General features: G+C 70.6%; 53 protein-coding genes and 1 pseudogene. 15 read left to right on the top strand and 39 right to left on the bottom strand.

All coding sequences use genetic code 11. The features are described from left to right. Positions 1 to 187 precede the first annotated feature (187 nt). Positions 188 to 352, top strand: a complete 165-nt coding sequence (locus ACGF07_RS33770) for a hypothetical protein (protein ID WP_392905163.1) — start codon at positions 188 to 190, stop codon at positions 350 to 352. A gap of 101 nt (positions 353 to 453) precedes the next feature. On the opposite strand, the gene ACGF07_RS33765 is transcribed toward ACGF07_RS33770, so the two are convergent. The 5 genes from ACGF07_RS33765 to ACGF07_RS33745 all read right to left on the bottom strand — a co-directional run bounded on the left by ACGF07_RS33765 (position 454) and on the right by ACGF07_RS33745 (position 4,566). Further along, a complete protein-coding gene (locus tag ACGF07_RS33765; RefSeq protein WP_362563880.1) occupies positions 454 to 828 on the bottom strand; it encodes a hypothetical protein in 375 nt (124 codons plus the stop codon). 53 nt (positions 829 to 881) lie between these two features. Next, complete coding sequence (locus ACGF07_RS33760; RefSeq protein WP_392905162.1) at positions 882 to 2,492, bottom strand: restriction endonuclease fold toxin-2 domain-containing protein; 1,611 nt, start codon at positions 2,490 to 2,492, stop codon at positions 882 to 884. Positions 2,493 to 2,605: 113 nt separating this feature from the next. Next, entirely contained in the window at positions 2,606 to 3,298 is a 693-nt protein-coding gene (gene lexA, locus ACGF07_RS33755) for a transcriptional repressor LexA (protein WP_392905161.1), read from the bottom strand. 126 nt (positions 3,299 to 3,424) lie between these two features. Next, positions 3,425 to 4,333, bottom strand: a complete 909-nt coding sequence (locus tag ACGF07_RS33750; protein ID WP_392905160.1) for an OB-fold nucleic acid binding domain-containing protein — start codon at positions 4,331 to 4,333, stop codon at positions 3,425 to 3,427. After that, positions 4,234 to 4,566, bottom strand: a complete 333-nt coding sequence (locus ACGF07_RS33745; protein ID WP_392905158.1) for a hypothetical protein — start codon at positions 4,564 to 4,566, stop codon at positions 4,234 to 4,236. Before ACGF07_RS33745 ends, ACGF07_RS33750 begins: the two co-directional genes overlap by 100 nt. Here ACGF07_RS33745 and ACGF07_RS33740 point away from each other — a divergent pair. Then, positions 4,507 to 5,205, top strand: coding sequence for a hypothetical protein (locus tag ACGF07_RS33740; protein ID WP_392905156.1), 699 nt, complete (start codon positions 4,507 to 4,509; stop codon positions 5,203 to 5,205). The genes ACGF07_RS33745 and ACGF07_RS33740 overlap by 60 nt on opposite strands. A 159-nt stretch (positions 5,206 to 5,364) precedes the next feature. Next, positions 5,365 to 6,444: a Ku protein gene (locus tag ACGF07_RS33735; RefSeq protein ID WP_392905154.1), complete on the top strand. Its 1,080-nt coding sequence runs from the start codon at positions 5,365 to 5,367 to the stop codon at positions 6,442 to 6,444. A 371-nt stretch (positions 6,445 to 6,815) separates the two neighbouring features. Here the strand turns inward: ACGF07_RS33735 and ACGF07_RS33730 are convergent, their stop codons facing one another. From ACGF07_RS33730 to ACGF07_RS33610, 25 genes are all read right to left on the bottom strand, one after another. Next, positions 6,816 to 6,956, bottom strand: a complete 141-nt coding sequence (locus tag ACGF07_RS33730) for a hypothetical protein (protein WP_362563752.1) — start codon at positions 6,954 to 6,956, stop codon at positions 6,816 to 6,818. 654 nt (positions 6,957 to 7,610) lie between these two features. Beyond that, on the bottom strand, positions 7,611 to 8,825 hold the full coding sequence (locus ACGF07_RS33725; protein ID WP_362563682.1) for a ParB/RepB/Spo0J family partition protein: 1,215 nt from the start codon (positions 8,823 to 8,825) through the stop codon (positions 7,611 to 7,613). Then, positions 8,822 to 10,021 (bottom strand): ParA family protein, encoded by a 1,200-nt coding sequence (locus tag ACGF07_RS33720; RefSeq protein WP_392905150.1) that lies wholly within the window; start codon positions 10,019 to 10,021, stop codon positions 8,822 to 8,824. Before ACGF07_RS33720 ends, ACGF07_RS33725 begins: the two co-directional genes overlap by 4 nt. A gap of 139 nt (positions 10,022 to 10,160) precedes the next feature. Then, complete coding sequence (locus ACGF07_RS33715; protein WP_392905147.1) at positions 10,161 to 10,319, bottom strand: hypothetical protein; 159 nt, start codon at positions 10,317 to 10,319, stop codon at positions 10,161 to 10,163. 132 nt (positions 10,320 to 10,451) lie between these two features. Beyond that, complete coding sequence (locus ACGF07_RS33710) at positions 10,452 to 11,270, bottom strand: hypothetical protein (RefSeq protein ID WP_392905144.1); 819 nt, start codon at positions 11,268 to 11,270, stop codon at positions 10,452 to 10,454. 101 nt (positions 11,271 to 11,371) lie between these two features. Then, a complete protein-coding gene (locus tag ACGF07_RS33705; protein WP_392905142.1) occupies positions 11,372 to 12,385 on the bottom strand; it encodes a hypothetical protein in 1,014 nt (337 codons plus the stop codon). Between the two features lie 28 nt (positions 12,386 to 12,413). Then, positions 12,414 to 12,668, bottom strand: coding sequence for a hypothetical protein (locus ACGF07_RS33700; protein WP_392905140.1), 255 nt, complete (start codon positions 12,666 to 12,668; stop codon positions 12,414 to 12,416). Positions 12,669 to 12,756: 88 nt separating this feature from the next. After that, positions 12,757 to 13,347, bottom strand: a complete 591-nt coding sequence (locus ACGF07_RS33695) for a hypothetical protein (protein WP_392905138.1) — start codon at positions 13,345 to 13,347, stop codon at positions 12,757 to 12,759. Positions 13,348 to 13,452: 105 nt separating this feature from the next. Beyond that, a complete protein-coding gene (locus tag ACGF07_RS33690) occupies positions 13,453 to 13,851 on the bottom strand; it encodes a hypothetical protein (RefSeq protein ID WP_392905136.1) in 399 nt (132 codons plus the stop codon). A gap of 269 nt (positions 13,852 to 14,120) precedes the next feature. Then, a complete protein-coding gene (locus ACGF07_RS33685) occupies positions 14,121 to 14,501 on the bottom strand; it encodes a hypothetical protein (RefSeq protein WP_392905133.1) in 381 nt (126 codons plus the stop codon). 173 nt (positions 14,502 to 14,674) lie between these two features. Then, a complete protein-coding gene (locus tag ACGF07_RS33680) occupies positions 14,675 to 15,178 on the bottom strand; it encodes an AAA family ATPase (RefSeq protein WP_392905131.1) in 504 nt (167 codons plus the stop codon). 128 nt (positions 15,179 to 15,306) lie between these two features. Beyond that, positions 15,307 to 15,657 (bottom strand): hypothetical protein, encoded by a 351-nt coding sequence (locus ACGF07_RS33675; protein WP_392905129.1) that lies wholly within the window; start codon positions 15,655 to 15,657, stop codon positions 15,307 to 15,309. A gap of 20 nt (positions 15,658 to 15,677) precedes the next feature. Then, on the bottom strand, positions 15,678 to 16,082 hold the full coding sequence (locus tag ACGF07_RS33670) for a hypothetical protein (RefSeq protein ID WP_392905126.1): 405 nt from the start codon (positions 16,080 to 16,082) through the stop codon (positions 15,678 to 15,680). A 129-nt stretch (positions 16,083 to 16,211) separates the two neighbouring features. Beyond that, positions 16,212 to 16,448: a hypothetical protein gene (locus ACGF07_RS33665; protein ID WP_392905123.1), complete on the bottom strand. Its 237-nt coding sequence runs from the start codon at positions 16,446 to 16,448 to the stop codon at positions 16,212 to 16,214. Positions 16,449 to 16,676: 228 nt separating this feature from the next. Then, positions 16,677 to 19,418 carry a hypothetical protein gene (locus ACGF07_RS33660; protein ID WP_392905122.1) on the bottom strand — a complete coding sequence of 914 codons (2,742 nt, stop codon included), beginning with the start codon at positions 19,416 to 19,418 and terminating at the stop codon, positions 16,677 to 16,679. A 371-nt stretch (positions 19,419 to 19,789) separates the two neighbouring features. Next, positions 19,790 to 22,099 carry a hypothetical protein gene (locus ACGF07_RS33655; protein ID WP_392905120.1) on the bottom strand — a complete coding sequence of 770 codons (2,310 nt, stop codon included), beginning with the start codon at positions 22,097 to 22,099 and terminating at the stop codon, positions 19,790 to 19,792. A gap of 123 nt (positions 22,100 to 22,222) precedes the next feature. Continuing rightward, positions 22,223 to 22,741, bottom strand: a complete 519-nt coding sequence (locus ACGF07_RS33650; protein WP_392905118.1) for a hypothetical protein — start codon at positions 22,739 to 22,741, stop codon at positions 22,223 to 22,225. 2 nt (positions 22,742 to 22,743) lie between these two features. Beyond that, positions 22,744 to 22,998, bottom strand: coding sequence for a hypothetical protein (locus ACGF07_RS33645; RefSeq protein ID WP_392905116.1), 255 nt, complete (start codon positions 22,996 to 22,998; stop codon positions 22,744 to 22,746). Beyond that, positions 22,995 to 23,540: a hypothetical protein gene (locus ACGF07_RS33640; protein WP_392905114.1), complete on the bottom strand. Its 546-nt coding sequence runs from the start codon at positions 23,538 to 23,540 to the stop codon at positions 22,995 to 22,997. The genes ACGF07_RS33645 and ACGF07_RS33640 overlap by 4 nt, the downstream gene beginning before the upstream one ends. A 33-nt stretch (positions 23,541 to 23,573) precedes the next feature. Then, positions 23,574 to 23,708: a hypothetical protein gene (locus tag ACGF07_RS33635; protein WP_392905112.1), complete on the bottom strand. Its 135-nt coding sequence runs from the start codon at positions 23,706 to 23,708 to the stop codon at positions 23,574 to 23,576. A 203-nt stretch (positions 23,709 to 23,911) separates the two neighbouring features. Next, positions 23,912 to 24,133 carry a hypothetical protein gene (locus ACGF07_RS33630; RefSeq protein WP_392905110.1) on the bottom strand — a complete coding sequence of 74 codons (222 nt, stop codon included), beginning with the start codon at positions 24,131 to 24,133 and terminating at the stop codon, positions 23,912 to 23,914. Positions 24,134 to 24,923: 790 nt separating this feature from the next. Then, positions 24,924 to 25,211, bottom strand: coding sequence for a hypothetical protein (locus ACGF07_RS33625; protein ID WP_392905107.1), 288 nt, complete (start codon positions 25,209 to 25,211; stop codon positions 24,924 to 24,926). Then, positions 25,211 to 25,345 carry a hypothetical protein gene (locus ACGF07_RS33620; protein ID WP_392905105.1) on the bottom strand — a complete coding sequence of 45 codons (135 nt, stop codon included), beginning with the start codon at positions 25,343 to 25,345 and terminating at the stop codon, positions 25,211 to 25,213. The genes ACGF07_RS33625 and ACGF07_RS33620 overlap by 1 nt, the downstream gene beginning before the upstream one ends. Further along, positions 25,342 to 25,527, bottom strand: a complete 186-nt coding sequence (locus ACGF07_RS33615; protein WP_392905103.1) for a hypothetical protein — start codon at positions 25,525 to 25,527, stop codon at positions 25,342 to 25,344. The genes ACGF07_RS33620 and ACGF07_RS33615 overlap by 4 nt, the downstream gene beginning before the upstream one ends. 2 nt (positions 25,528 to 25,529) lie before the next feature. Then, positions 25,530 to 25,838 carry a hypothetical protein gene (locus ACGF07_RS33610; RefSeq protein WP_392905101.1) on the bottom strand — a complete coding sequence of 103 codons (309 nt, stop codon included), beginning with the start codon at positions 25,836 to 25,838 and terminating at the stop codon, positions 25,530 to 25,532. A gap of 178 nt (positions 25,839 to 26,016) precedes the next feature. Here ACGF07_RS33610 and ACGF07_RS33605 point away from each other — a divergent pair. The 5 genes and pseudogenes from ACGF07_RS33605 to ACGF07_RS33585 all read left to right on the top strand — a co-directional run. Beyond that, positions 26,017 to 26,226: pseudogene (locus ACGF07_RS33605) on the top strand (GntR family transcriptional regulator); the annotation flags it as partial. Positions 26,227 to 26,235: 9 nt separating this feature from the next. Continuing rightward, positions 26,236 to 26,358, top strand: coding sequence for a hypothetical protein (locus ACGF07_RS33600; protein ID WP_392905166.1), 123 nt, complete (start codon positions 26,236 to 26,238; stop codon positions 26,356 to 26,358). A 189-nt stretch (positions 26,359 to 26,547) separates the two neighbouring features. Further along, the gene (locus ACGF07_RS33595) at positions 26,548 to 27,561 is read left to right on the top strand and encodes an AAA family ATPase (protein ID WP_392905165.1); all 1,014 of its coding nucleotides are present in this window, start codon (positions 26,548 to 26,550) and stop codon (positions 27,559 to 27,561) included. Continuing rightward, positions 27,558 to 28,760 carry an HAD-IA family hydrolase gene (locus ACGF07_RS33590; RefSeq protein ID WP_362563622.1) on the top strand — a complete coding sequence of 401 codons (1,203 nt, stop codon included), beginning with the start codon at positions 27,558 to 27,560 and terminating at the stop codon, positions 28,758 to 28,760. Before ACGF07_RS33595 ends, ACGF07_RS33590 begins: the two co-directional genes overlap by 4 nt. Then, positions 28,757 to 29,668: a DUF1932 domain-containing protein gene (locus ACGF07_RS33585; protein WP_362563625.1), complete on the top strand. Its 912-nt coding sequence runs from the start codon at positions 28,757 to 28,759 to the stop codon at positions 29,666 to 29,668. The genes ACGF07_RS33590 and ACGF07_RS33585 overlap by 4 nt, the downstream gene beginning before the upstream one ends. Before the next feature lie 398 nt (positions 29,669 to 30,066). On the opposite strand, the gene ACGF07_RS33580 is transcribed toward ACGF07_RS33585, so the two are convergent. Genes ACGF07_RS33580 through ACGF07_RS33570 form a run of 3 tightly spaced genes read right to left on the bottom strand, consistent with a single transcriptional unit; the run spans position 30,067 to position 33,493 of the window. After that, positions 30,067 to 32,022 (bottom strand): hypothetical protein, encoded by a 1,956-nt coding sequence (locus ACGF07_RS33580; RefSeq protein WP_392905098.1) that lies wholly within the window; start codon positions 32,020 to 32,022, stop codon positions 30,067 to 30,069. Next, entirely contained in the window at positions 32,019 to 32,354 is a 336-nt protein-coding gene (locus ACGF07_RS33575; RefSeq protein ID WP_362563662.1) for a helix-turn-helix transcriptional regulator, read from the bottom strand. The genes ACGF07_RS33580 and ACGF07_RS33575 overlap by 4 nt, the downstream gene beginning before the upstream one ends. Then, on the bottom strand, positions 32,351 to 33,493 hold the full coding sequence (locus ACGF07_RS33570) for a tyrosine-type recombinase/integrase (protein WP_392905096.1): 1,143 nt from the start codon (positions 33,491 to 33,493) through the stop codon (positions 32,351 to 32,353). The genes ACGF07_RS33575 and ACGF07_RS33570 overlap by 4 nt, the downstream gene beginning before the upstream one ends. A gap of 308 nt (positions 33,494 to 33,801) precedes the next feature. On the opposite strand from ACGF07_RS33570, the gene ACGF07_RS33565 reads away from it, so the two are divergent. The 3 genes from ACGF07_RS33565 to ACGF07_RS33555 all read left to right on the top strand — a co-directional run bounded on the left by ACGF07_RS33565 (position 33,802) and on the right by ACGF07_RS33555 (position 37,121). Next, the gene (locus tag ACGF07_RS33565; RefSeq protein ID WP_392905094.1) at positions 33,802 to 35,289 is read left to right on the top strand and encodes a hypothetical protein; all 1,488 of its coding nucleotides are present in this window, start codon (positions 33,802 to 33,804) and stop codon (positions 35,287 to 35,289) included. A 132-nt stretch (positions 35,290 to 35,421) separates the two neighbouring features. After that, positions 35,422 to 36,174, top strand: coding sequence for a hypothetical protein (locus ACGF07_RS33560; RefSeq protein ID WP_362563786.1), 753 nt, complete (start codon positions 35,422 to 35,424; stop codon positions 36,172 to 36,174). Positions 36,175 to 36,641: 467 nt separating this feature from the next. After that, complete coding sequence (locus ACGF07_RS33555; protein ID WP_392905091.1) at positions 36,642 to 37,121, top strand: hypothetical protein; 480 nt, start codon at positions 36,642 to 36,644, stop codon at positions 37,119 to 37,121. 426 nt (positions 37,122 to 37,547) lie between these two features. On the opposite strand, the gene ACGF07_RS33550 is transcribed toward ACGF07_RS33555, so the two are convergent. From ACGF07_RS33550 to ACGF07_RS33540, 3 genes are all read right to left on the bottom strand, one after another. Next, positions 37,548 to 37,979, bottom strand: coding sequence for a hypothetical protein (locus ACGF07_RS33550; protein WP_392905089.1), 432 nt, complete (start codon positions 37,977 to 37,979; stop codon positions 37,548 to 37,550). Positions 37,980 to 38,472: 493 nt separating this feature from the next. Then, positions 38,473 to 38,607: a hypothetical protein gene (locus ACGF07_RS33545; RefSeq protein WP_362563699.1), complete on the bottom strand. Its 135-nt coding sequence runs from the start codon at positions 38,605 to 38,607 to the stop codon at positions 38,473 to 38,475. 124 nt (positions 38,608 to 38,731) lie between these two features. Then, a complete protein-coding gene (locus ACGF07_RS33540) occupies positions 38,732 to 39,556 on the bottom strand; it encodes a helix-turn-helix domain-containing protein (RefSeq protein WP_362563696.1) in 825 nt (274 codons plus the stop codon). Between the two features lie 469 nt (positions 39,557 to 40,025). Between ACGF07_RS33540 and ACGF07_RS33535 the strand changes: the two genes are divergently transcribed. From ACGF07_RS33535 to ACGF07_RS33520, 4 genes are all read left to right on the top strand, one after another. After that, positions 40,026 to 40,217, top strand: coding sequence for a hypothetical protein (locus tag ACGF07_RS33535; RefSeq protein WP_392905086.1), 192 nt, complete (start codon positions 40,026 to 40,028; stop codon positions 40,215 to 40,217). Between the two features lies 1 nt (position 40,218). Continuing rightward, positions 40,219 to 40,545, top strand: a complete 327-nt coding sequence (locus tag ACGF07_RS33530) for a peptidoglycan-binding protein (protein ID WP_392905084.1) — start codon at positions 40,219 to 40,221, stop codon at positions 40,543 to 40,545. Between the two features lie 358 nt (positions 40,546 to 40,903). Then, on the top strand, positions 40,904 to 41,218 hold the full coding sequence (locus ACGF07_RS33525; protein ID WP_392905082.1) for a hypothetical protein: 315 nt from the start codon (positions 40,904 to 40,906) through the stop codon (positions 41,216 to 41,218). 8 nt (positions 41,219 to 41,226) lie between these two features. After that, a complete protein-coding gene (locus ACGF07_RS33520) occupies positions 41,227 to 41,547 on the top strand; it encodes a type II toxin-antitoxin system PemK/MazF family toxin (protein WP_392905079.1) in 321 nt (106 codons plus the stop codon). Between the two features lie 94 nt (positions 41,548 to 41,641). On the opposite strand, the gene ACGF07_RS33515 is transcribed toward ACGF07_RS33520, so the two are convergent. The 3 genes from ACGF07_RS33515 to ACGF07_RS33505 form a co-directional block, all read right to left on the bottom strand. After that, entirely contained in the window at positions 41,642 to 41,806 is a 165-nt protein-coding gene (locus ACGF07_RS33515; RefSeq protein WP_362563743.1) for a hypothetical protein, read from the bottom strand. Between the two features lie 429 nt (positions 41,807 to 42,235). Next, a complete protein-coding gene (locus ACGF07_RS33510; protein WP_392905077.1) occupies positions 42,236 to 43,834 on the bottom strand; it encodes an ISL3 family transposase in 1,599 nt (532 codons plus the stop codon). Positions 43,835 to 43,970: 136 nt separating this feature from the next. Beyond that, a complete protein-coding gene (locus ACGF07_RS33505) occupies positions 43,971 to 44,615 on the bottom strand; it encodes an SMI1/KNR4 family protein (protein WP_392905075.1) in 645 nt (214 codons plus the stop codon). Positions 44,616 to 44,810 lie beyond the last annotated feature (195 nt).

Below are 44,810 nucleotides of genomic sequence, written 5' to 3'. Positions count from 1 at the left end.
CCCGCGCGGAACTCCGCGTCGTACGAGCGCCTCTTCCCCGCCATGACCCTCAACTTCCCCTCTGGTCACGACTCCACGCTACGAGGGGAATGTCACCATCAGCCTCCCCCTCGGCCGGGCGCAGCGCTCCGAACTCGCCCCGCTGCTGCACCCCGCGAGCGGCGACCTGGCCGAGCTGCCCGGCACCGTGGGCGGCCTGCCCGGCAGCCCACCGGTCGCCTACCTGCCCGCGAAACCCGAGGTCGTCGTCGAGATCGAGACCGATGAACGGGCCGAGTTCTCGCGCTATCGCCACCGGCCGAAGATCAAGCGCGTACGCGGCGACCTCTCCCCCGAGCACCTGCTCAAATAGCCCAAGCCACGGCGACCCCGAAGGCTGCCCCATGCTTCTCATTGCTGAACCCAGCGGCCGCCCACCGAGCTGGATGACCGTCGGCGCAGTGCGCGCCGCGCTTACTGGAAGCGCCGCAGGAGTTGGTGGATACCCAGCGAGAGATCGGCGTACTGAACGTCGCCGCCGAAGTCGTCGCTCCACATGAGCGGCTGCTTGGGGGCGAGGTCGATCAGCAGGGTGAAGACGACGCGGAAAGGGAAGTCGATCGGGTCTTGGTCAGCGAAGGAGAAGAACTTGCGGTCGTCGAAGTAGTCGAACTCGCGGAGCTCGTCGCGGTATGGGACGGACAGCGTGTAGACGTTGAGGCGGGGGAAGGGGCCTGCGAGGCGGGCGTGGGGCCAGTGGCTGTGCAGGACGTGGTCGAGCTGTTCGGGGGTGAAGTCCCAGGAGCCGCCGTGTTCCTGGTCCGGCATGATGAGGTACTTGCCGCTCACGGGCTTCCTCTCGGGTTGCGGCAGGGTGTTCCTGCCGTCCGGCTGGTGTGCGGTTACTTCTCGACTCGGGTGCGCCCCGGTACCTTCTCGGCCGCCATGATCGCATCGAAGTACGCGGCGGCTTTATCGTCGTTGGTGATGATTTCGACGTGGTTGAGAGGCTTGTTGCGGGGGTCCTTGAAAGCCGAGGCGTACTTGGCGTTCTCCCACGTCTGATCGGCGAGGGCGTTCTCGTAGATCATGGGGAAGACGTTGTCGACGTTGTCGAGACGGAAAGGCGACTTGCAGTTGGCCTTCTGTCCGACGTACTTGCTCTCGATGGCGGCACCATCCTGGGGACGGATGCCATCAGCGTTGATGGTCGCCTCGGTGCCGGGGATCTTCGGGTTGTCGAGGGTGGTGTACATGTTGTACTCGCGGCTGCCTGCCACCTTGATCTGGTAGGCGCGGCGGGCGGCCTCATTGGGGTTAGTCGCGTTGGCGGGGTCGTTCGCCTTCGCGGAGCGCTTGGGGTCGGTGGCTGCCTCGGCATCGGCCATCCACTGCTTCACCTTCTGCTGGTCCGCCGGGGACAGGTCCTTGAAGCCGGAGTTCGGCAGGGGCGGAAGCGGCGGAAGGTGATCGGTGACGCTGTTCGGGACCGGGGGCTTGCCGGCTGCTGCCGCATCGCCCGCGCCGGCCAGCACCAGTGCGGTTCCGGCCGCTGCAGCTGTCAGGGCCGTACCCACGGGGATGAGACTAGCCTCGGCCGCTTCGACGATCGCCGCGGCCTCCGCAAGGACCGCGAGTTCGGCGCTGCCCTCGACCGCGGCGGTCATGGCGACCGCCGCCGCGCTCGCTTCTGCGGCGATGGCGGCCTCGCCGCCGGCAGCCGCCGCATCCGAGGCTCCGAGTGTGAAGACGGTCAGAACCAGTCCGGCACCCGCGACGATCCCGGCGCCGACCGCTAAGTCTTCTAGCGTGTCGCGCAGGTCCTCGATCTGCTGGGCGTAGGACTCACACGCCACACCGAGCTTGTAGGCCGCGTTCGTGATGCTGTTCAGCAGCGGTCCCGTCGTCGCGCAGCCGTCGTGGACCTTCGCCCAGTTCTGCGCGAAGGACGTGACCGCACTGGATTCGCTGGTGGCGGTGACGCGCTGGACCCGTATGTCGCCCGCGGTGCCGAGTTTGCTCGCCAGCTCCGCCAGGTGCTTCCAGTCCTTGGCCGCCTGGCGCAGTCGCGTCACATCGCCCTGGGGCCAGAACTTGGCGAGGAAGTCGTGCACGGCCCCGCTGTCCGCGTGGCCCGCCGCAGACTGGATCTTCGCCTTGACGGGCTCCTGATCGCACTGAGGGTCGGTGGCGGCAGGAAGCTTCTGCGGGGACATCATCGTGGCGGCGACGTCGCTGTCGCTCTGCAGGTAGTTGATGGCCATGGTGTAGAGACCGTTCGCAGTACCGCCGAGCTGGGCGACAACCTGCGCCATCGCGTCGGCCAGCTTCTGCGCGGCGGGATCGTACTTCGCGGCGAACTTCTTGCCGGCGTCGCCGTCCCCGGCCATCCCAGCGGCGGCGTCCAAGGAGCCAATGAGGCCCCGGTAGATCTGCGCCGCCGAAGTCTGCAGATCAGAGAAGCCAGCAGAGGCCAACAGCATGTCGGCCGGTTTGACATGAAAGCCGGTCATCAGCCACCCCCCACGCGCGTGTAAAACCCCACGGTAGCAATCGTGCTCGCACGGAATCTGCGCCCGGCGTGGAGACCGCTGTACTCCCCCCGTTGGCGTGCGCATACGCCTCGCTAGAGACTGCGTAGGACGGCGACGGCCTTGCCGAGGATGGTGGCGTTGTCGCCGTTGATCGGCTCGTAGGCCGGGTTGTGGGGCATCAGCCAGGTCTGGCCGTGCTCGCGCTTGAGGCGCTTGACGGTGGCCTCGCCGTCGATCATTGCGGCGACGATGTCTCCGTTCTCGGCGACCGGCTGGCGGCGCACGACGACGGTGTCTCCGTCGGTGATGGCCGCCTCGACCATGGAGTCGCCGCGCACCGTGAGCGCGAACAGCTCGCCGTCGCCGACCAGCTGGCGCGGCAGGGGGAAGACGTCTTCGATGGTTTGCTCGGCAAGAATCGGGCCGCCGGCGGCGATCCGGCCCACCAGGGGAACGGGGACGGCTCCGGAGGCGGTGGCGTAGGCCGGTGTGGTGGGGGCTTGGGGTTCGTCGGCGGTGACGCGGTAGGCGCGGGGGCGCTGGGGGTCCTGGTAGAGGATGCCCTTGCGGGCGAGGGTCTTGACCTGGTGGGCGACCGAGGAGGTGCTGGACAGGCCGACGGCCTGGCCGATCTCGCGCATGGACGGCGGGTAGCCCCGGCGCTGGACGGAGTCGCGGATGACCTCGATTACGTGGCGCTGGCGGTCGGTGAGAGGGCCGGCGTCGGCGGCGGCGGGGCCCTTGGGGCGGCCGACGGCGTTGCGCGGTGTGCTGGTGTCGGCCATGGTGCCCTTCCGGTGGTTCGGGTGGTCACCGTATCCCGCGCGCGGCGGGCCGGTCACCGGGGTTGTGCCGCTGACCGGGACGGATGCGGACCGGGGCGGATGCGGACCGGGGCGGTGGGTCGGAGGTCACCGGAAGTCCCTGCTGCGGGTGCCGGGGGCGAGGGTGAGCGGGGTGAGGCGGGTTGCGACGAGGTTGATCGCGCCGTCGCGGCGTTCGGCGGTGCCGTGGACGAGCAGGCCGGCGTTGCCGAGGGCGATGCGGCGCTGTCGCTCCCAGACGTGGGGCTGGCAGATGATGTTGACCAGGCCGGTCTCGTCCTCGAGGGAGATGAACAGGACGCCGCCGGCCGTGGGCGGGCGCTGGCGGTGGGTAACCAGGCCGCCGACGGCGACCATCGTCCCGGGGGTGGCACCGTGCTTGAAGTCGGCGCACGTCATGGCTCCGCAACGCACGAGGTGGGGGCGGGCGTGCTGGACGGGGTGGGTGGTGGCGGAGGCGCCGGTGGCCCACAGGTCGGCGATGGTCTCCTCGATGGCGGTCATCTCCGGCAGGCCGGCCGGTGCGGTGAGCGCGGGGGCGGTGCCGGGCAGCATGGCGTCGCTCGTGCGGGCGAGCAGCCCGGCGGACCACAGGGCCTGGCGGCGGGTCACGCCGAGGCTGGCGAACGCCCCTGCGGTGGCGAGGGCCTCGAGGACGGGTGCGGGCAGGGCGGTGCGGCGCGCGAAGTCCTCCAGGTCGCGGTAGGGCTGATGGGAGGCGATCGTCTCGGCCTGGTCGGGGCCGAGGCCGCGCACCGCGGCGAGCCCCAGTCGGATCGCCGGCCGGGCCGCCGCCTCCCCGCTGCGTCCGGGGCAGGGTTCGAGGGTGGGCTGGGGGCTGCTGTGGTTGACGTCGGCGGGCAGCACGGTGACGCCGTGGCGTTTGGCGTCGGCGATCAGGGTGAGCGGGGAGTAGAAGCCCATCGGCTGGTTGGCCAGCAGGGCGCAGGTGAACGCCTCCGGGTAGTGGTGCTTGAGCCAGGCGGACGCGTACACCAGCAGGGCAAAGCTAGCGGCGTGAGATCGGGGAAACCGTAGCTGGAGAACGCGTCGATCTTGGCGTAGACGTCCTCGGCGACCTCTGTCGGGATGCCGCGTTCGGCCATCCCGGCGAGCAGGCGCTCGCGCAGCTCGGCGACCCGCTGGTGGGAGCGCTTGGAGCCCATGGCTTGGCGGAGTTTGTCGGCTTCGGTGGGGGTGAAGCCAGCGCAGTCGATGGCCAGTTGCATCATCTGTTCCTGGAACAGCGGGTCTCCTGGCCGTACTCGCGCCGCAGAGCAGCGCTCGAGGCGCTGTTCGCCGAGCGGCAGCTGAGCGGATCGCTGGCGCTGTGCCCGTCGACAACCGATCCGGACGAGGCCCGGGAATGGCTGAACTGGACGGCCGCTGGGCTCGAGGGCCTGTGCTTCAAGCGCTTGGGCGAGCCCTACCTCCCCGGCCGCAGGGCATGGCGCAAGTACAAGGTGCGCGAAACCACCGAGGCGTTGGTCGGCGCCATCACCGGCACGGTGGCTTCGCCGACCACCCTGCTGCCGGGCCGCTACGACCAGCGCGGGCACCTGCACTACACCGGTCACACCACCGTCCTACGCCCGGGTATCGCCCGTGAGGTCGCCGGGCACCTGTCGGCGGGCCGCCGGCCGCATCCCTGGCAAGGGCGCACCTTCACCGCCGGCTGGGGAAGCCGGGAGACGCTCGAGGTCGTCCTGGTCCAGCCCGACATCGTGCTGGAGATCGCCGCCGACGTCGCCCGCGACGCGGCCGGCAGATGGCGCCACCCCGTGCGGGCGCACCGCATCCGCACCGACGTAGGCGTCGAGGACGTTCCGCTGCTCGGCGAACGGGAACAGGACGCGGGCACGCTGTAGCGCGCCAAGGCCTGGTGCTGGCTGGCGCCGCCCTCGGGTCCGGCACGGCCGCACGTCTGTCGGCCCAACACCGCGTGCGTGCCGGTGGCTGCGCCGCGAGGCTGGCCGTGATCCGCCCTTCGCGCCGGCGACGGGCACGCGCGGTGGAGGGAGTTCGTGATGGCCCGACCGATGTGGACCGGGGTGCTTACGTTTGGCCTGGTCAGCGTGCCGGTCGCCTTGTACACCGCGACCCAGTCCCATGACGTCCACTTCCACCAGCTGCAGCGCGGCACCTCCGACCGGGTCCGAAACAAGCGCGTCAACGAGCGCACCGGCCAGGAGGTCGAGTACGCGGACATCGTCAAGGGCTACGAGGTCACCGAGGGCGAGTACGTCATCGTCGAGCCGGACGAACTGGACCAGATCTCCCCCGGTCGCTCGCGCACCATCGACATCGCCGGCTTCGTCAACCTCGCCGACGTCGACCCGATCTTCTTCGACAAGACCTACTACCTCGGACCCCGCGGCAAGGAGTACCAGAAGGTCTATGCCTTGTTGGTCGAGGCCTTGGAGCACTCGGGCAAGGCCGGGCTGGCCATGTTCGCGATGCGCGGCAAGGAGTACCTGACCGCTGTCCGCTCCGAAGGCGGCATCTTGGAGCTACACACGATGCACTTCGCCGACGAGGTCCGCGACCCACGCCGCGAGGTCGGCGATCTGCCGGAGAAGGTCAAGTTGTCCGCGCAGGAGGTCAAGACCGCCGAGCAGCTCATCGGCATGCTCGCCATCGAGTGGAAGCCCGACGAGTGGCACGACACCTACGAGGAACAGGTCAAGAAGCTCGTCGAGGACAAGCTCGCCGGCCGTGAGATCGCCGTGTCCGCCGGCCCCGCCCCCGAGGCCACCAACGTCATCGACCTGATGGACGTCCTGCGCCGTAGCCTCGAAACCGCCCGCAAAGGCGAACCGCCCCAGGAGCCCGGGAAGTCACGCGCAGAGCGTCCCCAGACCTCCCGCGCCAGCCACTCGCCCAAGCCGACCGGTGGCAAGAAGAGCACCACTGTCAAGCCCCAGACGACGACGAAGACGACCAAGCGCGCGAGTGCCACCGGCAAACAGCAGTTGTCCCAGCTCACCAAGGTCGAGCTCTACAAGCGGGCCACCGACCTCGACATCCCGCACCGCTCCACCATGACCCGCGACGAACTCCAACACGCCCTCGAACACGTCGGCCGACCACGACGCAAGGCGTCCTGATGCGGCGCGACGCGAGGCCCCTGGGGGAGTGCGACCGACGGTCTGCCTGCGAGGCTGTCCCCCGGCTCCCGGGACACGGCATGGGCGGCCAGGCTGTGTACGGTCCTGACCGCCCGACAGCCTCACCATGCGGTGCCCGGACCGTGGGGGTGTCCGTGCCGGGCGACGTTGGGGCAGGTGCAGCCGCGCGCCCTGGTCGGAGCGCTCGGCCGGTGCAACGAGCAGGCAGCGGGTTGGGCGACGGGCGTCAGCACGCTGTGATGGAGCTGGCCTGAGGGACGGCATGGACGGTGGGCGCTGACGCCCGCAAGGCCGCCGAACGGATGGGCACTGTGCTGGTGCCGGCATGGTGGCCAAGGAGCCGGTCGCGTTCAGCGTCTGGCCAACCAGGCGGTGACGCCGCTGGTGCCGGCCGTGACAGCCGTGATCAGCCATACCGGGAGTCGCTGAATGGTCAAGTGAAGTCCACCGAAGCGCAGTTCGAACTGCGGCCGGTTCGGGTTCTGAGACATGCCGAGGACGGTAGCCCCCGCTCACCGAACGTGTCAGGGGCCAGAGAGGTGCAAACCCGACGGATCATCGCCTGTTTTACGACACTCGGGACAACCGCCGCTCCGATGCTCTGCTGCGCGCCACGTCAGAGCACGGGCAGGGAGATTTCCCGCCAGCGGCACTGGCCGCGCGGCGGTGCCGGATTCGCTCGACGAGGCCGTTGGAGCACCGTCGACTAGGAAGGGCATGTCGTCGGTGACGACCTCGACAACAGAACCGCCGTCCGGTAGATGGCCGCCCCGGCGCACCGGGGCAGTGGCGGGGGCTACGTCGGGCTGGTGCGCAGATCCGCATGGACGGTCTTGCCGAACGGCTCCAGTCTGGGGCGCGCTACACGGCCACGGCGAGGAGGCCATGGACGGCGAGCTCGCGGGTGCCTCACGCACTACGAACAGGCCTGACCGCGAGAAGGCTATTACTGCCCCGGACCGCAGCGACCCGGAACCCCCGAGGTGTAAACGCCGTTTACACCGGCTGTGCCTGGGGCCACTCCCCCGGCACCCCGCCCCGCCGAAGGCAGAAGCCGACCCGACTGCCGGTCCTGGCCCCCGTACAACGCAGACGGCCCGGGCACCGTGAGGGTGCCCGGGCAGCCAGGTCGACGCGCTGACCGGTCAACTGTCGGCAGCATGCTCCGGCGCGTACTCCGCGACCCGGTCCAGCACCAGGCTGGCAACAATCCGCAACTCGTCGGGCAGCAGGAACCGGCAGAGCCAGTCCGCCACGCTGTCCAGGTCACGCCAGTTCGGCGCGACCAGACCGCCCGGCGCAGACGGTGTCCGGCGCTCCTGCCGGATCAGGTCCGCCGACGGCCCCGAGGAATCCGATCCGGAGTGCTCGGACGTCTTGGGACCGGTGTCCCCCTGGTCCTGCAGCTCCAGGGAGTAAACGCCGTTTACACCAGAGGGCTGTTCGTCCTGCGAGCTTCCCCCCAGCGCCTGACCTCTAAGAGGCGTGTAAACGCCGTTTACACCGGCACCGGCAGCGGCGTTCCCGGGGGCAGGAGTCGCCGCTGCACGCGCGACCGGCTCCACCTCCGCCGGACGGTTCCCGCGCCGGACCGTCCGAGTCGCCTTCGCCCCCTGCTTCGCAGCGGCCGCCTGCTTCGCAGCCTCGGCCCGCTCGAGCTGCTCAGCGGGGGTGATCTTCCCCGACCGCGCTTCGGCACCGATCCTGCGCGCGTCCTCAATGGCCAGCTCTCCTGCTCCCGCCTGCTCCTGAAGCTCGGGGGAGAGGTGAAGCAACGCCAGACGCTGTCCCACCCAGGCGCGCGACTTGCCCAGCGCCCGCGCGACGGCAGCCTGGTTGCCCTCGTAGACCGTCTCCAGCAGCTGCTCGATCGCCTGCGCCTCCTCGAACGGCGACACATCCTCACGGTGGGCGTTGGCGACCAGAGCCGCCTCAACCATGTCCGAGGCACGTGAGACCAGGTCGTCGTTGAGGTCCACGCGCAGGGTCTTCAGCCCTGCTTGTTGCGCGGCCAGCAGACGACGGTTGCCGTCGAGAGCGACGAAGTCCGCCTCGCCGATCGCGTCCGCCTGGTCCGGGTGCGCATCGAGGAAGGCGCCCCGGCTCACCACGGTGACGGGAACGACCTGTCGGCGCGTCAGGCTCTCGGCAAGCTCGTCGATGGACTCGCTGTCGACGGTCTTCCGCGGGTTGAGCGGATTGAAGACGATCGAGGACACCGGCGCCGACGACGCACGCCGCACCCGGCCGGTGGCGTCCAGCGCCTCGCTGCGCGCCCGCACCTCGTCTCCACGCGATGTGCCCTGCGCCAGCGCCCCGAAGGACCCGCCGCCGCCCTGCAGCTTCTTGGCGATGCTCACGACAGCCTCCGTCGGATCTCACGCATGCGCTGCGCCTGGATGGATGTGGGTGCGTACATGAGGAGCGGCTGCTTGAGGTGCACGGCCTCGCGCTGTTCTTTAAGGTCGGGGACGACGGAGACGACGGGTGGTGTGCCGAGGGACTGCCAGTTGTCGAGGGAGTGGGTGGCGACGTAGCCCTTGCGCTTGTCGAACTTGTTGACGACGAGCCCGAGGCGGTCGATGTCGACCTCGTAGTCGAGGCTGACCGTGCGGATCTGACTGTCGAGCATCGCGTAGGCGTCTGCGGAGGAGTCCTCGGCCTCCACCGGGATCAGAACGCCAGAGACGCCGGCGGGCTCGTTCTTGCGGCGGTGTCCGTAGTAGAGGCCGGCGTCCATCGCCAGGCCGAGGTTCGGCGGGGCGTCGATCACGATGACGTCGAAGTGCTCCTCGAGCGGGGCGAGGGCTCGCTGCAGGCTGGTCTCGCGGGGGCCGCGGACCGATCCGAGGCGGGAGTCGAGCAGGAACGCGTCGAAGCTCGAGGGCAGCAGGCTGAGGCGGCCGTCGAAGTGGTCCCGCTCAATTTCCACGACCTGGTCGAGCAGGGAGCCGACCACGCGGTCACGGTCGACCATGTGAGTCACCAGGCTCTCCTCGCCCGGCGGGATCTGCTTGACCCCGAGCTGTGAGGTCAGGTGGCCCTGCGGGTCGTAGTCGACGAGCAGGGTGCGCAGCCCCGGCAGCGCGGGCAGCTTCGATGCGCCCGTGCTGGCGGGGAGGCCGAGCGCTATCGCCTGGCCCGTCCCGGCAGCGATGGTGGTCTTGCCGACGCCGCCCTTCTGGTTGCAGACGACGATCCGCCGGGTGTACTGGGGGATCGCCAGCTCGGAGAGGGACACGTTGTGCGAGTCGATCCACACCCGGATTGCTTGAGCGAGGCCCTGCACGAAGGAGATCCCGCGGTCGGAGCAGTCGTCCTTGAACCCGTCGTAGAGCCCAGTGGGCAGCCACGTGTTCCAGCTGTCCGCACCAGCCGTGTCGACGGTCGGGTTGCCGGTGGCGGGACGGACACGCCACTGCTCGACCGCTTGGGCGACAGCGTCCTGCATGTCGATTCCGAGCTGTGCCGCCCGGGTCTTGAGTTCCTGGCGGAGGGCCACCGGTAGCTTCGACGCCACCTTTTCCCGACCGCCTCCAGGGGTTTGAGACGTCATGGCGTCACCATAGTGGCGTCGAGGCGGTTTAGACACATCACGCGGCGCGCGCCGTCGGTTTTCTCATTCACCGTCGTGTAAACGGCGTTTACACGAGAGCTCCCGTTGTGACGCGGCGCGGCACCTCGCCATAACCGGGTTATGACTCCAACGCCCCGCAGCGGACCTCCGCCGGACGGGCGGCGAGGGTGCGGTAGGGGGTTAGGCCGGCGGTGGCGGCCGCGGCGGCGATGGCGATGTTGTCGGCGGTGTCGAGGGCGTTGCTCAGCAGTCGGGCGCGGGTCGTCTGCTCGGTCATCAGGTGCCTCCAGGGGAGCGGGCTGGTACCGGCCGGGCGGCCGCGCCGCTCACCACGGCGCCCTGCCGCCCGGGCCTGGGTGGCCGGGTGGCGGGGCGCGGTGATGGGCAGCGTCAGCGCCCGGGAGGGCGGTCAATCGAGGCCGACGCGCAGCTCGTCGGCGCGGGCCTGGGCGGCCTGCGCGGCCTGGGGGTTGAGGGCGGCGCCTCGGGCTGCGGCTTCGGTGAGGGTGCGGATGAGGCTCTGGCGGGTGGCCTGGTCCAGGGGCGGCATGGGGCGGCCGTCGCGCCTAGCGGCCCATCGGGCGGCGAGGGGTTCGAGGTCGCGCAGGTCGGCCCGGCGCTGCGCGCCGTCGTCCTGGCCGGCCGGGCCGTGGAGACCGGTGTCGCGCAGGTCCACGGTGATGGTGGCGCAGGCGGGTTCGGTCGGCAGGGGGATGTAGGCCGGCACGGCCCGGCGGGCGGCGAGGTTGCGCAGCAGGGCGGCGGCACCCGGGGCGCCGGTGGGGTTGGCGTTCCACTCCCACGCGGTGATCGTCATGCCGGGCTGGGGGAGGTGCTGGGTGATGGCGGTCAGGACGTCGAAGCGCAGCTGCGGGTCGTCGGGGGTGAGGCGTTCGATGGTGTCGACGATGTCGCCTTCCAGCTGGCCGTGGGCGGGTCCGTAGGGGCGGGTGGCGATCCGGTCGGCGGCGGCGGTGAGGACGACGGTGATCGCCGCGGGGTCGGCGGCGGGGGCGGGGGTGGAGCGGCGCAGGGTGTCGGCGCAGGTGAGGAGCTGGCGGTCGGTGGGGTGGTGGGGGTCGGCGCCGTGGTCGGCGAGGGCCTGGCGGGTGCGGTGGGTGAGGTGGTTCTGGAGGGTGGTGCTGCCGCGGGCGGCGAGGCAGGCCTCGGCGGCGATGGAGGTGTGCAGGGCGCGTTCAAGGAGTCCGGCGATGATGTGCGGGTGCATGGTCGGTGGTTCCTTTCCGGTCCGTCCGGGGTTGAGTGGGTGCCTTGGATGACGCCGCTGGCCCCCGGCGGGAACCGGGAGCCAGCGGTGGTGGGTGGCGGTCAGACCGCGGCCGGAGCCGGGGTCTGCGTTGCGCGCTTGGTGTCGCGCGCGGTGAGGTAGGAGTCGACCCAGGCCTGCGGCTGGTGGCCGAGGGTCTCGGCCTCGTCGAAGGCGAGCTCCGCGAAGTCGCCGGCCTCGAGTTCGCCGTTGATGTCGGCGAGCGCGAGTTCGGTGGTGCGCGGGTCGATCACCTGCAGGACCTGGAGCAGGCGGTGCGCCATCCAGGCGTGCGTTCCGGCACTGGCGTGGGCGGCGGTGGCGGCACGGTCCTGGCCGCCGACGACGTCGTACAGGTCCTGGGCGGAGATGAGGACCTGGCGGAGGAGGTCCTCTGTCATGGCGGGTGCCGCGTCGTTGTCGGCCGGCAGCGGCAGGTCGACGTCCGTACCGGTCGCGCCGCTGATCGAGGTGGCCCAGTCGGCGGCAAGCGCGGCCCGGCTCGGAGCCTCCTGGTAAATCGGACGGACGGGCATCTGCAGGCCGATGAAGTCGCGGCCGGCCAGGATGTACGGCGCCTCGGGCGAGGCCTGGGTGATCTGCAGGTGGCGGCCGGCCTGCGCCCAGCGGGCCAGGTACTGGGTGTCCAGCATGGAGACGTCGACCGGTTCGGCGGGGTGGTCGAGGTGCTTGGCGAGCAGGGCCCGCCACGGGGCGTGGACGCCGTCCATGGTCGGCACGGCGATCCGCCCGGCGGTGCTGGTCGCGGTCAGCAGGCCGGGTTCGACGGCCAGGTCGACGGTGTCGCGGTGGGTGGAGTGGGCCTGGGCCCAGGCGTGCAGGTAGGCGATGTGCACGGCGCCGACGGTGGTGTTCCACTCGTCCTCGCAGTCGCGCAGCCGGCGGCGGGCGACGGCGAGGGTGTGGCGGTCGGTGGCGACGGCGTGCAGGTGGGTGCCGTCGTTGGCGAAGTGGACGCCGGCCAGGATCGGCGTGCTGCCGGCCGGGTCGGCCATGTGCGGCATGACCTGGGTCAGGGCCTCGGCGAGCTGGTGGGCGGCGATGGTGGTGGCCACGGGCGTGGGTGTCCTTCCGGGTCGGGGTTCAGGTGGCGGGTTGCAGGGGGCGGCGGGCGATGACGCGCATGCCGTCGATGCGATGGGCCTGGCGGGACAGGCGCGCGGCGAGCGCGGCCAGGTGGTCGGCGTCCTCGGGCCGCACGCCGTAGATGAGGCGGGCGGCGTAGTGGCGGGCGGCGTCGGCGAGCTGGGAGGCGTCCAGGGCGTGGGCCTGGAATTCGCGGTCGATCTCCGGGTCCGGGTCGCGGGCCTGGAGTCCGTGACGGGCGGCTTCGTTCAAGGCGGGCTCCTCACGGGGCGGGTGGCGGTCGGCGGGCGGCACACGGGCCCGGGCACCGGATCGCCGGTGCCCGGGACCGCTGCCGGGCTCAGTCGAGCGCGCGCACCGGCGCCGGGAAGACCTCAGGCAGCGGAGGCAGGAACGGGCACTGGTCGGCGTGGTCGCTAACCTGCTGGCGCACCGCGTAGACGTACATGGCGCCGGCCTGGCCGAGGCCGTGGCGGCAGCCGGTGCAGTACCACCAGGCTTTGGTCTCGTCGTGGCAGTGGGTGCCGATGGGCCAGGGCTGGTCACCGATCAGCTCGACCTGGGCGCCGCCCTGGGTGAGCTGGCGCATCCAGACGTGGCCGGGGCCGCCGCCGGTCGGCGCGTCGCCGATGTGGACCTGGCCGTGGTCGAGGCGGATCCGGCCGTGGTCGGCGGCCTGCTCCAGAAGGGCCATCAGGCGGTCGTGGCTGCCGAGGACCTGGCCGCTGGGGACCAGGCGCGTGATCGCGTACAGCTCGCCGACGCTGGTACGCCGCCGGCCGCAGGCCTCCAGCTGGCCGAGCGCGGCCAGAAGGACCGTGTAGGCGTCGTCGCGGCGCAGCAAATTGTCGAAGGGGTCGGGGGTGAGGTCGGTGAGGAGCTTGGCGATGGTGTCGGCGGCGGCCAGGGCTCGGGTGTCGTTGATGTGCATGGTCGGGTCGGTGCCTTCCGAAGAAGAGGGGACAGGGGCTGGGTGCGGCGCCACCCGCGGCCCGGTGGTCGGGCGGCGGGTGGCGGAGAGGGTCTGTCGGTTCGGTCAGCTGGCGGTGCGGGGGCCGGGCGGCAGAGCGCGGGGGGTGGTGCTGATCGTGGTGGCGAGGAGCTGGACGACGTTGTCGGACAGGCCGGAGAGCGTGGCGGGGATGAGCAGGTCGCGGGCGGCGGTGCGCTCGGCGAGCTGGACGACGGAGGCCAGGACGTGGCCGGTGTCCTCGCGGCGGCCGGCGACGACGGCGTAGGTTCCGACGAGCGTGGCGGCGTCGTTGACGGCGGGTCCGCCGAGGCAGCCGAAGGGGACGGTGATGTCGATGCTGCCGGTGTCGTCGGTGAGGACGAGCTGGCGGGGCTTGTAGCCGCTCATCTCGGTGATGACGCCGTCCACGGTGACCAGGGCGAGGTCGGGAGCGGCGGTGAGGCGGGGCAGGTTGTCGGTCATATCGATCGGTCTCCTTGCTGGGCTGGGTCTGCGGGGTCGGGGTGACCGGGCAGCCGCGCCGGTCCCGGCAGTGCCGGCCGCTTGATGCGGCCGGGTCCGGAACCGGCGTCGACGGTCCGCTCACAGCGCGGGTCAGGCCGCGGCGGCGGGACGAGGCAAACGCTCGCGCCTGGACGCCGGGATCGGCCGTCGCTGGGTGCGGGCAGGGAAAGGGCCCCCTGCTCCGGGGTGAAGCAGGAGGCCCGGGTGAAGGGCGTCAGGCCGTGGCGTCAGGCCGATTCGATGACTCCGTCGGCGCGGCTGGCCTTGCCCGTCTTCCGCTTGCCCCACCAGGTCTTCGCGTCCCAGCCGGTGGCGTAGGCCAGGAGCATGTAGGACACCGACGTGCCGATGGCGAGGATCACTTGGGCCCATCCCCACGCGGTGGCGTGGAGGCCGACGCCGAAGGCGACTCCCCCGGCGATGGCGCTGACCACCGTGGTGACGAAGCAGGCGATCTGCAAGGTCTCTTCGGAGTGGTCGATGGCGGAGATGGTGCGGACGCCGTGGTGGATGGTGTAACGGAGGTGGAGGCCCAGCACGGTCAGCTGGACGGCCCACACGGCCAGGAGGATAGCGGCGACGCCGGACAGGGCGACGAAGTGGTGCATCAGGTTCCCTTCGTGAGTGGTGCGGGTGATTTCGGCAGTGGCGAGGTGCTCGGTCCCGGGAGTTGGTGACTTTCGACCGGTCCGGGTGACGGCCGGCCACAGTGCTGACCCGGTGGTGCGGGCGAGGCGGGAGGACAGCCTGGGAGGCCGGGAGGTGCAGCCGGGTCCGGTAATCAGCGGGCGTGGACCGGCTCGAGGTACGCGGGCGAGGCGCTGGTGATGCGGTCGACGAAGCGGAAACCCTCGGCGAGCAGCTGGTCGGCGGTGGGCAGGTGGCGGTGCTGTTCGGCCAGGACGTGGTCCGGCACGACGCGGGACCTTCCCGTGTTCTGACGCCTGCACTGGTCAAGCGACACGTCGAACAGGACCGCGGCGGCGGGACGCTGCCAGTAGCGAGCGCGGGCGAGCAGGTGGGCTCGCACGTGAGGGAGGAGCCCGGTCGAGTCCACGATCGCGGTGAGGCCACGGGAGAGGCGGGCGTCCAGGAGCAGGTCCTGGATCTGGGCGGCGACTGGGGTGGCGGACTGGTCGGCCTCGCTGTCGGTAGCCATGGCACGGTAGGAGTCGAGGTTGAGCCGCCAGCTGGCGGGCCAACGGCGCTGCGCGAAGGTGGACTTGCCGGCACCGCTGAGGCCGACAAGGACAACAGCGGTGCCAGGTTCGTAGGTGAGGTTCACGGGTCTCCTCGGGTCGGGCGGGGATTCGGGTGGTGGCCGGGCGGCCTGCCCCTGTCCCCGGCCCGCGCCGCCCGCCGGGCTGGGTGCCGGGCGGGCGGTGCGGGCCGGGGGCGAGGCCGGGCGGCCGGTCAGCTGGTGGGGCGCGGCATCGCACGGCAGTGCTGGGCGTGGTCCTGAGCCCAGGTACGCAGGCGGCGCGGGATGCCGAGAAGGGCAAGGTCGGCGGCTTTGCGCTGGGTGCAGGTGTCGAAGTTGTCGGTGGGTCCGTAGGGGTCGGCGCAGCCGGTGCCGGTGCAGGACGCGCGGAGGGTGATTTCGAACGTGGGGTGGCCGTCCAGGGCGTCCCAGGACCGGGTGCAGCTGCCGGTTTCGCAGCGGCCGCTGATGGTGGTGTCGGTGGTGATGTCGACGGTGGCGTGGCCGGCGGTGAGGTAGCGGGCGAGGACGTCGTCGGGCCAGGTGGTCTGGGCGGTGGTCATCGTGGTCCTTACGGGGCTGTTTAGAAGGGAGGTTCGTCGCTGTAGAAGCGGGCCGGGGTGGGGCGCCAGGGCAGGCGCCAGGACGAGAAGGCGGTCATGCAGTCGCAGTGCTCCCAGCCGTCCTCGCGGTACCAGCCGCGGTGGTCCTGGCAGTCGGTGCAGCCGGGCTTGGGGTGGTGCTCGATGAACAAGTCGTACGGGCCGGCCATGACCTCCCAGCGGCCGATCCGCAGACGGCGGGGCAGCCTGGCCAGTCGGGCGCGCAGCCGGCGGGTGAGGGAGCGGCGGGCCGCGGCGGGCGGCGTGTGCGAGGCGGCGGCGCGCTCGCGCAGGAGCGTGAGGGACGCTTCGAGGGCGGGCGGCATCGCGGGGTCGGAGCCGAGCAGGTTCAGGGTGGCGGCGTAGACGAGATCGGCCTGGGTCATGCGCGTTCTCCTCGGCGAGGTGGCGGTGTCGGCCGGGCGGCCGGTCCCTGTCCCCGGAGCGCGCGCCGCCCACGCGGCTGGGTGCCGGGCGGGCGGTGCGGGCCGGGGGCGAGGCCGGTCGACCGGACGTCAGCTGACGAGGGCGAGGACCAGGACGGCGAGCAGCACGGGCACGGTCAGGGCGACGGAGCGCGGGATGTTGATGCAGCGCTTGAGGCGGTCGATCTCGTCGCTGAGTTCCTCGCATTCGACGAGGAGGCGGCCGTGGGAACGGGTGCCGGCGGGGACGTTGGCCAGGGTCTTGCTGCGCTCGTGGTGGGTCTGGCGCAGGGCGGCGATCCGGGCGTCACGCTCTATGGCGAACACGGGCGGTACTTCCTTTCGGGAACGGGTCGGTGGGTGGTTCGCGGTGCGGAAGGATGAGGGTGGGCCGGGGACGAGACCGGCCTGCCGGGCACGTGGTGCCCGAACCGGCTCCGGGATGGTTCGTTCATCCCGGAGCCGTCTGGTGTGGTTCGCGGTTCGGGCGGTGAACCGGTTCGCGGTTCGCGAAGAGCGGTTCGTGGTTCGCCGAACCCGGTTCGCGGTTCGCGGTCAGGCACCGACGCGGTTCGCGAACTTCTCGCGGGCGTCCGCGAGGCGGTGGTGCGCGGTGGTCTTCTTCATGCCGGTGGCCTTCATGACGAACTCGAGGTCGACCGTGTCGTAGCCATGGGTCTCGATCAGTTCGAGAACCTGCTGAACCTGCTCGGCCGCGGCCTGCTGCGCGGCGCTGCGCCGGTTCGAACCGGCCTGCGCCGAAGCGGGTTGTGCCTGCTCGGCGGCGGTTCGCGGCTCGGGGTCCGCCGGGGCCGGTTCACCGGTCGGCGCGGTTCGGTTCGCGGCTTCCAGTTCGCGGCGCCCGCCCGGTTCGCCGGTTCGCGCCGCGGGCAGGGCGTGGTTCGCCGAACCGCCAGGCCGGTTCGCGGGGTGGTTCGGCGAACCGGCGCGGGTGAGGCGAACCGCGAACTGCGGGATGGCGGCCGGGTTCGCCGAACCAGTCAGGGCGACGGCGAGGCTGGAGTTCGGGACGCGGGGCAGTGCGCGAACCGGGACCCAGTCGCCGACGCCGATCATGGCAGCGACGAACCGGCGAACCGCACCGAGGCCGGTTCGGCGAACCAGTTCGCGGTGGTTCGCCGCCGCCGTCCAGGCGAGCTCGACCGTGGACAGCGACTCGTCCGTGATCGCCAGCGACCACGCGGTGAAGGAGTGCGCGGGGTAGCGGATCCAGCGGATCGCGCCAATGGTCGGCCTCGACTTGGCGACCTTGCCGTCCGCACGGAGCTTCTGGCGGTGGATCAGCCGGGCGTAGAGCTCCCACAGCACCATGCCGGTGATGCTCATCACCGCGAAGCTCACGGCCTTCGGAGTGACGTTCCAGTAGCTGATCTGGTCGACCATCTTCATGGCGACCGGGTCCCACTTCTGGCCGGTGACGACCCCGGAGGCGTGCCAGTAGTTCATGACGGCCGCGCCGGTGGCGAACACCCAGGTCGCGACCCGGTAGAGGGTGCCGGCGTCGCCGCTCTGGCGGGCCTGGTGGTACATCCACGCGACGAACGCCGTACTCAGCTCCCAGGCCGCGGCGAACAGGATGGTGAACGGGGCGATCCAGCCGAGGATGTCGTGGGCGAATCCTGCCTGCCCGGTCCATGCGACGGCCATCGGCGCGGTGATCGGTACGATCGCCAGCAGCCGCCGCGAGTTCGCCTTCACCAGCGCCTTCAGCCGGCTGGTGAGAGTGGTCTTCCCGGCCCGCTCGGCGGCCTTCGCCTCGCGCTTCAGCCGGCGGCGCTCCAGCTTCCGGGCCGTGCGGCTGGTGGCCTGCTGCAAGGTCCGCTGTGCGGAGAAGTGAGCGAGGTCGGCCCGGTCCTTGGCCTCCTGCGCCTTGGCCTCCAGCTCCCGCGCGCTCTCCAGCGCCTTGGCGGCCTCGGCCTTCTCGGCGGCCGCCGCCTTCTGCGCCTCCCGGCGGATCCGACCGGCCTCCTGCTCGGCCTCGCCCCGCAGCCGCGCCGCCTCAGCGACGGCCTGGGCGCGCTGCTGCTGCGCCTCCTTCCCGGCCTGGGCGCGCACCTGGTCGGCCTCAGCCGCCGCCCTGGCCCGCACCTCCCGGGCCGCGTCGGTGGCCTGGTCGACCTCCCGGTCCGCTTCCTCCCGCAGCCGGCGCACCTCGCCGCGCACCCGGTCGGCATCGGACTGCGCGCCGCGGCGCAGCTCCTCCACCTGCTCGCGGGCCTCGGCGAGCAGCCCCTCGGCCCGGGTGCGGGCGTCGGCGAGCACGGTATCGGCCTGTGAGGTGGCGTCCTCGCGGACCTTGGCCGCGTGCCGCTGCGCCTGGGCGCGTAGCTCGGTGGCGTCACGCTGCGCCTGGGCCCGGATCCGCTCGGCCGCTTCCTCGCCGGCGCGGGTGAGGGCGCCGGCCTTCTCCTCGGCGTCGGCGAGCAGCTGCTCGGCCTGGGCGCCGCGGTGCCGGGCCTGTTCGGCCGCCTCGCTGCGCACCTTCTGGGCCTGCTCTTCGGCGGCCTGGGTGAGGGCGGCCGCGGCCTGTTCGGTGTCGGCGAGCAGGGTGGTGGTCTGCGCCTGCGCGTCGGCGAGGATCGCCTGGGCGCGCTGCTCGGCCTCCCCGAGCAGCTTGGCGGCCTGCTCCTCAGCAGTGGCGGTGATGCCGGCCGCCAGCAGGCGGGCCTGCTCCTCGGCGTCGGTGATGATCCGTTCGGCGTCCTGCTCGGCCTGGGCGCGGACGGCGGCGGCGCGCTGCTCGCCCTCGGCCAGCAGCGCCGCGGCCCGCTGGGTGGCCTCCTCCAGCAGCCGGTCATTGTCCGCGTGGGCGTCGGCGTCGGCTTCGTCGCGCTGTTCCCGGGCGTACTGGAGGATCAGGTCGGCCTGGTCGTTGGCCATGTCGAGGATCTGCCGGACCGCCAGGTCGGCCCGCTGCGTGACCGTCTCGGCCTCGGCGGCGGCGTCCGCGCGCAGCTGCTCGGCCTCGGCCGCCCACTGCTCGGCGGTCGCCAGGTCGCGGCCGGCGGTGGCGGCGGCACACTCGAGGACGGCGAGCGCCTGGTCCTCGGCGAGGGCCAGGACGTCGGCGGCGCGGTCGGCGGCGTCGGCGAGGACCGGGTCGGCGGCGGGCCGTGCCGCGACGGGTTCGGGGAGGGCGGGCTCGTCGGTCCGAGGCGCCTCGGGAGGGCTCGGCGCGGTCGTCTCCGGGGTGGCGGCCGGGGCGCGGCGGCGGGGTGCCGGCTTGGGCGGCGGGGCCTTGCGTGAGCGCCGGTTGGTGGTCTTGGTCGGGCTCATCGGTGGTGGTTCTCCTTCGATGGTCGGTCACTGTCGGTGAAGCCGATAGGGCGTGGCGGTGGCTCCTGGCACCGGCTGCGGCGCGGTGCGAGGCGGGGGTGGAGAGGTCGGGCGAAGCTGCGGGGCGGCGCGGTGGAGTCCGCCGGGTTCCCGGCGCGGCAGGCCTGTAGCGGGCCGGCCGCGCCGGGGTGCTTTCGGCGGGGTGACGGGGCGTTTTGCGGCTGTAGGCGGGGTGGGCTCTACGGGCTCTACGGCGCTACGTGCCTGGTCACAGCGCTCTACGGGCTCTACAGCGGCTCTACCGGGGCTCTATGGACCGGATCGGGCGCAGGGCTGGTAGAGCCGTTGTAGAGGGCTTGTAGCGGGTGTGGCTATGCGTCCTCGTCGTCTTCTTCGTCGTCTTCTTCGTCGTCGTCGGCGCCGGTGAGGGCGTCGGTGAAGTCGGAGAGGTAGTAGCCCATGCGGTTCTTCGCGCCGTTCTCGGTCATGGCGCGGGCCTGACGCGCTGTAACCCCGTAGGGGGCGAGCAGCGCGTCCAGGTCGGCCTTGGTGAACTCCCCGTACACCTCCGGGTTGGCCTCGGCGAGGCGCTTCAGGAGCGGGTGGACGTGGATGGTCGGCTCGTCGTTCATCGCGTCGATCACGTCGAGGATCGACGCGGTCGGCGCGGCTCCGGCCAACCCGGCGGTCGGGGCCGGGGTGGGGCGGCGGGCGCCGAGGGAGGCGAGCAGTGCGGGCCAGTCGAGGCCGGCCAGGGCGGCGCTGGCGGTCAGGTCCGGCAGGCCGGCCTGGGCGCGCAGGGTGCCGCGGCGGGTGGCTTCGTCGTCGGTCAGGTGGCGGAACTTCCAGGGCATCGGGCGGTTGCGCTGGCCGGGCAGGCCCTGGATGTAGACGGTGCCGGCGTCGGCGGGGTCGGTGTGGGTGCCGGGCTTGAGCCGGTCGGCCCGGTAGCCCTCGCGCAGGGCGCCCTGGCCGAACAGGCCGGTGACGTCGATGCCCCGGCAGCAGCCGGCCATCTTCAGCGACATCTTCGGCGCGATGGCGGAGCCGAGGTCCTCCTTGGTGCCGAACTGGGAGGCGCCGATGATCCACACGCCTTCCTTGCGGCCGATGCGCAGCAGCCGCAGCAGCTTCGCCTTGGCCTTGACGGGCAGGTCGTGCCACTCGTCGACGAAGACGATGACGGCCGGGTGCTCCGGGGAGGGCCGCCAGGTCTTGCCGTAGCCGAGGGACTTGCGCAGCTTGGTACGGGCGTGGCACAGCTTGTCGAGCCAGTCGAGGGCCTTGAGGACGTGCTTGTCGTCGCTGGCGGCGAGCTGGATGGCGTCGCCGAGTGCTTCGACGCCTTCGCCGCGCGGGTCGATGGACAGCACGACGGCGTCCCGGCAGGAGGTGGCCCAGTCGGCGAGGGCGAGCATGATCGAGGACTTGCCGCCGCCGGAGTCGGCGACCAGGAAGCCCATCACCCCGGCAAGGGGGAAGGAGAGCTCCGTGCCGTCGAGGCCCTGCCCGAAGGAGCCCGCCTGCATGATCGAGTTCGACAGTGCGGTGTTCTCGGCGAGCGGCCCCATGTCGGTGAAGCCCGGCTTGGTCTGCAGCCGGACGGTGGCGGTGTCGCTCGCGTCCGGCCAGCACTCCACGGCCAGGCCGTTGCGGGGCAGCTTGAGCAGGGTGCGGATCGCGGCCGAGCTGCGGTCAGTGTCGATGTCGGCCGGATCGCCGGAGGCGACCGTCACCGTCATCGACCAGCCGACCGACGTACGGACGGTGCCGGTGATCGACGCGACGTCGATCTGCTGCGCCACCAGCGCGCGGCGCAGGCACTGCCCGGCCTGCTCGGCGTCCTGGGCCTCGGCGATCGGGAACGGCTTCGCGTCCTGCTCGGCGACCTCCGCCGTGGCAACGCTGTCCGCGCTGTCCGTCGTCACCATGCCGGTGGGCGGGTCAAGTTCGGGCAGCAGCAGCTCGGCGGGGACCGGGCGGTGGGTCAGGCGCGGCGGGTGGGCGGCGGTCCACCAGGCAAGTCCCGTCGCGGCGAGCAGGGCGAGCAGCCCAGCCGGCGGGGCGTTCACCGCCCCGGCCGCCGCGCCGCCGGCCGCGCCGATCAGCGCGCCGCCCCGGCGCAACCGGCCGAAGGAGCGGGCGCGGGCGATCTGACGCTCGGTCGGCTGCACGGGGCGGAAGTCGGCCTTGCGCATGTCCTTGAGGGACTTCTCCAGACGGCGCGCGGCCTCGCGGCCGAGGATGAGCTGCTGGCGCTGCGTCTGGGTGAGTCCGCCGTCACTGGCTTCCTCCTCCAGGCGCACGATCTTCTTGTGCTCCTTGCCGAGCGCGGCCTCCACCTCGCCACGGCGTTCGGTGTAGGCCTCGAGCTGAGCGGCGACCAGGCGGCGGCGGATCTCGTCGCCGGACTGGTCGGCGGTGGAGGCCCAGTGGGCCAGCCACTGCCCGATCAGCCGGGCGCCCTCGCCGGTGCGCCTGGTGGTGCCGACCGCGAAGGCGGCGATCGGGTTCGGCTTGGCCTCGGCTTCCCCGCTGTCGGCATCGTCCTTACCGGCGGTTGCGGTGGTCTCCGGAGCGGTGTCGGCGGCGGGCCCGGGGGTCTTGGTCAGCTGGACGGGAGCGGTGGTCGGCGGGTCGGCGTCGGCGAGCGCCGTGCCGGGGTGGGTCTCGGTGGTCAACGGGGCCTCCAGGCTCCACGGGGCGGGGTTGGGTTGGGTGGTCCGGTCTGGGGTGGACGCCCCGGCGCCCGTTCGCCCAGTGGTTCGGGCGGGCGGGTCCGGGGCGCCCATCACGGGCCGGAGTCAGCCGATGATCAGGGCGCCGAGCCAGTTGGACAGCGGGACGCCGGTGTAGGCGGCGAGGCCTCCGAGGGAGATGGACAGTCCCCAGGTCGCGCCGGAGAACGCGCCGGAGATCATCAGGACGCGCTCGCCCATGTTCTTGGCGAACCAGCAGAACGCGCAGGCGAAGGCGAACACGATCAGCGCGATCCAGGAGCCGGAGAAGGTGAGCTGGCCTTCCTGCGCGACGGCGACCGCGCCGGTGCCGCCGACCATGCCGCGGCTCGCCAGGGTGCCGGCCTGGTTGCCCGCGCCGGTGCTGAACCCGGACACGAGACCAAGCAGACCGCCCTGGCAGGCGGAGGCCAGAACCATGACGGCCAGGCCGAAGATGTACGGCACCAGGTACTTCTTCTTCCTCAACGCGGCGAACTTCCGCTTGTGCTTGAAGAAGAGGTAGCCCCAGGTGCCGGCGAACGCCGCGAACCCGGCCGCGGATCCGGCAAGGGTCACGGTGTGGGTGATCTCGATGCTGGTCATGCTCACTGGACGGCCTTCCAGGCGTAGGTGACGGTGATGGACGCGGCCGCCCAGCCCGTGCCGACGTACGCGGTCCGGGCGATGAGTTCCGTGATCAGGCGCAGCGCCCGGTTGCGGACGGGCACCCACCGCAGCGCCCCGGCCAGGGCCAGGCAGCAGGCGGCGAGGACGGCGGCGCCGGTGTAGCCGAGCTCGCTCACCGGCAGGAAGAGCCCGGCCAGCGGGCTCTCCCTGTCGACGGGGTAGGACCCGATCACCGGACCGCGCCGGTGAAGACGGAGCCCAGCAGGGCGCCGGCCCAGTCGCGGGCCGGCCCGTAGGCGAGGGTCCCGACGACGACCGCCCAAGCCGCCACCCGCAGCACGGTACGCAGCACGACGCCACGCAGCCGCGAGCGGACGACGAGAACGGCGCCGAGGGTGATCAGGCCGAGGCACAGGCCCGGGTCGGCGACGTCGGCGGCGGGGCGGAAGGAGTGCGAGCAGTCCTGCACCACGCTGCGCCACAGCCAGGCCGGGCCGGTGGCCGCGACGGCGGCGGCCGCCAGGTTCGGCCAGGCCTGCACCGTCCGCTTGAGGGCGGCGGCGGCCCGCTTGACGCGGGCCCAGTCGATCAGGTGGTCCGCGTCGTCCGGCTTGAGCGGGATGGCGGCGTCCAGGCGGGACTGGCGCAGCTCCTGCGCCAGCTCCGCCAGGCCGTCCTCGTCGTAACCGGGCTTGGTCATGTCCGCGGGTTCGGGGTGCTCCGGGACGGCGGGGTCGTACGTGGGGCGCGGCGGGACCTCGGGTGTGACGGTCACGTCGTCACCTCCGGTCCGCCGTCCGGGGCGGGGTTACGCATCGGTGGCCTCCAGTCGGTCGAGGTAGGGCGGGATCAGGTGGGCTTCCGCGTACAGCGCCAGCAGCAGGCCCAGGGCCGTGACGGCGCAGGTGGCGAAGAAGGCGAAGAAGACCTGGTCGAGCGTCATGTGCACGGTCCTTTCGGACGGGCGACAAGGGGTGGAGTTCGGGGCGGGCCCGTGGCTCCCCTGGACGGCCGGCGGTCCGGCGAAGGCCGGTCGCGCGTCGGCGGTCCAGGGCGGCTACGGGTACGGCCGGGGTGCTGCCCGGCCGCCGGCGCCGCGAGTGCGGGCCGACGGTCGGGCGCGTGAAGCGACGGCGGGTCAGCGGGTCAGTAGACCTGCGGGCCGTGGCCGGTGTGGCGCGCCGTGTCGGCGGCCGGGTTCTGGTCGTCGGTCACGGTGTTCAGCTCGCCGCACTGGATGACCAGGCCGGTCACGTGCACCGTGCTGCCGTTGATGTGGTTGACGACGGGGCCCTGGCCGGTGCGGCTGCTGCCGGTCTGGATGAGGACGCCGGGGCTGATGCCGCTGCCGGGGTGGTTCGTGCCCATGAAGGGGTCTCCTGACGAATGACGGGCTCCCGGGCCGGTGCGGCGCCGGGAGGCTTCGTTCGGGATGGCCGCGGGCCCGGCGGCCGGTGCGCACCGATCAGCGGTGCGCACCGGCAGGGGCCGATGGCGGCGGGGGCGCTCGCGGCCTGGCTGGCCGGCGAAAGCGCCGGGGTGGAGCAGCGAGTGGGTGGTGCGGGGTGCGTGACGGCCGCGCCCCTTGCCGAGGGGGCGGGATCGGCCGCTTACCGCCCGGCCGGGTGCCGGGTCGGACGCGCCTGGATTGAGCGGGGCGGCGGTGTCCCCGTGCCGAAAGTGCTACGGAAGCAGTCGGGTGGTTCACCCCTGGGGCGGCGTCACGCTCGCGGGCCCCGGGGCCGTTCTCTGTGTTGTTCGTATTGGCGCGCTGTGGAGTTAGGAAGCAACGGGCACGTCCCTGGCCTGGCCCCCCTCGGGCCGGACTTCCGGGTGCTGCTGGTGGTGCGTCGGGTGCTGGGCCCTGGCGGGCCCGGCGCCCACTCCCGGCGCCGTCCAGGCATGGGCATGCCAGGACGGTTCCGAGAGCAGGCGGCGGGAGCCGAACTGCGGGTGAAGCGGGGAGAAGGGTTACTGGCCGGAGCCGGAACCGCCAGCCTTCGCCGCGTCGCGGCGGGCCTGGTCCTCGCGCATCCGGCGCAGCGCCTCGTCGGCCTGGTTCGAGAGGATGGCGATCATCGACGTCCTCCCTTCGGGGCGGGAGCCTTCTTGTCCTTGCCGTCGCCGTTGGCGAAGGCGCGGCAGAGGTGAGTGATCGTCACTGCGCACCCCCGTTCTGGCGGTACGGGCGGCCGAAGCCGCGGCGGGTGTGCTGCTCGGCTCCCGGCTGGTTGTACGGGTCCGAAGAGAAGACCCGCCGACCGCGCTGGTCCGTACCGGCCGGAGCCACCGGCACCTGCGCCATGCGGTGGTGGCGCCGCGCCTCGGCCTCGTCGTAGGAGTGCCATCCCCCGGCGAAGTCCCCGCTGGTGCCGGTCGTGCTGCCGGAGCTGCTGGAACTGGAGGAGTTGCGGGAGCCGAAGCCCAGGTAGGAGCGGATGCCCATCAGGACCGCCCTCCCGTCTGCTGCTCTGCGGCGGTGGCCGCGTCGGCGCGGTCGTCGGCGTGCTTCGCGTCGATCCGGCCCAGGTGCTGCTGGACCCGGCGCTCGAGGTCGGCGGCGGCGTCGGTCGCGCTCACTGGGACACCTCCTGCCCGGCCGGCTGGCCGTTGCGGGCCTTGTAGTCGGCAGACGCGGCGACGCAGACCTCGCGGATCTGGTCCGGCGTCCGGGCCGCGTGGATCGCGGCGTGGAACGCCTCGGCGCGCTCCGCGACCGCCCGGGCCTGCTCGGGGCTCTGCGGCGACGTCTGCTGCGCCATGGTCAGCACCCCGCCGTCTGCGGCTGGGCCGCCGGCTGGATGAAGCGGCTGATCGCGTTCTGGACGAACCAGCTGAGGTGCGCCCAGCCGGTGCGGCCGGCCTTGGCGAGGTGCTCTTCGGCCTGCCGCCAGACGTCAGCGACGAGCTCCATAACGATGCTCTCGCTGGCGGTCGGGGCGACCGCGGCGAGGTCGTGGATGACAAGCGAGAGCACGCGGCCCTCGTACTGCTCCTGAAGGGGAGCACTGCGGTGGCTGGCGAGGGTGGGGTCGCTGTTCCCGCTCCTACGCGGGTCGGTCATGCTGGTCATTGCGGATCTCTCCTTTGACGAGCTGGTCCGTTGGGACCCCGGTGGATGCTGTCCAGGCGCACCGGGGTCTCGCCGTTTCACGAGAATCTCCGTGTTGGCTTAGCCAGCTTAGCTGATACAGTCGTGGCTGTGTCAACTAAGCCGGTGAAGCTATCTATGACAGGGAGGTGGCCCTACGATGTGGCTCATGACTGATCCACTCGCCCAGCCCTACCAGCGGATCGTGGAGGACGTGCGCGATCAGATCCGTCTAGGTCGCCTTCGGCCAGACGACAAGCTGCCCAGCACCCGCGAACTTGCTACTCACTACGGCGTGGCTCACGGGACCGTACAGAGGGCACTCACCGAGCTCCGAGCGTCTGGGCTGATCTACTCGCACCAGGGGAAGGGGAGCTTCGTGCGGCATGTACCACTGGACGAGCCCGAGGCGACATCCGAGCTCCAAGAGCTGCGGGAGCAGGTCAGCGCCCTGGCCGCCCGCCTTGAGCGGGTCGAGCAGGCGGTCTTCCAAAAGACGTGATCCACGGGCACTCCCTCGGGCCGGTTTCTGATGCACAGATCAAATCCGACTCGGCCGTGATGAACCATCACATCTCCATGGGGAGATCCGTACGCGGGTTCATCAATGCGTTTTCAACATCCACGTACATATGCGTTTCGGGGCACCGCCCCTAGGCTCGCGAGCATGACGACAGCGGAGGTGGGGAGCATGGCAAAGGTGCGGCTGGGATGGCGACCCGAAAAGCTGCGCCAGCAGCGGGAGGCGCACGGCCTGACACTCGAGGACGCCGGCGAGCGCCTTCGTCTGGTGGCGGAGCAGGCCGGACTGAAGAACATTCCGGCTGCGCACCCGCAGACGATCTGGCAGCACGAGCAGGGCGAGATCTACCCTGGCCCGGACTATCGACGGGCGTACTGCGCGCTCTACCGGGCGACGGACCCGCAGCTCGGATTCCGGAATCCACTGCCGGGTGAGGACACCACCTTTGCGCTGACGCCAATGTCCTCGACCAACAACGGCACTCACGTACTGGCTGTCGAGCGGGCGCTGCACAGGATTGCACCGGGTACGGCCGATGCCGACAACATGTCGTTGCAGCAGCGGATTATGGACGCTTGGCGTCGGCGGCACACGGGCGGCGATCCGCACCGGCCCTCGATTGTCCTGGTCGGCGGGTTCGCCGGCAGCGGAAAGACGGAGTTCGCCAGGTTCCTGACTCAGCTGACTGGCTGGCCGCTGTTGGACAAGGACCCGCTGACCCGACCGCTAGTAGAGCGTCTGCTCGTCTCGCTCGGCGGTGATCCCAACGACCGACACACGGACTTGTACCGCAATGAGGTGCGGGCGTTGGAGTACGACTGCCTTATGCAGGCCGCCTACGCCAACGTGGCCTGCGGCATCTCCACTGTGCTGACCGCCCCATTCATCGCCGAGATGGCGGACGAGGCGTGGATGACTCGGCTCATCAACCGCTGCCGCGCCCAGGGTGTCGACGTGTCGCCGATCTGGGTGCGCTGCGACGCAGAGTCGATGCGCGAGTACATCGGCTTCCGATCGGCCGCCCGGGACGCGTGGAAGTTGGCGAACTGGAACGACTACATCGCCACCATCGACACGGGGCTGCGGCCAGTGGTGCCGCACCTAGTGGTCGACAATCGCATGGGGGCAGCAATCTCACTGGCCGATCAGGCCCGGCTCGCTCTCGCGGAGGTACGCGTATGACCAGCCAGCCGCGACGCGGGGTGATCCTGTACGGGCCGCCGGCCTCCGGGAAGGACACCGTGACGGGCGCCCTGGCCACGCTCGACCCCATCTTCACACTGTTCTCAAGGGTGAAGGTGGGACCGGGCCGGTCGACCGGCTATCGGATGGGGACGCCGGAACTGCTGGCGCAGTTGCGCGCCACGGCAGGTGCCGTGGTTTACGAGAACAGCAGGTACGACAGCACCTATGTGACCGACCGGGCAGGGTTGGACGCGGCGGTCGAGGCCGGGGTGCCGGTGATGCACCTAGGGCAGGTCGATGGGGTGCGGGCGGTACTGGACCGCTACCCCGCTGACTGGCTGACGGTGCTGCTCTGGTGCCCGAGGGAGTCGACCGCCGAACGGTCGGCGGGCCGGGGAGACACGGACACCTCCGCGCGTCTGGCCGCCTGGGATGCCACGCAGGCGGACCTCGAGGCCCATGCCAGCTTCCGGTTCGATCTGGTTGTCCGCACGGACGTGGCGTCACCCGAGCAAGCAGCTGAGCGGATCCGCCAGGCGCTCGCCGAACGTGATCAGCTGCTGATGCTGGACTTCGACGACACGCTGATCGACCGCCTCGCTGCGGTGACGGCATGGATCTCCGGGTACTGCGCCGCCCACGGACTGGGCCCGGATGTCGAGCGGCGGATCCTGGGCGCTATGCAGGTCCGCGCGGATTTGCAGACGTTCGAGAGCCTGTGTGCTGAGCTGTCATTGCCGGAGTCCGCTGATCGGCTGTGGGCCCGCTACAGCGCAGAGTTCCCGGCAACGGTCCGGCCTTTCCCGGGCGTTCCGAACGCGCTGGAGGCGGTCAGGGCCAGTGGGTGGCAGGTTGTCGTCGTCACCAACGGCGGCGGAGAGATCCAGCGCGCCAAGTTGAAGGCGAGCAGGATCGACGGCCTGGTCGACGGGATATGCATCTCCGAGGACGCTGGCACCCGCAAGCCGGACCCTGCGATCTTCGAAATGGCTGCCGCGAGCGTGGGGCGCCGCCTCACAGGTGGCGGTTGGATGGTCGGGGACAACGCCGCCTTGGACGTGGTCGGCGGCCGCGCCGCCGGGCTGCGCACCGTCTGGGTCTCCCACGGTCGGCCGTGGCCCGGGGGCCCGAAGCCGGACCACATCGCGCTGGATGTCTTGGACGCTCTGGAACACGTCCGTGGAGGTGCCCGGTGACGGATCGACAGGTCACGGTCGGGGTGCTGCATCCCGGCAGCATGGGCGCGGCCGTCGCGGCGTGCGCCCTCACGAACAGCGGCCAGGTCTTGTGGTGCCCGCGGGGGCGCAGCGAGGCAACCGCGGCCCGGGCGGAGCAGTTCGGTCTGACGGCGGTGCCAGCTCTGGACGAGCTGGTGGCTCAGGCCGAGGTGGTGCTCAGCCTGTGCCCGCCAGCCGCGGCGGAGGACGTAGCGCGGGAGGTGGCCGGGCTCGGTTTCACCGGCCTGTACGTAGAAGCGAACGCGATCAGTCCGCAGCGGGCGGCGCGGATCGAGGAGTTGCTCGGCGGAACGGCTCGCGCAGTGGTCGACGGCGCAGTGGTCGGCTCGCCGCCGATCGGTACGAAGCGGGCCCGGCTGTACCTCTCCGGACCGGTGGACGGGGTCAGGCTGGTCGAACGGCTCTTCTCCGGCACCGCAGTGTTGACCCACATTCTGGGAGAGGAGATCGGGCAGGCCAGCGTGTTGAAGGCCGCCTACAGCACGTTCCAGAAGGCATCCCGGGTGCTGGCCGCGCTGTCCTACGGGCTCGCGCGCGAGCACGGCGTCGACCAGGCGCTGCTCGATGTCGCCGATCAGCGGGCCGGCTCCTACCTGACAGAGACGGACTACATCGGCAAGACCGCTGCCCGAGGGTGGCGGTGGGGCCCCGAGCTGGAGGAGGCGGCGGACACGATGGCCGCCGCTGGCCTTCCGGACGGGCTGCTCCGCGCGGCAGCATCCACGCTCAGCCGGTGGGACGACGCCAAGGACACCAAGCTGTCGGCCGACCAGGCACTGGACGAGCTGCTCCGCGCAGAGGCCGAGCTGTCCAGCCGACACGCGGAACCTGAACGGCCCGAGGACCCAAGGAGACGAATAAGCTGATCCGGTCGCCCGTAGGGCGGCGCACAGACCAACAAACGCGAAAGCGGCCCCCAGTCGCCAAACTTGGGCCGCTTGCGCTTCTCGATATAACCGGCCCTCGCCAGGGACACCCAGGTGAGCGCCCACAACACAGCCGTTGTTGGTCCGACGGTACCAGGCATACCCGGTCCGGGGCGAGAGACACCATCTCTCACCCGGCCGAGTCAAGTTGTCTGGTGCCCACGGACTGGCAGCGGCGGAGAGGCAAGCCCCCGTTGTCCCGCACCGCCGCCAACCCCTGTCCACAGGCCGTCCGTGCGACCACTGGGTTCGTGATCAACGCCCGATCCCAACCGCTGTCGCGTGACGAAGACCACGCTGCCCTGCTGGCGGGGAGCGTCATTCGTGACGCCCCATATTCAGCTGTTCCTGCGGCTCTGGATGTAGACGGCCCAGTCCGGAGCTGCCCGCCGGTACCACTTCTCCGCCGTGATGACGTGCATCCCGGTCAGCGAGGCGAGGACTGCGGGCGGCAGGTCCTGCCCGAGGTTCGTCAGCGCGGTCGCGCGGCCTGGTTTCACCCGGATGCCTGCACGGTTGAGGCTCTTGGTGACGGTTGCCGGCCGCCGGTGGCCGTCCGGATCGCGGTTGCTGGGGAAGAGCCAGCGGGTCGTGCCGCTGCCGCGGACCACGGCGTTGTCCGGCTGGTCGCTGAGCCTGGTGACCAGCACCGCGAGGTCCGGGGGCAGCAGGACGGGCGCCTGGTCGAGCGTGAGGAAGGTCTGCTCGCCGGTGCGGCTCAGATCGTCGGCGGTCAGCGTGACGATGTGGCTGACCTGCTGTCCGTAGAGGAGGACCAGAGCGCCGGCGACGCGGACGTCGAGCGGAAGCTCGTCGTCGTGGAGGCACTGCTGGAGCATGTCCCAGTGGTCGTTCTCGTCCATGCCGGCCGGGTCGGGCTTGCTGGGGTGGGGAACGAGCAGGTCCCGGGACAGGCCTCGGCGAGCGGTCCAGACGAGGAAGTCGCGCACCTGGTAGCGGGCGCGCGATCCCTCCGCGAGCCACTGGTCGACGTGTTCCTGGGTGACCTGGGCGAGCTCGATCTGCTGGTCTGCGGCCCAGGTCAGGAACTGGACTCCGCGGTTGATCCGGGTGGCCGCCCAGCTGGTGACGTAGCTGGTGGGCGGGCGCCGCTGGGCTCGGCGCCGCAGGCGGGGAAGGACGCTCCAGCGGTCGTAGGCCCTGAGCACCGCAGTGAACTGCGGGTGGCGGGCGATGACGCGCTCCAGGTGGCGTTCGACCTGGGCCAGGTGTTCGTCGCGGGCGGGCAGGACTCCGACGGCGACGAGGAGTTTGCGCAGGTTGCCGCCAGCCACGGGGTGTTCCGCGGTGAGGTCGTCGATGCGCCGGTGAGTCACCTCGTGTCCGGCCCGGGCGAGGTCGCCGAGGAAGTGGGCGCCCTTGGCGTTGCGGATCCAGGATGCGACGGCTTGGGGCTGGTCGGTGCGGGTGAACGCTTCACGGAGCGGGCTCAACTGCCGGGCGGCAAGCGGGGGCAGGCCGTCGAAGTAGCCGGCCATCTCGACCTTGAGGGCACAGCGGGCGCACATGGTCGGCCGGAAGGAGGAGTCGCTCGGGTTGTCGCAGTTCGTGCAGAGGTAGTCGGTGGTGCTGCCCGCGCAGGGGCCGCAAGCCGGTTCGCCGTCGAGTCGGGCGATCAGGGCCCGGCGTCGACCGCATCGGGTGCATGTTCCCGGGTGCTGCCGGGTCCGTTCGTAGCACATGCCGCAGACCGGTCCGAGTGGCCAATGAGCGTATGCCGTAACGGACTTGGAGCAGAGCGCGCAGGTCTTCGGGCGGCGCGGACGGCACGAGTCGCACAGGAGTCGGCCGGTCCCGGCCGAGCAGACTGTCAGCCGGCCGCAGTCCGCGCAGGCCTTCTTCGGGCCCACGTGGAGGCGGTAGCAGGCCGAGCAGTGGCCCTGGGAGACCAGGGGGCGGGTCTTGCCGCAGCGCCGGCAGTCTCCGGTCTTGCTGAGGTAGAGGCAGGTCCTGCACACGTGTTCCGTGCCGTCCGCGGCCTTCTCGACCAGCGGGCGGAGCAGTCCGCAGCGCGGGCAGGCGGGCTGCTTCACACGGGTGTAGCCGGCTTCCAGCAGCACGGCGATGAAGCGCTGGACGCACGGCGTCGCGTGGGCGCTTCCGCTGGTCAGGGCCTGCGGGAACACCTCCAGGTGTTCCCGCAGGAAGCGGCGGGTGCGGTGGTTCGTCGTGCGGAGGATCGCCGCGGCACCCTCCGCTCCGAGCTCCGGGAGGTCGGCGGCCACCAGGGCGACCAGCCGGTCGAAGAACTCCTGCGTGGTGCGACGGGTCACAGGCCCTCCGGCCGGCGGAGCCGGGTGCGGCGGGTCGGCGGGGCCGGTTCGCTGCCCGCGGTCTCGCCGGAGGCGGTCGGCTTGGCGACCTGGGCCTTGACCTCGACGACCTCGATGAGGTCGTTCGGGGTGACGGCGAGGATGTCGCAGAGCGCGGCCAGCGTGTCCATCGAGAGGCGCTGAGGTGGCTGTGCGACGAGTCGATACACCTGCTCGCGTGACAGGTGGACACCGCGTTCGGCCAGCAGGGGCACCAGGTCACTGGTCTGGAACATGTCCCGGGCGGCCATCAGCTTCCGCAGGTTCCAGCGGATGCCCATGCTCTTCTTCATCTCCTGCTTCCCTTCTCCGGCTTCGTGCGGCGCTGGCTCGGCCGTACGGACTGGCGCTTCAGCGACTGTTCGAGCAGCCGGTTGCGGAACTCGTCCGACACCCAGGTGTAGAGGGCGGTGGTGGAACCGAAGCGGTGGCCGACCTGGTCCTGGACGAACCGCTCCGGGTAGCCGAACTCGATCAAGTGCGTGATGTAGGAGTGTCTCAGGCAGTGGAGCTCGAGCTCCTCGGGGAGCTCGGCTTCCTGGCGGATGGTCGCGAAGACCTCGTCCAGCCGGCGGGCGGACATGCGGCCGCACCGTTCGGTCACCCACAGCGCGGGGTGCTGGGCGGGGTGGAAGCGGGGGCGGACCTCGTCGACCCACTCCTCCAGGAGCTCCACGATCCAGTCGAGCTCGGGAACGGTGAGCACGGTGCGGCGCTTGGGCGGGCTTCCGCGCGAGGCCTTGCCGAAGCGCACCTCCTGGGCGCCGAAGCGGCCGTAGTCCTTGGCCCGCGGGTTGTGCCGCAGGTCCTGCAGGTCGAGCATCGAGGACTCGCGGCGGCGAAGTCCGTAGGCGTAGACGGACTTCAGCATCACCGAGTCGCGCCAGGCCGCCAGGGAGCCCTTGCGGCCGAGCTTGCGGATGCGCTCGACGCGGTCGTCGGCCGCGTCGAAGAGCTGCTGCAGCTCGTCGTAGGTCAGTGCGCGCCGGCCGGGCCGGCCTTCGTACTCGGCGACGTGGTCGGCGGTGTTCCACTCGTGGCACACCTGGACGGGGAACTGCCCGAACTTCTCCTCGCAGGCCGACGACCAGCCGTAGCGGGAGTCGGTGATGAAGGAGCAGAACATCGCCAGGTCGCCCTGCTGGCCGCGCACGGTGGAGTGGGCGAGCGGCGGCTTCTTGGACATCTGGGCGGCGAAGTACGCCTCGACGTCCTCCGGCGTCCACTCCCAGGGGTAGGTGCCGGTGTACTCGGCGAACCGGCGGACCAGGCCCAGCCTGTCATCGATCGTCTTCTGCTGGAGCAGGCGGCTCAGCTGCTGCCTGGACCAGCCCTCCAACATCGCGCTGAACATCGCCGGCGCCGGGTCCAGTGCCCGCACGTTGTCCGGCACCACCAGGTGGATCGCCCCCGGCAGATCGACCGTTCTCATCCTCGCCTCAATGGTTGCATCAGATACAACATCGTGGCGTTTAATGTAGACCGTCGCAGGTCCGACCGCACATCCCTCCCCGGCCGGGCTCCCCTTCCCATGACTCTGAGCAGGTCAGACGTGCTTTCTCCCGCCCAGCCGCTTGTTGCATCGGATGCAATTCCGCCCACTACCGGTCACACGGACTCCGGGTTCCCGGCCTCTATGGACATGCAGAACCGCACCCCTGCCGAGATCCGCTCCTCGTACCAGCCCGCCGTCCAGGCCGGACCGGTCCTGGTGCTCGCTGCCGGATCGGAGGTGACCTGGTGAGTCCCGCCTTCATGTCGGATCCGTCCGAGCTCGATGAAGAGCTTGAGGTCGCTCTCGGCCGACGCGCTCCGTTCAGCCAGGTCGGCGACTGGGTGCTCCTGTCCGGCGCCGACAACGACGCTCGCACCCTCTACTGGGGGATGGTCGCGCACGTCAACGTCAGCAGGGACGACAACGAGGTGTGGCCCGGTCTGACCTCCCTGGCTCGCATCCTTCAGCTGAAGAAGCCGGAGGGCGTCAGCAAGTACATGCTGCAGCTGGAGGTGCTCGGCGCTGTCGAGGTGATCCGTTCCACGTCCGGTCTGGTCAGCCGCAATCGGTACATCGTTCATCAGACGCCACCGCGTGGATACCGCGGCCCTCAGTCGATGGCGGCTTGGTACGGGATGAACCGTGCGCCGAAGGGCGAGACGAAGGAGCAGAGGGAGCAGCGCGAGGCGGAGTTCGATGCCTGGCTCAACGCGGTGAGGATCGCTCTCAAGGTTCACTGCGACAAAGTCGCTGCTCAGAGGGCTGCGGCGAAGAAGGCGAAGCTGCCGGTGCCGCCTGTGGATAACTTTCGGATGCCCGAGCTTGCCGACTTCCGTACCCCCGCGCCGGGGGGTACGGCGCGACCTGGAGAAACGCAGGAGAGCCCAGTAATTCCGGTACCCCCCGGCGCGGGGGTACGTACCCCCGCGCCGGGGGGTGTCGTACCCCCGCGCCGGGGGGTGGAACAAGACGAAGGTGAAAAAGACGAAACTGATGCGCCTTCGGCGCGAGCCGGTGGTGACGCCCGTAGGGCATCTACAGGTAGTAGCGCGCGCGCGAGGCGAAGCGGCTGCGCCGCGTCCAACGGCACCACCAGTTCGGCGAAGTCAATGGGTGGCGGCGTTCGAATGACTCGGGAGCAGGCGGCGAAGGTGAGGGTCGTGGTGTCCGCGTTCCCAACGGAGCTGTCAACGCTGCCGGCCAAGCCTCTGCCCGCCCGCGTCCCGGCTAACCCGCTGGGCAACCTGATCCGCGAGCAGCTCAAGCACCGCACCCCGGAGCAGCTGACCGAGCGGATCCAGCGGCGCTGGATCACCCGTGGCTACCTGGCGAAGCTTGGTGGGCTGGATCCCCTGGAAAAGGTCAAGACAGGGGTGGGGCTGGCTGTCGAGCTGGTGAAGCCCTCACCAGACTGCCCAGACCTCTCGTGCGAGGACGGGGTGATCATCGGTTCGGGTGCACCGTGCCGTGCGTGCGAGATGCGCAAGGCCGACCGACGTACGGGCAGCAAGGCCGGTGTTCCGCAGCAAGCCGACGGCCAGGGTGAGGGACCGGCGAAGTGGTGGTGCATCACCGACGGGTGCGGATACAACTCGTACGGCGCGGGGCCGGCTGACGGCCTGTGCCACGACTGCCGCACCGAGCAGGAGCTCGGGCCGATCGACCCGGCCGAGCTCGCGGAAGTAGCGCGAGCCTTCGTAGCAGCGGGCTTCCTTCCCGATGCAGCAAACTGACCCTGAAAAAGGCTCTGGGCGCCCTTCATGGCGCCCAACGTCCCCATCCGCGCCGGCAGGGTCGGACGGGGACGTGAGCGCCCCGCAGAAGACGATCTAGACATCCACGGCCTGGAACCTGAGGAGAGCATCATGAGTGGCAACACCCCGTGGCCCGACCTCTGGCAGGGCTACGAGAAGCGGACACCCCGGACCGTCCTCGGCGACCTCGCGAGCGAGGTACGCAGCTACGCGGGCGGCCAGACACAGGAGCCGGACGACGCGATCTCGCTGGCCATCACCGGAGCCGAGGCGACCCGTGCCGCGGTGGACGCCCTTGACCACGAGTGGGCCCTCTACACCCCGGAACAAGCGGCCGTCCTCGCTGCCGCGTTGTTCGCCCAGGTCGACGCCGCCGGCATCGCTCTGCAGCGGCTGCGTTCCGTCCTCGTGCACATCGAGGGCCGGGGCGACTGCGCGCCGACCGACCGCGTCCATGACCTCATCAAGGCCGCCGCCGACGACATGCTGTCCGTGGCGCCCTCCCACGCCGGTGCCGTGGTCGGCGAACTGGCGGTGCTGCCCTCCGCCCTTACCCTGCCCTCCGGTCCGCACGACACCATCGCCGCGGTGGCCGACATCCTGGGCACGAAGCTCGACCAGCGCCACGGGCCCGGCGAGCAGGGCGACGATCAGGACGGCTGCGGATGCAGCATCGCCCTGGACAAGGACGGGGAACCCTGGGTGTTCGCCCGGGGCGACTCCCGCTGGTACCTGCTGGCACTTAACGACGGCGAACCCCAGCCCGACGGCAGCATCCTCTACACCAACAGCGTCGACCTCGATCTCTCCGACCCTCTCGCCCACCCCGGACATCTCGCCGCCGAACTGCGCGCCGTCCTGTAGGACGCGCTCAGGCGAGGCGCCAGCTTCGAGGCGTACGCCTGCCACCACCAGGACAGGAGACTTCATTGAGCGACCCGTACGACTGCGTCGTGTGCTTGAAGCCGATCGAGGCGGCACCGGACGGCAAGATCCGCATCGAAGGGATCGTCAAAGGCGAAACGGAGTGGCTGGGGCCCGTACCCAGTTCACGGGCCCTGCCGCCTCGACATCCGCACCATCTACGACCGGCTGCTCGGCGACGGCGTCCACGTCGCCCGCGGCTTCCGGGCCCGCGCCGATGATCCCGAGACCGCTGAACTGCTGAGCGAGTGGGCACGGGCCGACCCATGGGGACACCGGCCAAGCACTGGCCCGGACAGTGGTCCCGCCGTAAGCCTCCACTGGAGACCCCGTGGCCGGAGTTCACCTGCTGGGCCTTGTCGCCAAGCGCGGGAGCAGGGAGGCGCCCACTGGGCACCGCGATGGCGGTGCACCTGGCCGCAGCCGGCAAGCAGGTGCTGCTGTTCACCGGCTACCCACCACCGCTCTCTCGTCCGACCCTGGTCGTCGACAAAACCCCGAACCCGACACCCGGGCTCGTGGACCAGGCACTCGCATGCGTGCGACCCGACCTCCTCGTCATCGAGCGCTGGGAGCGAATGCACCCCGACCAGGCAGACGGCGCCTCCCGCACCAGCGAGCTGGAGAACATCGGCCAGGCGCTCAAGCAGACCGTGCTGCGCCACAAGCTCCCGTGCGTCGTCACGACCTCGCTTCCCCAGGACATGGACCTCAACCGCCCTCTGATGCGCTGGGCCGGCCACGACTCCCCAGCGGGGATCATGACCGAGTTCTGCAGCCCACTGCTCGTTCTCCGCCGGTCCAGCCCTGCCGAAGTACTCGTCCGCCTGGAACTGCACACCACCATGACCGACAGCACCGTGCGCGCCGTGGCCTGGAGGGGATGACTACTCTGGCGGTGGGCCGCCGGGGCTCGCACGCGTAGGCCACCCGTCAGGGGCCTACGGCCGTCCGGGAGAAGCGCAGCGGCCCCGGGTTCTGGACAGGGTTCTAGATATTGGGCAGCACCGGTGCTGCCAGGGTGGCGTCACCGGTGCTGCTACCCCCTCCGTTCGGCGGGGGGTGCGAAGGGGGCGCAGCGGCCCTGGTTCGCTGGGTCTCCGGCGAAGGCCTGCGGGGCTCGCGCGTCGCGCGCGAAGCCACCTGTACGGAGCCTTCGGCGTCCGGGAGCGCCGCGTCTACTTCTCTCCAACTGTTCTTTAAGGGGTCCGCGTGGTGCGGCCACCCCCGTCCGCGTGGTGCGGCTACCCCTGCTGTCGGAACGGGCCGGCGCGCCTGGGCGCGGCGTGCTTCGCCTCGGTGGCGGGCTGTTGTCAGGCGTGGGTATGGGGGACGGGTTCGCCGGTGAGGGTGTCGGTCAGGGCCCGGGTGCCGAGGGGCTGGTGCAGGACGACCGTGAGCTCGGCGATGCCGCCGTCCTCGCAGCCGATGTCCGGGCCCGAGGCGTCCCGGCGTCTGAGCAGCAGGGTGACCTGCTTGGCTGTCTCCCGTGCTACCAGGTCGGGCTTGTAGTCGCAGCCGCTCCAGGCGACCTCCATCGAGACCGTGCGGTCGTCCGAAGCCACGGTGGTGTTCTTCGTGGACGGGTCGGCGAGCGCGATGCGTCGCAGGACCGAGGCGTCCCGCCGCGTGTAGGGGAGTGGGTAGTCGGACTCATCGCCCCATGCGGCGTAGCACGCCGCCACTGCCGCCCCGATCAGCGCCACCGCGGCTATCCAGCGCTTGTCCCGCATCGTCAATTCCATCCCCCGGTGGCCTTCCCCTGTGTCGGCGATCAGGGTAGGCCTGCCGGAAGAACAACCGTTTCATCCCGCACGCCCGCCCCGAGACCGACGTGGCCGGCGGCCTTGCCCAGGTGCCCGCACAGTCGCCAGCCCGAGATGAGGCGGGCAGCCTTGTCGACTGACACCCGCCGGGGATAGCGGTGGCGTCGTTCGGGAGCGGGTGGCAGCAACGGTGCCACCCGCTCCCACAGGTCATCGTCGTCAAGCCGCGGCTGGAGCGGCGCAACCAGTGCATCAAGGCGGCCCGGGTCAGCCGCGACGTACTCTCGGAGAACATGCTCGTGACCTCTGGGCCGGCACAAAGCTCGCCCTTCGAGGTGCCGGCCGACGCCAGCGAGGTGGTGCGGGGCCCGGCGCAAAGCGGCTGTCCTGCGTGCGGCTGGTGTCGGCGGCCCAATCGGGCAGCGGCCTCTCCGGTGCGGCCGCGGCGAGCGCTCGGCCGAGCCCGCCCCTGTCAGTCTGCCAGCTGCCGCAGCGGGCGGCGCGCCAGCTTGTCGACCGCTTCGGCCGGGACGGCTCCGAAGGAGCGCGCCTCGGTGGCGGCCTCGGCGAGGACATCCTCGTCCAGGCCCTCGAATGCCTCCTCCACGACTCGGCCGTCTCCTCGAAGCGCTCCAGACGGTACGCACGCGGGCTCGACGACGGCCGACGATCCACCCCTACCGGGTTGCCCAGCCGGGCACGGTGCTCGGAGGAGGGACGGCGGACGCGGCCTACGGGCGGAGGCGGAGGGCGGACTTCCTCCGATACTCGCCCGGGGGAAGACCGTACGTCGCCCGGAACGCCCGGTTGAACGCGGTGCTGTCGGCGAACCCCCACCGCGCGCCTACTGCACCAACGGAAAACCTTGCGAGGCCGGGCTCCGCGAGGTCGGACCGGCACCGTTCCAGACGTAGCGCGCGGACGAAGGCGGCGACCGTCTGCTGCTCCTGACGGAACAGCCGGTGTAGATAGCGCACCGAGATGCAGTGCGCGTGCGCGATCGTCTGGGGTGTCAATTGGGCGTCCCCGAGGTTCCGTTCGATGTATGCCTTGATGTCGTGTAGCAGCGCGGTCTGGCGGGTCTCCGCCGGTAGGAGTGTCTCGGCGTCGGCTCGGTGTTCGAGGAACGCCAGCGACAGGTCGACGGCTGCCGCGCCCAGGCGTACGGCGTCCCGCTCGTGCCAGGACCCGGCCTGCCGGGCGAGCTGTTCGAGGAATGCGCCCAGGACGGCTCCAATCCCCGACCCCGACGGTATTCGCTGCGCCGCCATCGACCTCATCGCCTGGTCGGGGAGCGGCACCCGGGTCTTGGGCAGGTGCAGCATTATTACCTTCCCGGGGCCGTCCCCGGACAGCGCCCATGACTGGCAAGGGTGCGAGGTGTCGTACAGCACCAGGTCGCCGAGGCCCAGCAGTGTGTGGCTGCGGTGCTGGCCGAACCTCATGGAGCCTGCGGCGACCAGCGCCACATGCCAGAGTTCCGGCTCGGAGCGGCGGATCAGGGGCCACGTCCGCTCCGTTCGCAAGGTGGGGAACGTTAGGACCGACAACTGCACGGCCCCCAGCTGGAACAGTGAAGCGGATGCATCGAAATCTTCCGCATGACGGGAGGTCACCGGGTCGGTGCCAGGTTACGGTCTACCAGCTCGCACCACCGGTCGAACCCGTCCGGCGCCGGTATGTCCTGCGTGCGCAGCCTGGTTCCGCCCATCCCGCACCCCAGCCCCTCGCGGCATCATGTTGTGCACATGGTGTTAACAATTGTGCGCTGTCTGTCAATGACAGCGCCAGCCGCCCGCGAGGACACTCGGTGAGGGGGCGGGGCAGCCCGCTCTGGCAGGTGAGATCCGGCAGATGAAGGGTGCTGTACCCGTGAAGCGAACCCTCAGAGCTATGGCTGTTCTGGTGTCCGGCGTTGTCGCGGCCTCGGGCCTGACGCTGGCGGGGGCTACCTCCGCGTCGGCTGCGTCGTCGTGTCCGTGGCCTTACGTGTGCTTCGAGAACTCGAGCGGAACCCCGATCTCGATGTACAAGGACTATGGCTGGCAGACCACCGGCCCCAAGGCCCGCTCCGCGCACTACGTTGTCAACGCGCGGAACGACGACTGCGCGCTCATGCACTTCTCTACCGGCGAGTACATCACGCTCTACCCGCAGAACTCGTGGGCGTTGACTGCTCCGATCATCGAGATCGACATCGAGAACGGATGTCCCTGACATGCGACTCACGACAGTCCGGTTGCTCCCGGTGCTGGCGGGGGTCACGGCGATCCTGACGTGCGCCGCCCCAGCGCACGCGGACCCGAACACCACGTACCTGAGCTACGGCGACCGGGGGGTGGGCGTGAAGTGCGTCCAGATCGCGGTCGGTGTCACGGCGGACTCAGTCTGGGGGCCTGACACCGACCGAGCGGTCAGAGCGTTCCAGCGGAGCCACTTCGGCCACGCAGACGGAATCGTCGGACCGCAGACCGGTGACGCGCTGATGAACCGACTCAACGCCTACTACGGCTGGTGCTATTCCGTGATCCCGACCTCGTACTGATCGGCGTACCGGGCGGGGCCTCCACGCGAGCGGACGGCGGGCGCGGCTCCGCCGGTGGTGCTTATGAGCCGGCACAACTGCGGCAGGATGCGGACTGCTCACCGTCCCGGTTGGGAGCCAGTGGCGATGGAGGCGACGGCGACCAGCGCCACCGGCTTCGACGGGGTCCAGGTTCGGTCTGTCTGCGAGGCTGGCAGGGCCGGGCAGTCTGCTGCTGATGGCCACGACGCTGGACAGCCCCGCTCACCCGGGCGCAGGCGCTCAAGCCGCCTTGCTGGAGCCCAGAGACCGCGTGGCGGCTTCCCTCTCGGGGCAGTGCCGCTTGTTTTGCTGCATTTCATGCTGCATTATGTGAAGCATGAGTAGTCTCACCGGAAGGGCCGTGGCGCGGAAGTCCGTACCCGTGACGGCCGAGGACACCCAGACAGTCGAACGGCTCAGGGAGCCCGCCGGCGCCTACCGCTCTGCCATCGCCGAGCTTCTCGGTGTCGAGCTGTCGGCGAATCCCTCCGAGGCCGAGGTGCTCCAGGCCCTCCTGGAGGCCGGACGTATCGCCGTCGAGCAGAAGGTCATGGCCACCGGCTATGCCGCGCTGGCCGCCGCTCGTGACGACGAGGACCGTGAACACGCCCGTGCCATGCGCAACCGCCGCCGCGGCTCCAGCGAGGACTGAAGAAACACGTGACTGAGATCGTGCCGGTGCGCGGCGTCGTCTACCGAGCGGACGCCGGCTACGGCCTCAAGCCGTTCCTCGTCGTGTCGAACAACGCCCGTAACCAGAAGCTCGACGACTGCCTCGCCGTCCGGCTCACCACCACGGCCAAGCCCGAACTCGCGAGTATCGTCAAGCTCGGCCCCGCCGACGGCGGTCTGGTCGGCTCCGTCCTGTGCGACGACATCGTCGTGCTCTACCGCGAGGAACTCCGCGAAAGCCTTGGAGCTCTCAGCGCCACCACAATGGTCAAGGTCGCCGCCGGTCTGCGCGCCGCCCTCGCCCTGTAGGAACACCGTGGCGCGTGAGACGTGCCGCTTCCTGCCCCGGCCCGGTCCGCCCCAGGGACCTGTGCCGGGGTTTGCCCTTGTCCGGGTCCGGTGGCTAGTGACAGCCGGCGACGAACGAGTTGATGCCCACGCCCGCGAGACCGAGGCCTGCGGCCAGAAGCACGGCAGCGAAGCAGCAGCCGATGGGCTCGTCCCCGCCGTCTTCGGAGAACGCGATCAAGGCGCCGAACGCGCACAGGGCCAAGATGATGCCGGGCACCAGGAACCAGGTAGAGGCCGTTGGCTTTGTTCGCCGGTTTCGGTTCTGGTCCAAGTTCTGTGGCGAGGTGACAGTGAGTGTTGTCGGCCGCATGTGATTGGGTGCGCCGAGAGTTCTGCCGTCATCACCTTCGGGGGGATCGTTGATGTCGCAATACCCGTCGCTGACCCGCGCTCTGGCGGAGGCGCTCGTGGACCTTGCCTGGTTCGTCGAGAGCGCGGATGACGAGCGCATGGATCAGGACGATGCGATGAAGGCACTGGAGGGCGTCGCCGCGATGGTGGCTCGCCTCGCGGACTCCCAGCGTGCAGAGCTTCAGCAGGTGATCGGGGCAATGACGCGGCCGAGACCGATCCCGGCCGCCGTGAATTCCTGGAAGCGTTCCCGGACGGCTTCGGACTCGTGGAGTAGTTGCCGACCGGCCGAGGCTCAGAACGCGAGGAGAACTCGCTTCCTCAGGAGCGCAAAGCCGGCGCGTCCATACATCTGCCGCTTCAGCATCTTGATCCGGTTGACGTGGCCCTCGACGACTCCCGAACTCCAGGGCAGGGTCAGTCCGGCGGTGACCGCGGCAAGGTCTCGTTCCAGGCCGTTGACGAAGGCGTGGAGACTGGGCAGGTCGTCGGCGCGGACCGCTTCGATCCACTGTGGGAGCCGGTCGCCTTGGAGCTCGGTGATCATCTTCCCAAACGCGCGGACGTGACCGGTGAGCGCTTCCAGTTCAGGGCAGTGCGCGAGCACTGACTTCAGCTTGAGTCGATCGTTCTCCGACAGGGTGTCGGGGTGGGTCAGGATCCACCCAGCGACGGTCCGCGGCGACGGTGGTTGGGCTGCCGGTGCGGTCGGGGCGGTGCGAAACGGTTGGAGGTAGGCACGGACGGCTCCGTAGCCGCCACAGTAGCCGTGCGTCTTGATCTCTTCCCAGAGGGTCCATGCGTTCGTGCAGCCCTCGGCCCACCGCTCGTTCAGGTACGGCTTGAAGTCGTCGAGCTTGGTCCTGCGGTTCTGCCACTGCCCCTGGAACAGGGCTTCCGGGGTCGCGGCGTCCGCCAGCCGCTGGACGGTGCGGTAGGTCATGCCGAGCTGGCGCTGGATCACGCGCCGGCTGTGGCCGGCGGCCAGCAGCGCGTGGACGGTGGCGTGCCTGGCGCGGGTGCGGTCGGCGAAGCGGTGCCCGGTGGGCCATGGCGAGCCGCTATCCGCCGGTGCCTGAGCCTCTGCTTTCTCCGGGGCCGCCTCGGCGATGGTTGCGCGCAGGCAGGAACGATGGCGGGAGATGCACCGTTCCGCGGCTTCACCGAGGTTGCGCCAGAGGTGGAAACGGTCGGCAACCTGGACGGCGGTGGGTGCCCCGATGCTGGCGCCCTCGGCAAAGAACGGAGCACGGTCACGGCAGACGACCTCGATCCCCGGGCGTTCGGCCAGCCAGGTCGCGACCGTGGCCGCTTCTCGATCCGGCAGCAGGTCAACCGGTCGGCGGGTCTCGACGTCAACCAGGACAGTCCCGTAGACACGTCCCTTGCGCATCGCGTACTCGTCGACGCCGACCACACGCGGGGCCCGCGGCTGAGGCTCCGGGAGCGCGTCGACCAGTCGCAGGACCGTGTTCCGGCTGGCCCTCGCCCCGAAGACGTCGGCCAGCCGGGCGCCGGCGCGGCCGGCCACCGCCAGGCCGATCTCGGCCAGCGCCGACCGCATTCGTTCGGTCCGCTGGCTGTGTCGGCGGGTCAGGCCCGTGACCTGCTCGACGAACGTCCGCCGCTCGCATGAGGCGTCCTCACACGTGAACCGCCGCACCCGCAGCCGCAGCACCACCCGCCGTCCTGCCACGGGAAGATCGGCGGGAAACCGCAGGTAGGAGCCGTGCACCCGCTCCGACCAGCTCCCGCAGCAGGGGCAGCGAGCCTTGGCCGTCCGGGATCTGACACCAACCCGGATCACGTCGCCGTCGTCCTGCACCGACACCACCCTGATCTCCGGAGCCGACAGGAAGAGCAGCTCTTCCAGCCGGAGCAGTACCGCTCGCACAGCCCAGAACCATGAGCCCGAGCGCCGCCGTCACCGGCCGTTTCCGGACGATCTCGGGAGACGTTCCGGCAAGAGCGACGGTGACAGGGAGAAGGCGCACCATAGAAGTTGGACCAGAGCCCCAGTTTAGGGACAGTCAGAGGTGAGGCCAGGGGTTGATGCCCGCCTCCTTGAGGCGTCGTTCCTCCCGCCAGTTCAGGAAGACCGGCTGGTCAGGGGAGAACATGCCCATGGGTTGAGGACTGATCTCGCCGGTCAGGAACCCGACGAGGAAGTCGACCATGCCGCAGTCGTAATCGACCCAGTCACCATCGCGGGTGAGTACGAGGGTGGTCCACCTGTCGGGATCCGGATCCGTGGTGTCCCAGAACGCCTGGTTGGCGCTGCAGTCCACGGCCCACGAGATCCTCCCCTTCAGGTCTGGGCAGTCGGTGGGGTCCAGATCGAGCAGCTCGTACCCGCACTCGATCAACTCCTCAAAGTGCAGGGGGCCGCGAGAACCCCGTGCAACCTCCAGTGGCAGCCCTATGGAGAACGAGCAATTGATCGACCCACCACCGTAGACGGCGACGAAGTCGCGGTAGTCCGCCGGAAACGGAGTGCCCCACCTGCGGGCCGCCTCGTCCCAGTCGACGGGATCGCCGGCTCCAGGGTGCTGCGGCAGAATCCCGGTCAGTCGGGCAACACTCGGGTGCATCAGTAGCGCCTCCCAGAGAGCTCGGGCAGAGGCTCCGCCGAGCGTTCGCATGTGCGCGCGGCCCACCACCACGGCTTGAGACACCCTATTGATCAAGTCCCCGCGAGGCGAACTCCGTGACCTATGGTCACCAACCACAGAAGTTGGACCAGAACCCGTTCTCGCGGACAGAGCCAGGCCGTGCTGTCAATCCCCAGTAATCGTGGAGTCCTCGCTAAACGGCCTGGGCCTCCTGATGGGCCTCGGCTCGTGCCTTGCTGATGATCCGTTCGAACTCCA

Source organism: Kitasatospora sp. NPDC048194, assembly GCF_043202455.1.
In the GTDB taxonomy this organism is placed as follows: Bacteria; Actinomycetota; Actinomycetes; order Streptomycetales; family Streptomycetaceae; genus Kitasatospora.
This window is presented reverse-complemented; position numbering and strand designations above follow the sequence as displayed.

Bases quoted from the DNA above. Each gene is read 5' to 3' on its own strand.
- ACGF07_RS33745 (WP_392905158.1), bottom strand. From the start codon at position 4,566: ATGCAACTGGCCATCGACTGCGCTGGCTTCACCCCCACCGAAGCCGAC.
- ACGF07_RS33675 (WP_392905129.1), bottom strand. From the start codon at position 15,657: ATGACCACCGCCCAGACCACCTGGCCCGACGACGTCCTCGCCCGCTAC.
- ACGF07_RS33615 (WP_392905103.1), bottom strand. From the start codon at position 25,527: ATGGCGCAGCAGACGTCGCCGCAGAGCCCCGAGCAGGCCCGGGCGGTC.
- ACGF07_RS33710 (WP_392905144.1), bottom strand. From the start codon at position 11,270: ATGCACCCGCACATCATCGCCGGACTCCTTGAACGCGCCCTGCACACC.
- ACGF07_RS33760 (WP_392905162.1), bottom strand. From the start codon at position 2,492: ATGACCGGCTTTCATGTCAAACCGGCCGACATGCTGTTGGCCTCTGCT.
- ACGF07_RS33730 (WP_362563752.1), bottom strand. From the start codon at position 6,956: ATGTCTCAGAACCCGAACCGGCCGCAGTTCGAACTGCGCTTCGGTGGA.
- ACGF07_RS33625 (WP_392905107.1), bottom strand. From the start codon at position 25,211: ATGGGCATCCGCTCCTACCTGGGCTTCGGCTCCCGCAACTCCTCCAGT.
- ACGF07_RS33630 (WP_392905110.1), bottom strand. From the start codon at position 24,133: ATGGGCACGAACCACCCCGGCAGCGGCATCAGCCCCGGCGTCCTCATC.
- ACGF07_RS33590 (WP_362563622.1), top strand. From the start codon at position 27,558: ATGACCAGCCAGCCGCGACGCGGGGTGATCCTGTACGGGCCGCCGGCC.
- ACGF07_RS33650 (WP_392905118.1), bottom strand. From the start codon at position 22,741: ATGACCAGCATCGAGATCACCCACACCGTGACCCTTGCCGGATCCGCG.
- ACGF07_RS33535 (WP_392905086.1), top strand. From the start codon at position 40,026: ATGTACAAGGACTATGGCTGGCAGACCACCGGCCCCAAGGCCCGCTCC.
- ACGF07_RS33610 (WP_392905101.1), bottom strand. From the start codon at position 25,838: ATGACCAGCATGACCGACCCGCGTAGGAGCGGGAACAGCGACCCCACC.
- ACGF07_RS33530 (WP_392905084.1), top strand. From the start codon at position 40,219: ATGCGACTCACGACAGTCCGGTTGCTCCCGGTGCTGGCGGGGGTCACG.
- ACGF07_RS33525 (WP_392905082.1), top strand. From the start codon at position 40,904: ATGAGTAGTCTCACCGGAAGGGCCGTGGCGCGGAAGTCCGTACCCGTG.
- lexA (WP_392905161.1), bottom strand. From the start codon at position 3,298: ATGGCCGACACCAGCACACCGCGCAACGCCGTCGGCCGCCCCAAGGGC.
- ACGF07_RS33695 (WP_392905138.1), bottom strand. From the start codon at position 13,347: ATGCACATCAACGACACCCGAGCCCTGGCCGCCGCCGACACCATCGCC.
- ACGF07_RS33595 (WP_392905165.1), top strand. From the start codon at position 26,548: ATGGCAAAGGTGCGGCTGGGATGGCGACCCGAAAAGCTGCGCCAGCAG.
- ACGF07_RS33635 (WP_392905112.1), bottom strand. From the start codon at position 23,708: ATGACGCTCGACCAGGTCTTCTTCGCCTTCTTCGCCACCTGCGCCGTC.
- ACGF07_RS33550 (WP_392905089.1), bottom strand. From the start codon at position 37,979: ATGGAATTGACGATGCGGGACAAGCGCTGGATAGCCGCGGTGGCGCTG.
- ACGF07_RS33660 (WP_392905122.1), bottom strand. From the start codon at position 19,418: ATGAGCCCGACCAAGACCACCAACCGGCGCTCACGCAAGGCCCCGCCG.
- ACGF07_RS33735 (WP_392905154.1), top strand. From the start codon at position 5,365: ATGGCCCGACCGATGTGGACCGGGGTGCTTACGTTTGGCCTGGTCAGC.
- ACGF07_RS33720 (WP_392905150.1), bottom strand. From the start codon at position 10,021: ATGACGTCTCAAACCCCTGGAGGCGGTCGGGAAAAGGTGGCGTCGAAG.
- ACGF07_RS33685 (WP_392905133.1), bottom strand. From the start codon at position 14,501: ATGCACCACTTCGTCGCCCTGTCCGGCGTCGCCGCTATCCTCCTGGCC.
- ACGF07_RS33690 (WP_392905136.1), bottom strand. From the start codon at position 13,851: ATGACCGACAACCTGCCCCGCCTCACCGCCGCTCCCGACCTCGCCCTG.
- ACGF07_RS33560 (WP_362563786.1), top strand. From the start codon at position 35,422: ATGAGTGGCAACACCCCGTGGCCCGACCTCTGGCAGGGCTACGAGAAG.
- ACGF07_RS33715 (WP_392905147.1), bottom strand. From the start codon at position 10,319: ATGACCGAGCAGACGACCCGCGCCCGACTGCTGAGCAACGCCCTCGAC.
- ACGF07_RS33575 (WP_362563662.1), bottom strand. From the start codon at position 32,354: ATGAAGAAGAGCATGGGCATCCGCTGGAACCTGCGGAAGCTGATGGCC.
- ACGF07_RS33670 (WP_392905126.1), bottom strand. From the start codon at position 16,082: ATGACCCAGGCCGATCTCGTCTACGCCGCCACCCTGAACCTGCTCGGC.
- ACGF07_RS33570 (WP_392905096.1), bottom strand. From the start codon at position 33,493: ATGAGAACGGTCGATCTGCCGGGGGCGATCCACCTGGTGGTGCCGGAC.